This window comes from Planococcus sp. S3-L1 (genome assembly GCF_030063085.1).
Lineage (GTDB): Bacteria > Bacillota > Bacilli > Bacillales_A > Planococcaceae > Planococcus > Planococcus kocurii.
The window spans coordinates 1-43,767 of the sequence record NZ_JASISN010000026.1 but is presented as its reverse complement, the minus strand read 5'-3'; the positions used below and the strand labels follow the sequence as shown (position 1 = coordinate 43,767).

The 43,767-nt window shown below is 35.0% G+C and carries 37 protein-coding genes and 3 pseudogenes; 25 read left to right on the top strand and 15 right to left on the bottom strand.

The annotated features are described in order from the left end of the window. Positions 1 to 144: 144 nt before the first annotated feature. Positions 145 to 333 (bottom strand): hypothetical protein, encoded by a 189-nt coding sequence (locus QMF37_RS16645; protein ID WP_058385815.1) that lies wholly within the window; start codon positions 331 to 333, stop codon positions 145 to 147. A gap of 251 nt (positions 334 to 584) precedes the next feature. Here QMF37_RS16645 and QMF37_RS16640 point away from each other — a divergent pair, with 251 nt between their 5' ends. Continuing rightward, positions 585 to 1,202: a recombinase family protein gene (locus QMF37_RS16640; protein WP_283478931.1), complete on the top strand. Its 618-nt coding sequence runs from the start codon at positions 585 to 587 to the stop codon at positions 1,200 to 1,202. A gap of 205 nt (positions 1,203 to 1,407) precedes the next feature. Here the strand turns inward: QMF37_RS16640 and QMF37_RS16635 are convergent, their stop codons facing one another. Continuing rightward, entirely contained in the window at positions 1,408 to 2,778 is a 1,371-nt protein-coding gene (locus tag QMF37_RS16635; RefSeq protein WP_283478930.1) for a hypothetical protein, read from the bottom strand. A 566-nt stretch (positions 2,779 to 3,344) separates the two neighbouring features. On the opposite strand from QMF37_RS16635, the gene QMF37_RS16630 reads away from it, so the two are divergent. Beyond that, entirely contained in the window at positions 3,345 to 4,055 is a 711-nt protein-coding gene (locus tag QMF37_RS16630) for a zinc ribbon domain-containing protein (protein ID WP_283478929.1), read from the top strand. Between the two features lie 521 nt (positions 4,056 to 4,576). Here the strand turns inward: QMF37_RS16630 and QMF37_RS18325 are convergent. Further along, positions 4,577 to 6,153: pseudogene (locus QMF37_RS18325) on the bottom strand (IS3 family transposase). A 55-nt stretch (positions 6,154 to 6,208) separates the two neighbouring features. Here QMF37_RS18325 and QMF37_RS16610 point away from each other — a divergent pair. Beyond that, positions 6,209 to 6,820 (top strand): annotated as a pseudogene (locus tag QMF37_RS16610) (transposase); the annotation flags it as partial. A 146-nt stretch (positions 6,821 to 6,966) separates the two neighbouring features. On the opposite strand, the gene QMF37_RS16605 reads toward QMF37_RS16610, so the two are convergent. Continuing rightward, positions 6,967 to 8,853 carry a ThiF family adenylyltransferase gene (locus tag QMF37_RS16605; RefSeq protein ID WP_283478925.1) on the bottom strand — a complete coding sequence of 629 codons (1,887 nt, stop codon included), beginning with the start codon at positions 8,851 to 8,853 and terminating at the stop codon, positions 6,967 to 6,969. 765 nt (positions 8,854 to 9,618) lie between these two features. Between QMF37_RS16605 and QMF37_RS16600 the strand changes: the two genes are divergently transcribed. The 4 genes from QMF37_RS16600 to QMF37_RS16585 all read left to right on the top strand — a co-directional run bounded on the left by QMF37_RS16600 (position 9,619) and on the right by QMF37_RS16585 (position 13,781). After that, positions 9,619 to 10,854 carry an MFS transporter gene (locus QMF37_RS16600; protein ID WP_283478924.1) on the top strand — a complete coding sequence of 412 codons (1,236 nt, stop codon included), beginning with the start codon at positions 9,619 to 9,621 and terminating at the stop codon, positions 10,852 to 10,854. Between the two features lie 6 nt (positions 10,855 to 10,860). After that, complete coding sequence (locus QMF37_RS16595) at positions 10,861 to 11,385, top strand: hypothetical protein (protein WP_283478923.1); 525 nt, start codon at positions 10,861 to 10,863, stop codon at positions 11,383 to 11,385. Between the two features lie 639 nt (positions 11,386 to 12,024). Next, entirely contained in the window at positions 12,025 to 12,510 is a 486-nt protein-coding gene (locus QMF37_RS16590) for a transposase family protein (protein ID WP_283478922.1), read from the top strand. After that, a complete protein-coding gene (locus QMF37_RS16585; protein ID WP_349307309.1) occupies positions 12,453 to 13,781 on the top strand; it encodes an ISL3 family transposase in 1,329 nt (442 codons plus the stop codon). The genes QMF37_RS16590 and QMF37_RS16585 overlap by 58 nt, the downstream gene beginning before the upstream one ends. Before the next feature lie 335 nt (positions 13,782 to 14,116). Here the strand turns inward: QMF37_RS16585 and QMF37_RS16580 are convergent, their stop codons facing one another. After that, entirely contained in the window at positions 14,117 to 14,794 is a 678-nt protein-coding gene (locus QMF37_RS16580) for a hypothetical protein (RefSeq protein WP_283478921.1), read from the bottom strand. Between the two features lie 477 nt (positions 14,795 to 15,271). On the opposite strand from QMF37_RS16580, the gene QMF37_RS16575 reads away from it, so the two are divergent. The 3 genes and pseudogenes from QMF37_RS16575 to istB all read left to right on the top strand — a co-directional run bounded on the left by QMF37_RS16575 (position 15,272) and on the right by istB (position 17,335). After that, positions 15,272 to 15,655: a hypothetical protein gene (locus QMF37_RS16575; protein ID WP_283478920.1), complete on the top strand. Its 384-nt coding sequence runs from the start codon at positions 15,272 to 15,274 to the stop codon at positions 15,653 to 15,655. 7 nt (positions 15,656 to 15,662) lie between these two features. Further along, a complete protein-coding gene (locus QMF37_RS16570; RefSeq protein WP_283478919.1) occupies positions 15,663 to 16,589 on the top strand; it encodes a Mu transposase domain-containing protein in 927 nt (308 codons plus the stop codon). A 2-nt stretch (positions 16,590 to 16,591) separates the two neighbouring features. After that, positions 16,592 to 17,335: pseudogene (istB, locus tag QMF37_RS16565) on the top strand (IS21-like element helper ATPase IstB). 373 nt (positions 17,336 to 17,708) lie between these two features. Here the strand turns inward: istB and QMF37_RS16560 are convergent. From QMF37_RS16560 to QMF37_RS16520, 9 genes are all read right to left on the bottom strand, one after another. After that, positions 17,709 to 18,035 (bottom strand): hypothetical protein, encoded by a 327-nt coding sequence (locus tag QMF37_RS16560; protein ID WP_283478918.1) that lies wholly within the window; start codon positions 18,033 to 18,035, stop codon positions 17,709 to 17,711. 686 nt (positions 18,036 to 18,721) lie between these two features. Then, a complete protein-coding gene (locus tag QMF37_RS16555; RefSeq protein WP_283478917.1) occupies positions 18,722 to 18,922 on the bottom strand; it encodes a hypothetical protein in 201 nt (66 codons plus the stop codon). Positions 18,923 to 19,701: 779 nt separating this feature from the next. Then, a complete protein-coding gene (locus tag QMF37_RS16550) occupies positions 19,702 to 19,977 on the bottom strand; it encodes an AbrB/MazE/SpoVT family DNA-binding domain-containing protein (protein WP_283478915.1) in 276 nt (91 codons plus the stop codon). Between the two features lie 51 nt (positions 19,978 to 20,028). Next, on the bottom strand, positions 20,029 to 20,220 hold the full coding sequence (locus tag QMF37_RS16545; RefSeq protein WP_283478914.1) for a hypothetical protein: 192 nt from the start codon (positions 20,218 to 20,220) through the stop codon (positions 20,029 to 20,031). Positions 20,221 to 20,558: 338 nt separating this feature from the next. Continuing rightward, positions 20,559 to 21,383, bottom strand: a complete 825-nt coding sequence (locus QMF37_RS16540) for an ArdC family protein (protein WP_283478913.1) — start codon at positions 21,381 to 21,383, stop codon at positions 20,559 to 20,561. Between the two features lie 94 nt (positions 21,384 to 21,477). Continuing rightward, positions 21,478 to 21,756, bottom strand: a complete 279-nt coding sequence (locus tag QMF37_RS16535; protein ID WP_283478912.1) for a hypothetical protein — start codon at positions 21,754 to 21,756, stop codon at positions 21,478 to 21,480. Between the two features lie 661 nt (positions 21,757 to 22,417). Further along, positions 22,418 to 22,780 carry a YolD-like family protein gene (locus QMF37_RS16530; RefSeq protein WP_283478910.1) on the bottom strand — a complete coding sequence of 121 codons (363 nt, stop codon included), beginning with the start codon at positions 22,778 to 22,780 and terminating at the stop codon, positions 22,418 to 22,420. Between the two features lie 122 nt (positions 22,781 to 22,902). After that, positions 22,903 to 25,032: a type IA DNA topoisomerase gene (locus tag QMF37_RS16525; protein ID WP_283478909.1), complete on the bottom strand. Its 2,130-nt coding sequence runs from the start codon at positions 25,030 to 25,032 to the stop codon at positions 22,903 to 22,905. 79 nt (positions 25,033 to 25,111) lie between these two features. Then, complete coding sequence (locus QMF37_RS16520; protein ID WP_283478908.1) at positions 25,112 to 27,127, bottom strand: MobA/MobL family protein; 2,016 nt, start codon at positions 27,125 to 27,127, stop codon at positions 25,112 to 25,114. Between the two features lie 253 nt (positions 27,128 to 27,380). Here QMF37_RS16520 and QMF37_RS16515 point away from each other — a divergent pair, with 253 nt between their 5' ends. From QMF37_RS16515 to QMF37_RS16490, 6 genes are all read left to right on the top strand, one after another. Next, entirely contained in the window at positions 27,381 to 27,659 is a 279-nt protein-coding gene (locus QMF37_RS16515; RefSeq protein ID WP_283478906.1) for a hypothetical protein, read from the top strand. A gap of 26 nt (positions 27,660 to 27,685) precedes the next feature. Beyond that, entirely contained in the window at positions 27,686 to 27,895 is a 210-nt protein-coding gene (locus tag QMF37_RS16510; protein WP_481861841.1) for a hypothetical protein, read from the top strand. A 2-nt stretch (positions 27,896 to 27,897) separates the two neighbouring features. Continuing rightward, positions 27,898 to 29,214, top strand: a complete 1,317-nt coding sequence (locus QMF37_RS16505; RefSeq protein ID WP_283478903.1) for a hypothetical protein — start codon at positions 27,898 to 27,900, stop codon at positions 29,212 to 29,214. A gap of 237 nt (positions 29,215 to 29,451) precedes the next feature. Beyond that, positions 29,452 to 30,252: a ParA family protein gene (locus QMF37_RS16500; RefSeq protein WP_283478902.1), complete on the top strand. Its 801-nt coding sequence runs from the start codon at positions 29,452 to 29,454 to the stop codon at positions 30,250 to 30,252. Between the two features lie 2 nt (positions 30,253 to 30,254). After that, positions 30,255 to 30,689, top strand: a complete 435-nt coding sequence (locus tag QMF37_RS16495; protein WP_283478901.1) for a hypothetical protein — start codon at positions 30,255 to 30,257, stop codon at positions 30,687 to 30,689. A 271-nt stretch (positions 30,690 to 30,960) separates the two neighbouring features. Continuing rightward, positions 30,961 to 31,998: a replication initiator protein A gene (locus QMF37_RS16490; protein WP_283478900.1), complete on the top strand. Its 1,038-nt coding sequence runs from the start codon at positions 30,961 to 30,963 to the stop codon at positions 31,996 to 31,998. 44 nt (positions 31,999 to 32,042) lie between these two features. On the opposite strand, the gene QMF37_RS16485 is transcribed toward QMF37_RS16490, so the two are convergent. After that, complete coding sequence (locus tag QMF37_RS16485) at positions 32,043 to 32,234, bottom strand: ribbon-helix-helix domain-containing protein (RefSeq protein ID WP_283478899.1); 192 nt, start codon at positions 32,232 to 32,234, stop codon at positions 32,043 to 32,045. Between the two features lie 143 nt (positions 32,235 to 32,377). On the opposite strand from QMF37_RS16485, the gene QMF37_RS16480 reads away from it, so the two are divergent. The 9 genes from QMF37_RS16480 to QMF37_RS16440 all read left to right on the top strand — a co-directional run bounded on the left by QMF37_RS16480 (position 32,378) and on the right by QMF37_RS16440 (position 43,200). After that, positions 32,378 to 32,605, top strand: coding sequence for a hypothetical protein (locus QMF37_RS16480; RefSeq protein WP_283478898.1), 228 nt, complete (start codon positions 32,378 to 32,380; stop codon positions 32,603 to 32,605). Between the two features lie 101 nt (positions 32,606 to 32,706). Beyond that, positions 32,707 to 33,738 (top strand): hypothetical protein, encoded by a 1,032-nt coding sequence (locus QMF37_RS16475; RefSeq protein WP_283478897.1) that lies wholly within the window; start codon positions 32,707 to 32,709, stop codon positions 33,736 to 33,738. A gap of 24 nt (positions 33,739 to 33,762) precedes the next feature. After that, entirely contained in the window at positions 33,763 to 35,670 is a 1,908-nt protein-coding gene (locus tag QMF37_RS16470) for a VirB4 family type IV secretion system protein (RefSeq protein WP_283478895.1), read from the top strand. A 5-nt stretch (positions 35,671 to 35,675) separates the two neighbouring features. Next, positions 35,676 to 36,770, top strand: a complete 1,095-nt coding sequence (locus QMF37_RS16465) for a M23 family metallopeptidase (protein ID WP_283478894.1) — start codon at positions 35,676 to 35,678, stop codon at positions 36,768 to 36,770. Between the two features lie 17 nt (positions 36,771 to 36,787). Further along, the gene (locus tag QMF37_RS16460; protein WP_283478893.1) at positions 36,788 to 37,336 is read left to right on the top strand and encodes a hypothetical protein; all 549 of its coding nucleotides are present in this window, start codon (positions 36,788 to 36,790) and stop codon (positions 37,334 to 37,336) included. An 11-nt stretch (positions 37,337 to 37,347) separates the two neighbouring features. Further along, positions 37,348 to 37,731, top strand: a complete 384-nt coding sequence (locus QMF37_RS16455; RefSeq protein WP_283478892.1) for a hypothetical protein — start codon at positions 37,348 to 37,350, stop codon at positions 37,729 to 37,731. Positions 37,732 to 37,986: 255 nt separating this feature from the next. Then, entirely contained in the window at positions 37,987 to 39,174 is a 1,188-nt protein-coding gene (locus tag QMF37_RS16450; protein WP_283478891.1) for a conjugal transfer protein TrbL family protein, read from the top strand. A gap of 16 nt (positions 39,175 to 39,190) precedes the next feature. Next, positions 39,191 to 41,554, top strand: coding sequence for a VirD4-like conjugal transfer protein, CD1115 family (locus QMF37_RS16445; RefSeq protein ID WP_283478889.1), 2,364 nt, complete (start codon positions 39,191 to 39,193; stop codon positions 41,552 to 41,554). Between the two features lie 32 nt (positions 41,555 to 41,586). After that, positions 41,587 to 43,200 carry a hypothetical protein gene (locus QMF37_RS16440; RefSeq protein ID WP_283478887.1) on the top strand — a complete coding sequence of 538 codons (1,614 nt, stop codon included), beginning with the start codon at positions 41,587 to 41,589 and terminating at the stop codon, positions 43,198 to 43,200. The last annotated feature ends 567 nt before the right edge of the window (positions 43,201 to 43,767 follow it).

The window sequence follows — 43,767 nt, the reverse complement described above, 5'->3', positions numbered from 1 at the left end:
CGACACCAAACAAGAGAACTTGGCTGATATCTAGCTGCTCGCCTAATAATTACGGTTATTTAAAGTTTGTAAAACTACTCTCTTAAATTTTTTGAATGTAACTTAACTGCACATAAGTTACATTCAATTCCTTGATATTCTATGCTATTTTGGTTCTTCTGTTTCTATGAGCTTCTTGCAGATATATCCGACAATGTATTCCCTCTTTGTTATTTCTTCAATATCCTGATTTTCCACTAACTCATCTAGTACCTGATCTAACTTTTTCCATAGCTCTGTATTTTCATATTTTTCATATGGATGTGTCATTCTACTATTTACCTTCACTTTCATTTTGTATCTCTTCTCTATAATACTTATTTTACCATTCTTGATTTTTATAGATAGAGTCAATAAACTATTTCTCGTGAAAAAAGCGTTCGCAAAAGTACACGTTTACGAACGCTTTAAAAAAGGCTGAAAACGACTAAAAAGAGCGTTCGTAAATGTATCAAATGACTTTACGAACGTCCGTGAAATTGCATATACTTTTACGAACGCTTTTCAGGTATAATTAAGAGAAACAATCGTTTAAGAGGTGCATTATGGAACATCGCAAATTTGGCTACATACGTGTCAGCAGCAAAGATCAGAACGAAGGCCGTCAATTGGAAGCTATGAAAAAAATGGGCATCACTGATCGGGATATTTATTTGGATAAGCAAAGTGGTAAGAACTTTGAGCGCGCGAACTATCAGTTACTCAAACGGGTTATTCGAAAAGGAGACATTTTGTATATCCACTCGTTAGATCGGTTCGGGCGGAACAAAGAAGAGATTCTCCAGGAATGGAACGATCTTACGAAAAATATTGAAGCCGATATTGTGGTGTTGGATATGCCGTTACTCGATACGACCCAATATAAAGATAGTATGGGAACATTTATTGCAGATTTGGTATTGCAGATTCTTTCGTGGATGGCTGAAGAGGAACGAGAACGGATCCGGAAACGGCAGCGCGAAGGAATCGATTTAGCCTTACAAAATGGCATTCAGTTTGGCAGACCGACTGTTTTTGTATCTGAGGAATTTAAAGAGGTTTATAGAAAATGGAAAGCTAACGAGCTAACAGCGGTACAAGCTATGCGACAAGCTGGAGTTAAGAAGACTAGTTTTTATAAATTAGTCAACGCACTCGAAGAAACATCCGTTAAGACTATATAATAGAAGAAACTATCATCTCTCCTTATACTTTTTGTACTGTTAACTATAGCTGAAAAGCCGTAGAATGATTTCCTAGTGCAATCATTCTACGGCTTTTATGATTTTGAAGCAACTTGATCAGTAATTATATGCTCTTCTTATACTGACTTTAGATAATTTTTTATAAAAAGCTGTAGAAAGATTTCCCCATTTTAATTTAACAGAATTATTCTATTTTAGTTATATAACCATCATTTACATTTGCATCAAAGTTACCATCTGAATTTAATACGCTGAACGCAGTTTTTCCGTTTTCTTCTTTAAATATAATTAGCTGATTCGAAATAGGTTCGTAAAGATATATGTCGCCATTTTGATTAATGTACTTTTCACCCTTATAAGGTTGTAAAATTTCTGCGTCAAACTGTTCTTCTTCTATATCCATAGTAATCAAATCGACTGTATTATCATATATAATAACAACCTTTTGATCATAATATAAATTTGTAAAATCTGAAGAGTATTCTTCATCAACTTTTTCTTCAATAGGATTACCCCATTTTTCCAACACTTGCTCTTTTTCATGACCAAGTGATATTCCATTAATGTGGAACTTATGGTCTTCAATAGTAAGGATACTTGAAGAAGTGTCAGAGGAGTTTGCTACCTCGACTCTTTCTTGCGCCCCTTTCAATAAAAAAATATTATCAAATGAATTCTTTAAACGATCAACTAGACTTTCTTGTTCTTCTAATGTCGTTACCCTTTCTTCTGCTAATTGCTCTAAACGAGAATAGCTCTTCATAATATCGTTCATTTGAGATAAAGTGCTATCCGGAACCTCATAAAGAACTTTATAGGGTTTGGAAAAACCATTTTGTAGTGTATATTCCTTTGTCTCGCCTGGTAATACATTAATACTAAAATCTCCTGGGGAAGTGAATTCGGTTTCAAAAGTAACTAAAACAAATTCTTCTTTTGTGTAAGAATCTATAACTCGGTATTCCCAATCATTAATCTGTTGAGCAAGATAACCTGAAAATCCCTGCAAATAGGATTCTGTCCAGGCAATTTCATGAGGATAACTTTGTTTTAATTGTTCAATATTTTCCAGCAAATTTTCCTTATCTGTATCAATACTTTGAAGATTCGAATCTATTTTTAGATATTTTTCTATATCTGATTCAATTTCTTGTAGTGTGTAAGCATTGTTATCAGTTTCCCAATGTTTTATCAACTTCAGAATCAGATCCCAGCTTTGCGTATCTACTAAATCTCTAAAAATAGTATTAACCATAGCATAGAAATCTGGATTATCACTTTCAGCTATAGCTTGGATTATAATCTCAATCTGTTCTTCTTTCGCTATGGTCTCTCGGTTCTCGGTAAAAAATTGGTGGAGTCCCTCATAATCGCGAGCTTGAATTAATTTTTTAATCTTTTCCTCGAAGTTTTCCATAGGCACCTTAACTTCTGAAGTTGGCGACTCAGAAGCTGGACTGCATGCTGATAGTAGGCTTAACAGACTAAGGCTTAGCACTATTATAAACCAGACTTTTTTTTGTTCTTTATTAAGCCAATGATGATTTTTCAACATTTGAACTTCCCCCCCTATAAATAAAAATTCAAATAATTTTCTTTATTATTCATATATCTCTTTAAAAACAAGCAATAATACAACCGAATTTCAAATCACTTTTTTATAAGGTTTTTAAATTCCGCAGAATCCTTTTATGAACTTTGTGTCGTGTAACGCATCACCCTAATAATACCTTATGATTAAATAACTAACAATCTATTCCATTTTTAGTTTTTAGATCTTAATTAATGTATTATCCAAAATCATTTAAAATTTTACACAGATAGAAGGGCATGTTAGCTGTGCTTAATAAGAGCCATCCAGCTCACATGGCTTGTCAGCAGAGAATCCATGTAAAATAATAAAAGGAAGCTTCACCAAAAAAGTGCAAGACTCCTATCTTACTGCATTTCTATGCACTACCTTTTTGCAATACATAACAACATTACCAATACATTATTTTATGTAAAAAAATAGATATTTTGTAGTTCTAATTTGTTATAATATGATTGGAAGAATAGGAATTTAAAAATAATTTCAGAAAAAAATTCTATGATTGACAATAAGCTGAAAGGTGGAATTATATGTATTGTGTGTTTTGTGGAGAAAAACTAGAAGAGAATTTCATTCACTGTCCTCATTGCGGTAATAAGGTAATTAAAATTGCTATTAACCAAAACTTTGTTTCAACACCAGTTAATGAACCTGCACCTCGAAAAGTAATTGAAAACAATGGAAGTGAAAATGCCGTTACCTCTTCTGATGAGGTATTTTGGAAGCATATACATAATGTAAAGAAAATTAGTAAACCTGTATTTTTTATTCTTTGTATTATCTTTTTTTATGTTGGTACTTATTTGACTATTATTCCTAATACACCGAATATTTTAGCCTTAATCTTGTTAATAGTTTTATTAGCTTTAAATTTCTATTTGGTCAATGCATATGGACGAAATCTAAAATCTTTATTTCAAATGTTAACAGTAACATTTTTTTCCACTTTCTTTTCAATATACGTTAACTATGACTACACTGTAGAAGAATATATTAATAAAATATTAGGCATAGATGGAATCTTAGATGATACTTTAATGTATGCTACCTTTTTGACGGGACTAAGCGCCCTCTGTTATTATGCTATGTTAGGATTGCATATGGTCGCAGACCAGGATCCGGAGCTAGAAAATAATAAAGTTAGTAAGGAGTCTGAAGGCTCGCAGGAAGATACATTTAAATCCTATAAGCATGTAAAAGGTGAAGGCCTTATAACATGGTTAAAGAAAGAACTTTTTTAAATGTTACCTAAGATATACGTTTCATAAGATTGAAACTTTTATATTGAACATGATATTTAAGAATTGATTGGGCAAAACTGTTCACTTTATTCTAGCGATTACACCTCCCCATCTCTTTTCAAAATCATTGTGAAACAACATTTATGATAGATTGATTTTGAAAAAAGTAATTGAACAAAGCAAAAGAGCCAGAGAAGATAATTTACGCCTCCTTCTCTGACTCTTATAAACCATCCTTTTTGATTCATTTGCCAACTCATATTAATTCCTTTATTTTCCATACGGACATATACTCTGCTGCAACGTGGTATACATCAGTTATACCTGATAAATAGGGAATTTTATAATGGCGTTATTGGTTTTTTTAATCACCGGCAGTGACACACCGCCAACCGTCTTAATATAATTCAGAATAATTTAACTTGAAAATTTTACAATACTATTTATCATTAATTAATTTACTAATGATCGGTATTTGTCAAGATAGTTGTCGCATTTCTCTCTTTTGTAAAAGCTGACGTTTATTCCACCTGATGCTTACGCAGCTCGTTGGTTCGCATTTTTTCTTTCATTGGATTCAACGCAACGGATTCATGTGGATCCCAGTTTCGCGTGGTTCCTGTCCAGCGTTCGGGATGTTGCTGCTTGGCCTGTAAGTAAACTTCGTGGCGACGATTTAGTACATCCACATGTACACCCGTGTGGCGCTGTTCAGGCGTGACGAAGTTGATGCCGCTGTGCTGATGCTCGTATGTATGCCACTGGACAAATCGGGCAGTCCATTCCCGTGCAGCTTTAAGCGTAGCGAATCCGTTATAAGGAAACTCCGGCCGGTATTTGAGGGTCCGGAAAATGGCTTCGGAATACGGGTTATCATTACTGACCCGCGGTCTGGAATAGGAACTTTGGATGCCCAACTTTTCAAGTAACACCTGAAACGTTGCGGCTTTCATCGGACTGCCATTATCGGAGTGCAGCACCAGCGGCGCTCCGTGTATTTTTTCGCTGACGACCGTTTTCCTGATCAAGTCGGCCGCATGATCGGCGTCTTCCATTTCCTACACTTCCCAGCCGACAATCTTCCGGCTGAACAGGTCAATGATTAAATAAAGCCGGTAGTAAAGCCCTCGCACCGGGCCTTTCAGCCAGGTGATGTCCCATGTCCAGACCTGGTTGGGGGCGATGGCCAAATAGCTCTCCGGCAATTTCGTTTTCGGACGCTTGCTTTGACCACGGTGTTGCTGCATCTGTTCCTGGCGTAAAATGCGATACATTGTCGATTCGGAAGCGATATAGATCGACTGATCGGCGAGTTTCGGCACAATCTGGGAAGGTGGCAAGTCCGCAAACTCTTCTTTTTTCACGACTTCCAAAACTTCTTTTCGCTCGGCTTCGCTTAATTTATTTTTGGGGACCGGCCGTTCGGCATAGGGGCGTTGATCTTCTTTCACCTCGCCACCCGCAACCCAGCGTTCATAGGTGCGCACGCTGAGATTCAACACCTGACATGCTTGGGCCAAACGGGCTCCGCCGCGGTTCGCTTCCTGGATCAGTTCTACTGCAAGACGGCGATCTGACGGGCGAATCATTCGTCCTCTGGATCCCCCCAAATCGCTCGGGCCTTTTTTCGCAGAAGCAATAACGCCGCAGCTTCTGCCAGTGCTTTCTCTTTCTTTCGCAAATCTTTTTCCACTTCAGCTGTCCGCTTTTTTTCTTCTTTCAACTCCTGGAAAAGCCGTTTGGTCTGATTGATTTCACCTGAATTAGCCCCCAAACAACTAGCGTGCCAGGCGTCAATCTGTTCTTTATACAATCCTTTTTTTCGGCAATATTCCGCCAGTTCTGTTTGCGTCATCGAGTAGGTTTCCAACACCACCAGAAATTTATCTTCACTGCTCCAGCGTCCGGAAACCTGGTCGTTTCCCAGTGTGGCCTGTCCAGTTTCGCGCGCCTGCTTTCGCCATTTGTATAACGTCGGTCTCGAAATCCCTAGATCTTCATGAATGCTTTTAATGGATTCATTTTGTGGGGGCATCATCCGGTCAAGGACAGCGTCCTTCATTTCTTTCGTATAGCGTGTTCCATCTTCGTTCTTCATATCGTAAGACCTCCATCTAATTAGTTAAAGTATAATAGGAGAGGTCCGTACGACAACTAGCCTAACTCAGGGGGATCTGAATGACGGAAAAGCCGCCATCCCGTTGCTTAAAGGAATACAGGAACGGCTGGCTTCGCTCAAAATCGATTATGCCACGATGGATGCCGGATACGACTACGCTCCGATTTACGAACAAGTTTACCGGATGGGCGCCCAATCAGTCATTGCCTACAATAAAAAGAACGAACCAGAACCGATTGGGTTTGATCGTCATTTTGCGCCGACCTGCGTCCGCGAACATAGCTACCGATATGACAGTTTCGATAAAAAGCACGAAACCCTTAAGTATACGAGGCCAAGCGAATGCGCGGACTGTCCGTTAGCCCACGACAGCTTGTGCCAAAAAGTATACAAAAAGGAAATCACGGACGATCTCTGCAAATACACAGCGCCGGCAAGAGGCTCGATGAAATGGAAACAGCTCTACAAGGCACGAAGTGCCGTTGAAAGGGTCAATGCCTATTTGAAAGGGTATTCGCTCTTAAATCAGATTTATCATCGCACTGGAAAGAAAGCCAAATTGCATGTCGACTTGGTTCAGTTAGCGTATAACGCATCCAAACTCGCCATCGACCGTTTAAAAGTTCTTCAAACAATCGCAGCGTAATTCACTATTTCATTCGTTTTTTTAAGGAATCATCGACTTTCGGCTCTTCTATGATTTTTTAAAAGTGCGCATTATGAAATTGATTCAATTAATAAGAAAATGAGCAATCGAAATAGATAGATTATTAGAATCAAGTTTAAACAAAATTAATTGACTATTAGATCTTTAGATTGACGTGGTTCAAACATTTTTAAAAAAGAAGCTAAGTTTTTTTCTAAGGCAGATACATATTTGAGATTCTTTAATGGTAATTCTTGATTGATATTTTCATTTAAAAAAATTAAGAGCTCTTCATTTTCTATGTCATGCCACCGCTGAAAAAATTTATTAATTCTCTTATCAAGAGTAAACTTTTCATAATCTAAAGTAATTTTATTGGTCAAATACATATGAATATTCAAAAACATAAAACTTTCTTTAAGCTTAGAGATGAATTCATCCTCTGCAGCAAAGGCAAAAAAGTTAATTTGTTCACTAAATACAAACTCTTCGTGGTCATAAACATCATAATTGTCATTCAAGAAAAATAATGCATGAAAGATCTCATGTAAAAGATTATTGAAAGACATTAGAGAATTATCAATTTCGCAATAAATGTATACGTGGTTTCCATCACTAACTGCTTGAGGAATTTTAGAGCCAAACTTATTGCTGTTGGTATAAATATATCCATGATCAATTAAATTCTTTAAAAAACTATAGTAGTTAGAAGGATAAAATTCTTGAACATATTTCATTAAGAGTTTAAATAACTTCTTTTTGTGAAGATCCTTTTCTACAAAATAATCTTGAACATCCTTGCTAAAAAAATTTTTATATTCTATAAAGGTATCTATTGTTTCTTGACTAAAGTTATTAAAAGAAATGTAATTTGCAGCTTTCAAATCTAATTCAGGTAATCGTATTAAGTTATTTTCTCTTACATTTTGAACTGTAAGTTTATTTATCCAATTTTTATTTGCATCAACTTTTGTATCTTCAGCTTCAGAAAAATTGTATAAATTATCTTTAATTATGGACTCTCTAGACTCATTGTACATATACTCAAATTGAGAGCCAATAAAGTACGAGTTTTTGAGTAAATCAGCCATCATGTAATCTGTTCTATTTAATCCAATTAAATCATCTAGAATAATCTTCATAGTAGCAAACGCAATATGATAAGACTCTAATATTGTTCCGCTATTATCCACAATTACTCCTTTTAAAGATCTATATCCTTTTAAATCTGTTATCAATCCTTTTAAAATCGTTTCAACATTTTCACTATCAACTACGATTGATTCAACGCTAAATACTCTGTAACCACTTAGAATTATTTTTATTTCTTTATTGTATTTAAATACGTTACTTAGAATGTCGACTGTTAACTCGTAGTCATCAGCATACATTAAAAAGTATGTATAATCTTCAAGATTTACTATGGATTTTAAATGATTAAAATCTTGTACTTTTTTATTAATTCCTCTGATGTTTCTGTCTGGAAATTCTTTTTTATATCTTTCTACTAAAACCTCTAGTTTATTCTTCCCAATGTCATGAATAGAAAAGTTTTGAGCAATTATATTATGTTCTTCTACAGTGTCATAGTCCAACAAAGTTAAATTATCTAACCCCATTTTAAAATATACTTCTGGAATGTAACTACCAGCAGTACCTGCGCCTATTAAACAAGTCTTTATGTTGCTGCTTTTTTTTTTATATTCCTTATAAGAAGAATTAGGAAATGCTCCAATAAAATTGTCTAATCTTTTTTCTAAAATACTTACCTCAGTTGTTGACGGTGAAACTTCTATGTAGTTATGATCTAGCAAAAATTCAAGCGTATTCTTTAAATCTTCATCACTAAAGAACTTTAGTTTAGATAATTTATCAAAAGTGCTTGGCTCCTTCAGAGCTATGAGTAGTTGAAATAATTCCTCATCATTAGAACTACATATCTGGTTCTTTAAAGAGTCATTTGTATAATAATTAAATATTCCGTCATCGTTAAAAATCCAAAAAAGACCTTGTTTAACTTTATAATATTTCATTATAAGACCTCCAAATAATTTGAGAGATCTTATAAAAGACCTCTCAAAAATTTTTGATTTGAACAAGTTTTTGAAAATGATATTACTCCCTGGAAACTTAGTGTATTTAAGGTAGGAAGTGTAATAGCACTCCTAACCTTTCTTTAACATAAATAAGTTTCGTTTTCCTACATATCTTCATAGGGAATAATTATTCCTAATAAACTATTATTTTGTATTAGAAATAACAATTTTAATGCCGAATTGCACTGTAGTTTTCGGTGCTTTTTTTGTACTCATTTTCATGTGGGTTACCTCCTGTGTAGATAATTGATTTTGAAAGTTAGATTTATGTAGTGCTCCTAACTTTTATTAGAAATAACAATTTTAATTCCATGTTGCACTGTAGTTTTTGGTGCTTTTTTTGTGTTCACTTTCATGTAAAATTACCTCCTTTACATAACGTTAAAGTTTAAAAATTTTATCCTGCCGAGTCGCATCTTTTTTATAAAAATTACTTATTATTAGAAATAATGATTACAATGCCGTGCTGAACACTAGTTTTTGGTGCTTTTTTTATAGTCATTTTCATACGGAATCACCTCCTAAATTTTCTGACAATTACAATATACATTTAATTTCAATAAATGTAAATAATTATTTTTATCGAATAAAAATAATTTATTGATGAACTAAATTTTTTTATCGTATTTTTAAGTATTGTAATAGTAATGTTTTAGTGTTAAATTATTTTTATCGATAAAAATAATTTAATTGGAGGTCATCATGAATTTTATAAAAGAGAATAATGCAAAGTATTTATTGGCCGGACGGACCACCTCATCATTAGGAGATAGTTTGTACCAAATTGCAGTAATCTGGTATATTTACGAATTAACAGGGAATACAATATTCACTGGTATCGCAGTAGCCTGTATAGCAATCCCTCAAGTTTTTAATTTTCTATTTGGACCATTTATAGATTTAGCTGATAAAAGAAAAATTTTAATAAACTCCCAATTGATTCAATTTTTTATTATGGCTATTATTCCATTAGCAATAATACTAAACTTCGAAAACGTGTACTTAGTTTTAGTAGTAATTACACTGTTAGCATTTGTAGAAAATTTTCAAGGGACCGCTGAAATGAGTATAGTTCCTTTAATAATGCAGAAAAAGAACATTGGAGCATTTAATTCTTTTAATAACAGCTTGCAAGAAATAATAAGCTTAATTATTACAGGTACTTTCTCCCTTATAATTTTATATGTAGGAATAAGAGATATTTATCTGTTTAATGCAATAACCTTTTTACTTGCCTGCCTTTTTTTCACAAAAATTAAGTATGGTAGTTCAAAAAACAAAGCTGTAAAGAATAAACTGAAGAAAATAGATCTTTCCGCATATAAAAGTAACTTAAAAGAAGGAATGTCTTATTTCATTTCTAGTAAACTATTGATTATTACAATTCCTTTCATGTTTGCTAATGGATTAATAAGTGGAATAAGCGCTATCCTACCTGACTTCGCAAACTTTTTAGGCAGCTCTAAATACTATGGATTTTTAATGTTTGCTATTTCTGTTGGCTTATTACTTGGAAGTATAATTAGTCCACTAGTTATGAAGTTTAAAATAGGAACTATCTTTATACTTTTACCATTAGCTACTTCCGCTATTTGGCTTACTGCCCTTTTGCAACCATTTGTAGTGTTAACATTTATCTTATTTGGATTATCAATGGTTCCGTTTGGTATAATGAATATTGTATTTCTAACTCTTAATCAAAATGCAGTTGAAGAACATCTTCTCTCTCGAGTACTCTCTATTAGCGATAGCTTTTTGTTCATTGCTATACCTATTGGAGCAATTGCTGTTGGAGTTATTGCTTCTCTTACTTCTCCACTTCTCACTATGTATTTAGGTGCAGGTTCCTTTATATTTATTGGATTATTTTACTTATTACATCCTACCTTGAGAAACTTACCAGCTATCGAAGATCTAAAATTGTATTCTAAGGAGTAAAAGTTCATGTCAAATGTAAACGAAATAACAAAACTGATATTTGATGATATTTCATACAAAATTATTGAGGAAACTGCAGATAGAGTCCTGACTCGGAAGGAATTATCAAAGATACTTAATATCCCTTCTTCGAACCTATACTATAAGATTAATAAACTTTTAAATGTTGATGTACTTCGAATCAAAGATCAAAAAAAAATAGGTAATTTAATTGAGAATGGCTATTCAAGCCACCATTTATTCAATGGAGAAATAGTATTAAACAGAACTTATTTACAAGATAACTTCGAAAGGTTTTTGCATTATTATTTATTAAATCAAAAAAAAATGATTAACATCTTGGAAAAAGATCTACAAGAAGAAAGTTCTGAAGATAATGTAAAAATAATATTAGGAAATGTTTCATTAACCGAAGATAAATGGCAAGATTTTCATAAATTAATAGAAAGTTTTCTAAAAGAACATGAATCTACGGAACAGGATACTTCAACAATAGATTTGACTGTAACCGCGATAAAAGAAAAAATGTAAAATGTTTTCACTGAATCGAACCTCAAATAGTAGCGCTGATTCTTATTGAAACTGTGCTGGCCAAAAAACTAGAGACGATGCTATCCCATGGGATAGCTCACACTAGACTTCGAAATTTTTACAATGTCTATACTCTACTCAAGACACCAAAAGAAAGCTTAAGAAATGTTAGGTGCAATAAGCTCTCCAATCTACTACAACTCTTCGCTGAACTGAAGGGTTTCTAGATGAAGGAGACTCTATTTCACTAGAAATCTCCCATGACAACCACACGGAGCAATAGTTGAAAGTGAGTTATTAAGAACTAATAAGAAAGAAGGCCGCATTTCTTTGCATAGGAGGATGTGCAGCTTTTTTTATACAATAATCCTACTTTTATAACTGAGTTATCCATTATGTACAGACATTCCAATTAAGCATTTGTTCCAATGAGGGAACTTAGAAATCGAAAGATAACGTAATTCAGAAGAAATTAATGTTAAGCAATGCAGTAAATGACTGGTACGTATACTTTGCTATAGAGGTACTTATGAAAACTCACTATTATTTAAGTAAGCGTCCAATAGGTTCTTTCCACTGTTAGTTGAATTATCGGTATATTCTGTTATAGTGGAGAAAAAATCATAGGAGAGATGCCCTGTGGAAGAACTCATGACATTACTGGATGAACATCTAAGTTGTAGCGGTATCGATATCTCGGACGATTTTATTCGTTTTTCTGTGATTTCTACCCGAAAAGAATGTGTATGTCCTTCTTGCCAACAAGCTTCTTCTCGCGTTCACTCTCGTTATAGCCGAAGTTTTCAAGATTTACCCATTCAAGATAAAAAGGTAATCATTACACTTTTGAACCGGAAACTGTTTTGCGATAATATGGCCTGTCACCGGACAACATTTGCCGAAACTTTTCATTTTATAGACCATAATGCGAAGAAAACTCAGAGACTGAAAGAAACGATACTTGAGGTCTCCCTTACTCAAAGTGCTGTTTCGGCCGCGGCCTATCTATCGCAACATGTAGTCGATGTCAAAAAGAGTACCATCTGTAATTATCAAAAAAAAAAAGCATTATCCCGATCAATAAAGAGGCGATTAAAGCCATCTGTATTGATGATTTCGCACTAAAAAAAAGACAGAACTATGGAACACTCATGATAGATCTGAAAAATGGCCGGGTCATTGATTTGATTGAATCAAGAGAAAGAAAAGACGTGGCTATATGGCTTTCGCTATTTCCCAATATCCAATTTGTTTCAAGGGACGGTTCTCCGGCTTATGCTGCTGCAATTCGGCAAGCTCATCCCGACGCCCATCATATCAGTGATCGATTTCATTTGATTAAAAGGTTGATCGATGCTCTCACACTCTGTATGCAGAACACGGTAGCTGGACGGATTATTATCCCCTTAACTAAGGGACAGCATGCGATGAACGAACTACTCGTTCATACCCCTTCAAGACGCACAAAAATTTTATTGGTTAAATCTTTGGCGTCCGAAGGACGCACCCTGCAAGATATCCGATCTCAAACAAAATTCAGCCTTCAGACCATTCGTAAATATATGAACATGCGTGAAGAAGACATCCCGGAAGATGCAGCTGATCAACGTGGCCGCGAACATCAAGAAGCTATCCGCAAAGTCATGGAGAAAGCTGAAGAAGTAAGAAGTATGCATAAAAAGGGTTACAGCACGCGGAAGATAGTCGACAAAACAGGCTATATCCATAAGACCATAACCAACTATTTAGCTTCTGATTTCAATCCAATTAATGGTCAATACGGCGTACGGAGGCCTGGGAAATTATCTCCTTTCAGAAATGAAGTGCTGACCTTGCGGACAAAAGGAACCACCTATAAAGAAATCCATGCTTTCATTCGTCAGAAAGGATACACGGGCTCAGAAGCCGCGATTAGACAATTCATTGCGAAAGAAAAAAGGCTGGGAAGAGATTTTAAAAAAGAGGCCTCTACTGATGCCACAGAGGTTATTGAGAGAAAGTGGCTAATAAAGTTACTCTACAAGCCACTTGACAAAGTGAAAGATATTTCTTTTGAACAAGTTGAAAATAGTATTCAGCAGTATCCATTGATCGGTACATTACTCGATCTAATTTGGGATTTCAAAAAGATTCTTAAATCAGGTAAGAAAGAGATCCTCCATACATGGATTGCAGAGACGGAAAGCCTAGAATTAGCTGAATTGAAAAGTTTCCTAAATGGAATGAAAAAAGATATCAAGGCAGTTGAAAATGCCTGTACACTTCCCTATAGTAACGGATTAGCTGAGGGCAGTGTCAATAAGTTGAAAACCATCAAGCGAATCATGTATGGCCGCAATAGTTTCGCTCTTCTACGAAATAAGCTTCTATTACTAGAAGCCCGCAAATTCAACTAACGTTGGAAAGAACCTGGACGCTTACATTTGAGATACTGTTCGGTTTCTCTGGTAAAGTGACTGTAGAGGGGGAAACTTAAGGTAATCATTTTAGAAAAACGCGAAAGTTAACTCTGTAGCAACCCTCTGTAGCTTAACTACTAATAAGTTTAAGCTTCCAAGAGCCAACTCAGAGAGAACTGAATTGATAACTACTCACATATCATTAATTAGAACGCTTAGAATTGCACTCACAAGCATCAGCTCACAAGAAATGATAAATAATACACCTTGTTTTTAATCTATATCATTCCTATGAGCTGTCACTCAGAGTTTGTTACTAAGCTTCAATACTTCTAAGCTTCATTCTTATTTAGTTCCACCTCTTCAAACAAAAGTTTTCTCATAAATGACTCTTCAGCCATTTTTTCATGATTCTTAATCACCATGAATATGCTTATTGTTAAAACACTTGAGCTCAAATAATCTTTTAGTATTCCTGCTTTGCTATACTGCTCTATAGCTTCACTTGAAAAGTGATTATCTATCCTTAATAAATCGTCTTTCATTGATAGAAACTCATCTGTAAATTCGTGAGGTATATTTTCTAAACCTATTTCTTCAATTTGCAAGAAGAATAGATTATAGTCATTCCTACGTGAGGTTGCTAAATCCTTCAAAGTATCTTGAGAAACTGATTCCATTTTTGCCAGCTCTAAAATCTGATACAGCGAATAATAAGCCTTGTCTAGTAACCTATTCAGGTTTTTTATACCTCTGTCATTTCTTTCACTTTTTTCATCTTCTCTTAGTTTTTCTTGATACTTGATAGTAAGGATTACACCAACAAGAGTTAAAACGCCCCCTAGTATACCTCCCAAGTAACTGCCATAAAAACTCAACCAGCCACTCTCTCCACCCATTACAATTGAGCTGAACCAGTCAACTCTCAAGAGTATATTTATAAAAATGGGAAGGAATAAAACCAATACAACAAGAACACTTACAATTTTCACTAATGTTTTCTTCTCCACAATAAACCTCCTAGTAGTCATTCACTATTAAGTTTATCACCTAAAAGAAGGAAATACTTTCTTATTCTAGCCAATTCCAGAGTTTATTACTTACTCTCCTCTGTCTCTCTACTAGCAAGCATATTAGGACTCCCCAGAAGTAACCCTCCATATTGTTTATAGCCCTAGAATAATACCACCTGTGCCATACGAGTACCACTCCTATATAATTAGTTTGCGGAATATTCCGCAAATAAATTGTAGAGGAGTTTTTCTATGGTCAAATATCGTGAGATCCTTCGGCTCCATTCCCAGGGAATTTCTAAGAGAAGTATCGCATCAAGTTGTAGATGTTCACGCGTCACTATCAATGAAGTTCTTGAACGAACTGAGCAACATGGGCTTAGTTGGCCGTTGCCTGACGACCTGGATGATACACAGATCCAAAAGCTGATGTTTCCAGAGAAGTTCATATCTGAAGAAAGGACTTTACCAGATATGGACTATATCCATAAAGAGATGGCAAAGTCTGGCGTGACACTATCTCTGCTTTGGAGTGAGTATGTATACAAATGCCGCAGCGAAGGAACGATTCCGTACAGTTACCGCCAGTTCTGTCGAGCGTATAGTGGATTTGCGATGACTAACAAAGCGACGATGCGCATTCGCAGAAAGCCTGGGGAAATTTTAGAAGTGGATTGGGCGGGTGATACGATGCGGGTTGTCGATAGGGAAACAGGCGAATACCATAAGGTATCGCTATTTGTAGCATCGCTCTCCTGTAGTTCATACTCTTATGCGGAAGGGTTTTTTTTCGTTGGATTCTTTGAGCTGGGTGACGGCACATATTCATACGTTCGAGTACATGGGAGGAGTCGCTAGGACACTTGTGCCAGATAATTTACGGACCGGAGTTGACAAGTCCTCTAGCTATGACCCGGTCATTAACAAGACCTATCAAGAATTAGCCGAGCACTATCAGACCGTTGTCATCCCTGCACGTGTTAGCCACCCAAAAGACAAACCGAATGTGGAGAGAAACGTAGGAATTATCGCAACCTGGATTATCGCATCTTTAAGAAACGAGCGATTCTTTTCGCTGGATGAGTTGAATCAAGCAGTAAGGGTAAAGCTCGATGAATTCAATGCAAGACCTTTTCAAAAAAGAAAAGGAAGCCGATTAGATGCTTTTCAAGAGGAAGAAAAGTTTTCACTGATTGGTCTGCCGGCTTCCCGATACGAGATGGCTTTGTGGAAGAAAGCCACTGTACAACTAGATTATCACATCTGTATCGATGAGATGTTCTATTCTGTCCCTTATGAATATATCAAACATAAAGTCGAAATACGTCTCACTCGGACGATGGTGGAGGTCCATTACAACAATTTCCGGATCGCCAGTCACAAAAGATTATTCGGTAAAGCTGGCCAAACCTCGACTGTGCATGAACATATGCCACCTAAACATCAGCAGTTCGTGACCTTCACACCGCAGCACTTTAAAGACTGGGGAGGGTCCATCGGACCATTTACAGAGAAGGTCATCCAGACGATATTGAAAGATTCCACAAACGAGAAACAGGCATTGAAACTCTGTCTGGGAATCTCGAAATTGGGCGATGTTTATAGCTTAAAGGAGCTTGAACAAGCTTGTGAAAAATCCTTGTCTGTCTCTCCACGGGTGAGTCTCAACAATCTGAAAACAATTTTAAAGACTGAGAGAGAGCTGCCTAGCAAAGTTGTAAAACCAAAAATTAAAAAACTATCAGAGCAGCACGGTTTTGTCCGTGGCGCTGATTATTTCAGGGGGAAATAAAATTGACAGTTGAATCTACTTTACAGAAACTCAATGAACTCAAGCTCTACTCGATGGAAAAGATGTATATGGATCAGATGAGCGATCCTGCTTTCAAAGACCTGTCTTTTGACGATCGTCTATCGTTGATGATCGACGGAGAGTGGCTAAGACGGCAGAATTCTCGACTCCATCGGCTGATGACAAATGCGCAGTTCAAAATGAGCCAGGCCTGCGTGGAGGATTTACTCTATTACGATGATAGAAAGCTTGATAAAGCATTTATCACAAAACTATCAACTTGTAACTTTGTGGGTGAAAACCAGAACGTCATCATTAAAGGCGCCTCTGGTAATGGGAAATCGTATCTTGCCTGCGCCCTAGGCGTCAGTGCATGTCGAAATAATTATAGCGTCCGATATGTGCGACTTCCTGAACTATTGGATGAGTTGGCTGTAGCTAGGTTAAATGGTACCTTTCAGAAGACGATGAAAATCTACCGGAAAATCAAACTGTTGATCTTGGACGAATGGCTTCTCGTATCTTTAGATGAAATGCAAGCCCGCGACCTCTTAGAGATCGTCGAGAGCCGTCATATGACGAGTTCCACCATATTCTGTTCGCAATTCGATACCGCTGGCTGATATGAAAAGATCGGAGAGTCCACTCTAGCAGATGCGATCATCGATCGAATTATCCATAGTTCGCATAATATTTTAGTCGATGGCAAGATTTCGATGCGTGAACGATTAGGTCTCCATTCCTAACCATTGAAAGGCCGCCAATCTGGCGGCCTTTCACTGGTTAGGAATGAACTGGTACTGCGATGGCAGAGGTGGTACTAAAATCTGTCCAAAGTGGTATTATTTTTTGTCCGAAGTGGTATTCTGTCATGTCTTTATACATATGGAAAAATTTTCTATAGAGTAAACGAAAATAAATGGTCGGATATGAAAATAGTATCGACAATCCACTAATACGATTAGCAAAAAGCAGACAGTCAACCCTGTTAGCAGCAGCTTGATTGCTTAATCTAATAAAATAGCGTCAATAAGCGATTTCAATTGATATCATCCAAAATTCAAAATCTCCTTCGGATAGCATTGAAAATCCCACTGCCAGTCTGGCAGTGGGATTGATTTATAGGCTGATAGATCCGCAAGGGGAATTGCTTTGCTGCCCACTCATACGGATGAGAATATCAATCGCGGACAGATCTGGTAAATCAGAAACAAATTTTTTAGCACTTTCGAAGTCACTAAAAGCAAAGGCCTGCAATTCCGTTTCAATCACCCAACCTTCATCTTCCCACATGATTAAGTAAACACGCACAATGGGCTGGGTAGCCGTTTTTTTATAATTTTCCCCTGCAATAATCACTCCAGTATTTGGTTGCATCGGACTGATCAATGTCTCGATTAACACCAGTCCATCAAGTTCTTTTGGCAATCTCATTTTATTTTTCATAGTGTTCTCCCTTTCTTTGCTGCAGTTGTTTTTAATAGATTACCGAATACAGGGAAAGAGCACAAAAAGTCGTTTTGGATGTTTCAACCGGGCAAACATCACGTTTGAGCGTTTGAATGAGCTTCTTTGCATTGAAAAATAGGTGTTACATATGATTTTTCTATCGAAAATACTTTATTGTTTGAACCAAACACTTTCTTATATACAGTGGTATTTGAAGGAATTTTTTAAACTATCAATAAAACCACTTGTGGTTTTATTGATAGTTTAAATGTAGCCAATTTCTTTATTCAAGTAATAAATAAAGAAACAGTTGTTACATTGTAATTCCGGTCTATATATAGAGACCAATGTTCTTTTTACTAATTTGTTTATTTCCGATTAGTAGAAATTTATGCGACTTCAATATTTTGATATCTATTTATATTGAATCCACACAGGATATAATATAAACCACTTGTGGTTTAATTTCGTTATAAGTAGACTCAAAATGAAAAAAAGTTTGTATAGTTGTTAACTTTTTTGACCGTTTAACTATACCCTTAAATAGAAAACTATTTAAGGTGTTCACAAATAAAAACCATACCGTCAACAAGGTATGGTTAATACTTATAATGTAAGTGTCTCTAAACACTCTTCTTTTCTAACCGATACCACTTCTGTATTTGATGCAATCACCTTTGATTTTAGCTTGCGATTGATGTTAGAACATTTAGGGCAATTAATTCTTCAAGGTCACACAATTTACTATCAAGACCATTTGAGATTATTTCGTCGATTTCAGCTTGTTCTTCATAACCGAGGGATTCTAATTCCTTTTGAATAAGTTGTGCGAGCATTGCTTGTTTTTCGTCTGATAAAACTGATACATACATTGTGATGTTCATTTGGCATTTCTCCTTTTTGGTTTTTTTATTTCTTTCAAACCATTTTTTTTAGGAACTTTTGTTGGTGCTGGAATCTTTAAAAATTCCATATTCCCTCTCGTCAGTCTTACTCGTTCCTTTTGTTGTTTATGGTTCATTTTTTTCAGTGTACTTAGTCGTTTGCTGTGATTATAAAAAAGACCTCCGAATTAAAAAGCGAAAGGGCGAGCGTAGCGAAGTGCCATTTACCCTTTTGCTTTTTAATTTGGTGGTCTATAATCACGTTTCAGCAAATGACTTAGTACACAAAAATGAACCATAACAAAAGGAGTGTACGAGTGGGCGAGAGGGAATAGGTTTGGAATTTGGCACTTGAACTTATTCTTTTGATCTTCGTAGTCGTTGAATCGTGAAGAAAGGTACAGGAACTTACGAATCGTTTGTGCTGCTACTTTCGTTTTTTGAAAGTGGCCACACATTACGAGTCGTTGTTATCGAACCTTTTAGATTCAAGCGAGATGCGATAAATTGTTTAGTTGCGTCTTTTGCAACTTTACAAATTATCCGCAGACCTTTAGGCAACCCGTATTCGCTTTCACTTTTGAAATTGATCTTTATGTAAGACTTTATGATTTTTAAACGTTGGAGACTGAATTTAAAAGAAGATTAACGGGAGAATGTGCGTGAAGTAATTGCAAAATGCTTTAGAATCGCCCGCACAGACACGATTTTCAGGAAAAAAGCCCAAATAAAAAACGACTAGAGAAATTGACACTCCTAGTCGTTTTTTTATCTGAAATCTATTGTTTTTTTATGTCTTCGAGTTCTTGAAGAAGCATTTTAGCACCTTCAGGACTTAGAACGAGTCCTGAACCAATGTGTATATTGCTGTCCAAAACATCACCTGTGATAAAACATGCATTGTGTGCTTCGTATTTTTTTAATATCACTCGGTCGGTCTCCATAAAAATTTCTACAGGGTCACTCTCTTTTAAATCGAAACTTCTACGAAGCTCTTTTGGAATGACAATTCTACCTAGTGGATCTACTTGCCTAACTATACCAGTGCTTTTCATTACATGACTCCTTTTCAAATCGGTTATTAAATGATACATACTCATTTGATTCTAAAGCATTTCATAACCATTTAACAGGCTTTCATCGGCTAAAACGAGACTGTGAAGGACATTCAGTGAACACTCTGTACTGTTTCCATTTTTCTTTAAATTCCTAAATAGAAAATTGACATATTTATCTTTTTTGATGAATTTTTCGAGTCGGTTTTTATCGAACGGAACAGGAATATTTTCGCTATTCATTTTGTTCACTCCTTCTTTTTCTTAGTAAGCAATTTTCCTTTGTATAAATCTGCAAGATTTATACCCGATATAAATAGGAATCATCATTATTACAACTGTAAAAAACATGATTGGAGAGAGCATTAATATTTTTTGATCAATATAGAGGAAAAGAGCAATGACAAATAAGATTTTTAATAAAAATTTCATTTTTATCTTCCTTTCTCGCTTTTATTTGTATCGTTTGGTTTTAAGGGCTTTTTATGGTTTCCTGGGATTGCTATCGTTCGTCTTTGAGATAATTATTTTAGTAAGGCTTCAACCGTTTTTGTGGTTGCAGCCTTACTAAAATTATTCTGTTATTCGAACGTAGTTCCTAAAATGTGGTCACTGGCTTTTTGTGCTAGTTGTGAAGCATTTACGATGAGCGAATGATCATTATTTAAAGCGTGTAACCAAGACTGAATATAACTTGCTGAATTTTCGAGAGTAGAATTATCTATCTGTGCAACACCGGACAACATGGAAGCCCCTAATTCAGCGATTAATTCTTCTTTGCTATATCGTTCTGTACCGAATCCATTCATTTCAACAATGCCTGGGCGATTTAATCGGTCTTTATGTCCTGTGCTGTGGACCATTTCATGAAAGAGTACCGAATAATAATGATTAATATTTTTAAAATCGCCTTTGGGTGGAATATTTACAATGTCTTTAGATGGACTATAAAACGCTCGTCCACTTACAGCAGTAAAATCAGGTGCGTTTTCGTAGTTTTTTAAAATTTCTTCGGCTTGTTCAATACTTGGTTGCGTGTGTTCAATGGGTTTTCTTTTTGGTTCAATTCCTTTGGTCTGTTCCCCGACTTTGAAAACGGTGTACGTTTTCAAAAGGGGTATTTTTTTATCTTCACCTGTTTCTTTGTCTTCTCCATCAAGCATTTTCCAAAAAATGATGGCTTGACCTTTTTCCCCTTTCTTCACCGTTCCTCCGTTGTCTCTGATTTGTTTGAACGTCGCATACTCGCCACCGTCTAACAGAAAAACGTTAATTCCTCTATAGGGTTTTTGATTTACCCAATTTACAGCAAGGCCATTTTCAAAAGGCATACGCCACGGGATTGTCCCCTCTTCAAGTTTTTGAATAATTTTGTTTGTAATTGTTTCATAGATTTTTTTGCTCATTTTCCTCAACCTCTCTTTTTTGTGATAGAATTGAGGGACAAGGTTCTCAAATATCTTGACCCCCAAGCCATTTGCTATTTCAGTAGCGAGTGGCTTATTTTTTTTCTGTAAAAATTCTTACTCTTTCTTTTTCTGTAAAAATTGCTTTTCCTTCAAGTGTAGTTACATTTTCAATTGATGGATTCATTTTCAGTTCACTTCTTAGCCATCTTCTGTAATAACTCAAATCTCCGAATATCGTACTTTCTGCCCCACTATTTTCATGAGCAATAGAAAAGACTGTCGTTTCATTAAAATTTTTATCAATGTATAGTGACCAACTAGATTGTCCTTTTACTAAAAGAATCATTTCTTTTGTAACCGTTTTTTTCATTTTGCATTTCTCCTTTGAGTTTTAGATTTCATTTTTACTTTTGATAACGAAACAAATTGTGTTCCCAAAGGGGAAGATTTTTCCCTTTTGGTAGTTAAGAACGTAATACTCTCTTTAAAAATTGGTCAATAGAATCGTGAAATATCGGAACGTAGTGAGAATATGTCGCGAAAGTCTATTGACCAATTTTTAAGCCACTTAGAAAAAGATCGTCTGGTGCAGGTTTCCAGACGGTTTTTTTCTTAGTGGCTTATGAGACGTATTATGGTTCGTTACCAAAAGGAAAAATCGTACTTCAATAGCAAAGCAAGCTTTGCTTTCCTTCTGTCTTTTCTCTTGTGGGTTTGACCTACGGTCTTGATCTTCATTGTCGTGGGAACGTGAAGAAACAGACAGAAACTTAGAAACTGTTGGCAGTAGGCTATTTACTCGCTTTTTGTAAATGGCCCACTGACTACAGGTTCTTGTTATCGGCTGTTTTAGTTCACAGCGAGATGCCATAAATTGTTCAGGTGCGTCTTTAGCAGCTGTACAAATTATGAGCAGACCTTTAGGCAATCCAGAGTCATGTTTAAAATCACTTGACTATTCTTCATTGATTACTTAAAGCTAAAAAACCACAAGTGGTTTAAAAAAATAGAACCACTTGTGGTTTTTAATTTTACTCGATCATTGTAATAGACACTATTTCACCAACTGGAATCCGTCTATTTTTTACTGAATCATTATAGATAATCACTTTAGTTCTAAAATCCATACCCTCAACAATACCTTCATGATAGTAAAACTTTGCGTCTTTCCACGTTTGAATTTGAACGACACATCTTCGCTTCATTGCAATTTCTAATTCCTCTTGTAGTAACTGCAAATCGACTTCCGTTAAATCAGGTTTTGGAACTTTTGTTTCTTCCTCACGCCATGCTTTAATCATTTCAACGTGTTCGGTCAAAAACATGCCTTGCCATTTGATGATACCTCGATCTTTAATTTCCCCGACTTGCCTCATATGCTTATTAATTTTCATTTTTATCCTCCTTCCAATAAGAACACTTGTTCTTATTATACCACTTTGATTTAGAAAATAATCTTCTCTTTCAAATAAAAAAGACCTGAAGAATACGTTCATTCTTCAAGTCGTCAAGGTATTCAATTGAAACTAAATTTAATTTTCTTTTGTTCGTCCAGTTCTAAAATCGCGTCAAACTTTTTCCCTGACTTGCTTTCAAAGCCTTTGATTTTGGCTGTTTTATTTTTTTCACAAAGACTCTTAATCGCTGTAACGCTTATTTTTTTCTTCAATAATGTTTTTGGCAAACTGAAATTACAAGACTCGTTACAAGAGAAATTATTTTTCTTTTCCACGATATGCCCTTTCTGACATACTGGGCATTTACAAAGATGATTTTCTTCTTTTGATTCCTTAATGGCTGTCGATATGCTTTCAACTGATAGTTTCCCTGGCACATCTTGAATCATCTTTTCCACAAAAGAAGTCGTTTGTTTTACAAATTGTTGCTGTGACGCTTTACCTTCACCAATTTTCTTTAAGTACAATTCCCACTTCGCTGTCATAGAAGGACTTGCTAATAATGTCCCTTCTACGGACTCACATAAAATTTCACCTTTTTTGGTTACGTGAACAATGTTCTTTTTTACGTCTATATATTCTTGGCGTTTAATCGCTTCAATGATGTTAGATCGAGTAGCTTCCGTTCCTAACCCTTCAACTTCTTTCAGTATCTCCATATCTTCTGTATCTTCAACTGATTTCCCGCACGTTTTCATCATGCCGATCAATTGACCTTCGGTATAGGGTTTAGGGGACGTTGTTACACCTTCTTTTAGTTTAACGACTGCTAACACTCTTTCATTATTTTTGAGTACAGGAAGGGCTTGTGTGTCCTCTTTTTTGTCTTCATCTGCACTTTGAGAGGTGTTTTTGAATAATTCTTTCCACCCTAGCGATTTTTCGGTATTTCCTGTTGTTTCAAACTCCAATTCATTTACACCTGTGAGAATTTTTGTTTCCTCATAAACGTAATCTGAATGGAACATGGCTAATGTCGTATGAAGAATTTCAAAATATAAATTCCGTTCTTGTTCAGTTAATCCGTTAATAGTCGATTCAGAAGGAATATTTTTCGTGGGAATGATGGCGTAATGCTCGGCAACATTTTTCCCGTCTACGTATCGCTTATTTGGTTCTGTACTTGCTACTTCAAAAGATGTTTTTGCAAGCTTTTGAAGAGAAGTGACGTTGTTCAATAAGTAGGTAAATTCACTATCGGTAATCACTTGCGTGTCGGTTCTTGGATAAGACACTAATTTCTTCTCATACAAGCCCTGTACAAGCTTCAACACATCTGCCGGACTGTAACGCCAATTCTTATTAGCTGTCGCCTGAAGGGTCGATAAAGCGTGTAGTTTGGGTGATTTTGTCCGTTTTTCTTTTTTAGAGACAGATTTCACTATGCCTTCGTTTTTTTCACCAATACTATTTTTCAGAAGCAATTCTTGAACTTCTTCTTTTTTATCGCTTTTGATTTTTGCTTTTCCTTTGTACGAACCATTAGCAGCGATAAAATTTCCTTCAATCTCATAAAACTTTTTCGGTACAAAGTTTTCAATTTCTTTCTGACGCTGATAGATCAAGTAGACCGTTGGCGTTTGCACTCGTCCGACTGATAGCGAACCCTCAAAACCTTTTTTCTGAAGTAGCAATGTGTAGAGTGGTGAAAAATTCATCCCGATGATCCAATCTGCCATTTGGCGTGATTGGGCTTCAATAAAAAGATTGTACGTATCTTTACCATCTTTTAAATTAGCGAATCCTTTTCTGATTTCATCTTCTTCCAGTGAATTAATCCATAACCGTTTAATGATTTTGTTATCAGCTTTGGCGTGATTGATAATTAATCGGGCAATGGCTTCACCTTCTCTATCGATATCCGTCCCAATAATGATGGTGTTTGTAGCCTTCAACAATTTCGCAACTTCTGCATAATGCGACTTTTTATCAGCAGATACTTTATAGATAAAGTTCGGTGGCACAATAGGAAGGTTTGATAAACTCCATCGTTTGTATTTCTCGTCATAATCCGATGGAGATTGTAATTCAATTAAATGACCAATCGCCCATGTAATGATTGCACCGTCTTTAAATATCTCACATGGATTTATTTCAATGTGGGTTTTCGTTCGGTCCTTGATAGTGAACGCACTTGCATAGGCTTTTGCTTGGCTCGGTTTTTCAGCTAAAATTACTGGCTTACTCATTGTTATCACCCTTAAAGATATATTTTTTTGAAAAGGCCACAACCTTTTTTTAAGGTTGCTGCCGTTTCAAAAATTCATCTTACAATTCTCTACCGTCACTCGTTCTTCTACGGAAAGGTTTTTTCCCTTTTCCTTTTTCAGCAGAATCGCTTAGATCATTCGCATGTTGTAATTGGTTCAAGACGCTAAACAATCCATCGGAAATGTTTTGTGAGTTATTAGCAATGCTTTGATAAATATCTTTTTCATTTCCGTCCGATTGCATTTTTTTCTCGTTAGCTTGTTCGGCTTGTTCTTCAAATTTTTCTTGAACAGTTGAAATAAATTGTTTTATATTCAATTGTTCTTTTTCGGTTTCACTTAACTTACTATGCTCTTCGAGTACAGCAACTTTTGCTTGAATATCTAATGTATCTAGTTGTTTATTCTTTAAGCCAATTTCACTAATTTGTTGATTAATAATCGGCTCAATGTCGTTAATGTATTTTTCGTAATTTGTTTTTAATTCTTTGAACGTATGCAATTTCACGACTTCAGTTTTTAAGTCTTTCAGGTCTTCAGGTCGTGAGCGATTAATTCGTTTGATACTTCTTTCATAAATTCCAATTGATGTTAATGTATCTTTCGCTTGTTTCCATACTGGAATTTGGTTTGCTGTATTGTCATATTCTTTTTCTCTTAATGTAAATTCTTCTTTTATCAATTCTTTCGGCAATATAATATTGTGTTTGCGTAATAAGTCCATTGCAAAATGCTTTTCTTCATAAGAGAAATCATTTAAGTATTTCGCATTATGAACAATACTAAACTCGGTATTCAATAAATCTTGTTGGTGTTTGAGACTAATACTTGAAGCCATTTTCAATTCATCGAATTTCTCGAACTCGGCTTTGAATTTCGTCTCACGTTCTTTCATGTTTAAAATATCTTTTTTCACTTCTTCTTTAAATCCTTCTTGGCTATATCCAAATTGCTCAACGTAAGATGGTTTTTCATTAAATTTATCAATCAAGTCACCATAAACTTTTCGTTCGGAAGCTAAATAACTTTTCTCTTTTTCAAGTTTCAAATTCCACTTATTGCGTGGATCTGAAAACTCATTATAAAGTTTCTGTGCAACGCCAAAATCAACGTACCCTTTTACGCGATTTACAAGAAGCTTAGTAGCTTTCATGCTTTCGATATTGGTTACGTTTTGTTTCGTGAATTTATCTATTTTTTGTACTAGGTTTTTATCTGTCCGATATTCTTCAAGATGAACAACGTTCGCAAATTTTTCATTGTACTTTTTAATTTCAACATTCTTTTTTGCATAAAAAGTAGTAGGTTCATAAGCTGTTCCCTCTTTTTGATGTTGTTCTTTTACTTTCTCTTCATACTGATATTCCTCACGAGTCATACGGATAGTCGGCTTAATATCCTTACCTTGTTTCTCATAAGATTCATGGCTGTATGTTTTTTCTTTTCCAAAGTCCTTAGACTTTTCATTAAGTTTTTCAGACCAATTTGCTCTCCACTCAATAAGCTTTTCTTTCTTATCCCAATTATTTAATTTAACTGATTTAGTAACCTTCCAGCCTTTTTCACTCAAGACAAAATTACCTTCTTGATCTAAAGAAGGTACACGTTTAGATTTCCGTTTTTCCCACTCACCATTTTCATTAAATCCTCGAACTGTTAAAAGGATATGTGCATGAGGATTGTTTTCTTCATCACGATGAATAGAAACATCTGCAACCATTCCCTCATCAACAAAATTCTCTTGGACGTATTCTTTTGTTAATTCTAACTGCTGTTCATGAGAGAAATCATTTGGTAATCCTAAAAGTACACTTCTTGCAATTCTTGCGTTTTCTCTATTTTCATATTTCTCAACTTCATTCCATAATTTTTCTCTATTTAATGTCCAGTCGGGTGCATGACTAGGCTTTAAAATAAACGATTCAGGTTTAACAGCGTGAGATTTATATTTCTTAGTTAATCCGTCTCTTTCTGAATAAAGAGTTTCATCAGAACGATAAGCAGACATTGCTACTGCCGATTGATTTGAACGATTTACATTTGTTGAATTGAATAAATAATAACCGTTAGCCATGCAAACACCTCCTTTTGATTTAAATAGATTTTTAGAATGATTTTGATCTTATGAATTAGCCCCTGCGGGAAACCATTTCAGACGAAGTTGGCTACAAAGTAGACCACTGCGTGTAAATGGGCACTCCTCTTTAACTCGTGAATTTAGTATACCATGATATCACTGCATTTTACAGCGATTCATTGATTAATTGGGGGCACTAGTTTAAAATAATAATTAACAAAATAAAGAAGTACAGAAAGGAAGAAATTACATGACAGCAAAAACATCAAAAGCACTTCAAAAGAAAAAGGAAATACAAGAAAAAATCGAAAAGATGAATAAAGAGATTAAATCACTGGAAATCAAGTCACAACAAGAAATAGGGAAATTCATTTTAAAAGAGTGGGAAATTGACGATGATGTAGATAGTGATATTCTATTTGAAATTATTCGTAGTTATAGCGAAGATGTGAAAAGAAGATTAAGCGGAAATGAATTTGTCGAAGAAAAGGGAAAGCAAGAAGAGTCCGACACACATCAGACTCTTTAATCTTAATTAAACGTAATAAACAATTGATCGAACGTGAAAAAAATAAGTGGGGTAATTACATGGCTGACTTTAGAAAAGAAAGAGCCAATCGCTTAATTAATAAAGGTGCATTGTTAGAAAAGTATTTTGAATGTGAAAACTTGTCGATTGAAGAAACAGAAGAATTATTAAAAACTTTTTCTGTCTATGTAAACGAAAAGAAACCTTCAAAATTTAAAAGAGAGTTAGGTGAATAAATATGTCTTCAGGAGATATCAGTCAAGATGATTTGATTGAAACACTAGAAAATTTATTCAAGATGTTGGCGAAAAAAAGAGCATTAGCTAAGAAACAAAAGAATGATAAAGATAAACCAAAAGAGCAATCTAAGGAAGAAACAAATATGAATGAAGCTGATTTAAAAACACAAAAAATCGGCAGCGGTAATGAAAATTCAAACGAAGAAAAAAAAGAAGTGTTGCTTCCAGAAGATAGATTAACGAAAGAAGAAGTATTGAAATACTTTAATCCCTATCTCAAAAATTTTGACTTAAAGAAATTTGATTTAAAGAATACTATAATTAACGATAAATTTGTTTCATTACATTATTCTGAACGTGGCGAAAAAAATTCACCTTCAAAACATACATTAACATTCGACATGGAATCAGGAAAAGGTGAATTTTCTTATGCTTATCTTGGAGAAAAAAAAGGGAGTTTTTTCGAATTTACAGATGTTCTAAAAAGATTTAATAAAGAAGATTTAGTGAACTTCTATAACGGAATCGAAAAAAAGTCTATTGATAGTTCAGCAGAAAAATCGGCTAGTACTAAAGTAAATTTAATTGATTCTATGACAGCTTATGCCAAAATACTAAAATTAAATGAGTATCACATTTCAAGTCAAAGTGTGACCGATAAACAAGCTATAATGTTTTTAAAACATGAAAATAAACTTGGAAGTGTCATGCAACTTTCATACAACATTGAAAAGGAAAGTGGAAAACTTACTCATTTACTTTCAAACAAAGAAAATAATTATGCCAATGAAATAACGATTAGAAATGAATTTACGAAAGCTGATTTAGAAAATTATGGTTATGGAAAAACGATTGAACAAATTGAAATGGAAAGACAAAAACAGCGTGAAATTACTGAAGATACTTCACCAGAAAAAGCTATAGAATATGATCAATCGGTATTAGAAAGTCAACTTGGTAAAAGCGTCACCAAACAGGTTTTAAACAATCCTGAACTACTCAAAGGTGCTGTAGCTTTATATCAATTAACGACTATGAGAAAGCTTTTATCGAACTCTAAAGACCAAATTGAAAACCTGAACAATCTGTTAAACAAAAAAGATGTTAATATCGAAGAAATTACAAACGTCAAAGATAATTTATCGAAACAAATGGATGGTCTGCAAGTAAAAGTTGCAGACTTAGAAAAGAATCAAGAAACAACGAAAACTTTTGATACATTAAATGAAGGTTACAAGAAGGATCAAGACGAATCCTTCGAAAAAAATATGGAATATCAACCCACTAGAACTGTCGAAGTTGAACATAGCATGTGATTCTTTTCTATAAAGATTGAATTAACATTTACAAATATCAAACCACAAGCGAGTTAAAAAAACCACTTGTGGTTTTAATTCATTATTAGACCTTTAACTGCCCCCCTAATTTTAAGAATTTTAATCAAAACACATAAACCACAAGTGGTTTTTTATAAAACCACTTGTGGTTTATGTGTTTGAGTGTTAAAATAGAGGTATATAAAGCTTTCAGTTTCAGAAAAGGGGAGTCGAGAAATGGCGAAAAAAATTACAATTGCGAATTCTAAAGGTGGAGTCGGAAAGACGACAATCAGTTCAATGCTTAGTTTTCAATTTGCTAAACAAGGTTCAAAAGTTTTAATTGTCGACTTAGATCCACAATCAAATACAACTCGACTTTTTCAAAATACTTTTTATAAAGGACATAACCAAGATTTCACTACACTTTATGAGGGACTTGAAGCAAAAGACCTTTCAAAATCAATTCATAAAATAAATGAAAATTTACACTTAATACCTTCTTCTCAAAATACGGTAGACTTTAGTAGACTATTAACAGAAAAAAGTAAGTATACTTTTTTAAGAAAATACATTGAAAAAATTGAAGGTGACTATGATTACATTTTCTTTGATGTTCCACCTACAATATTTAGTGATTTCTTAAATAACGCACTAGCAGCGAGTGACTATTTTATAATCCTTACTGAAACATCGAATTTTTCTTTCGAAGGGATTCAAGATTTCTATGATGCTGCCTTACGCATTCACTCAACTGTAAATGACTCTTTAGATTTTTTAGGGGTTCTAATCAATATGAGAGAAGACGATAATGAAATATTTTCAGAACTTGATGAAAGATATAACCTTGGCGATAAGGAAACGTATTTTGCAACTGTTATTCCAAAACGAAAACGACTCGCTAAATATATGTCCAATGGAATGTATAAAAAGAAAATAGAGTCGGCTATAGAGTATGATCGGTGGGATAAGGAAATAATGGCTATCTTTGAAGAGTTAGCTGAAGAAGTCAAAGCGAAGGTAGGAGGTCAAAGTTAATCATGAAAAAGCTTTCAGGTGAGCTTTCGACAACACAAACACCCAAAAAAAAATCAACCACTTTAATGCAAGAGATTGATACAGAGAAAACAACATCTAGAAAAATATTTTTGAGTGACTATAAATTGCTGGATCTTTACGCTTGGTCAACAGAACAATCAGTAACAAGTGCATTGAATGAAATTCATAATCGTTTAAAAGCAGTAATTAAAGAAAAAGGGGTTTCTGTTCTAAATCCGATTACAAAAGAGGATATTGAAGATGATTCACCAAAAAACATTCGTATTTCTTCTGATTTTAATCAGTATTTGAAAGACTTATCAAAAGAAACAAAAATTCCGGCAAAGTATCTTCTCACTGTTTGTTTGGAATATTTTAAAGAAGAGCTAATTGGAGAAATCAAGAAGAGTCAAGATAAAAAGTATGATATACTATGAATTAATTTCCAAACTTACTGCTTTAAATTGAATATACTAAATTTAAATTTAAACATAAAAAAACCCTCTACAGCACTTAATTATTGGAAATTGTTTGGCGACAAACAATAACTAAGTGTACAACAGAGAGGATTTTTCAAAGATTATACATATGATAATATCACGTCATTCCCTTGAGTTCAAGAGAATGAGACTATTCATATCAATAACCTTCTTTGAATTTTCTTCGCTGTCTAAGACAGAGGGACAAATTCAAATGGAGGTTTTTTTAATGCAAAACACTAATTACGTTACGATTTATGAAGAATATCAGCATAAGTTTTTTCAGTTACCACAAGTTTTCTTTGTTAGTGAAAAGTATAAAGATATGTCAAATAATGCAAAAGTTGCGTGGGCTATCTTACGCGATCGTTCTTCCCTTTCAAGAAAAAACAAATGGTTTGATAGCGATACTGGTCGAATTTATTTTATCTTCAAAAACGATGAACTTATGAAAATGTTAAATATAAATAGTGAAGCAACATTAGTTAAAGTAAAAAAAGAATTAGTAAGCGCTGGGTTAATAGAACAACATAGGCAAGGGTTCAATCGTCCAAACAAAATGTACTTACTTTATCCTGAAGTTGTAATGGACGATATTTACAAGATTGATGAGTTTGAAAATTATACAACCCGACCTGACGGAACAGTCATTCCGAATAATAATGAAAATGACTCAAGCCTAGAGCCACAAGGACCTTTAAAAAATGAAGCTCCAAAAAATGAAGTTCCGGAACTTCAAAAAATGAAGCCTAGTAATACTGAGTCTAGTAATACTGAGATCTTAAAAGATTTAGATACTAAAGATACTAAAGATACCAGAAGTGATTCTTCAGAAAAATTGAATAATCATGATGCTGAAAGAAAAAGAAAAAGAGAAGAATACATGAACAAGGCTTATCGTAATAATACTTACAAAATACCGGCTGAGATAAGCGATGTTTTAAATATTTTTTGTGACACGGATGAACAAAGAGATGAATATTACAAAGTTATGATTGTTGCTTTGAAAAATGCAGAAAAAGCTATTGGTCGAAGTCTTTCCTTTGAAACAGAATTACCTTTAGCTACTGACGTAGCACAAGCATTTGTAAGAGCAATTAGAAAAATTGATAAAAATAAAAATGTTGGGAATCCAAGTGGTTACATTTACAAAAGTGTTCATGATGTAATAGTAGAAAATTATAAAGTAGATCAAACGCTAAGCATAGACGAAGCGAATCGTTCAGAATCTCCTATATTTTATAATTGGCTTGAAAACAGTAATTAAAGTAAAAGAGTGTGCAGCCTGTTTTCTAAAGGCTGCACACTCTTTTACTTTTCTTTTATTTCGTTCATGATTTCATCTACTCGCGTTTGCCACTTCATACCACTAACCATCAAAAAACGCATTGCGTCTGTTCTATTAGTGAAATGATATTCCTGTGTAAAATTATCAATTTCACTTAAAAGTTCTTCACTAACTTTTAAATGGATGCTTTTCATTTCCTTTTTGGGCGTGCTCAAGAAATCTCACCCTCTCTACTTTTATTTGTAATCTGTTTGTTATCAATTGTATCATAAAAATATATGTAAATAATATACATAAAACATTCATTGTGGTATAATATATGTATATATAAAGTTGATTTGAAAGGAGTTGAAAAAATATGTTTGATTCGTTAAATGGTCTATTAAACAATATCTTTATTGAGTTTAGACAACTGGGAATAACAATCTTTGCAATTGGTATGCTTGCGATGGCAACTTTAACTGCCTTCGGTGGAGAAGAGAATAAACGCAAATTCCAAACGGGATTTGTCATTGCTCTTGCAGGACTGGTTGTTTTCTTCCTTGCTAAACCAATCATTGAATTCATCAGAACATCATTAGGTTAATTAAATACTTGTACTTATTTTTTGGAAATTCTAAGCACTTTGTTGTTGAATACTACATTTAACAACAAAGTGTCATTTTTGAAATGGAAGTAGGTGACATTTTGGAACCTAGCGAAAATTATATTTATCAAAAGAAAAAGTTACGACAAGAAGGGTTACTGGAAATTCCCATGGCTGTCGATTCAGCTCGGTATTTCATTGGTACATTTCGATTGATGGACATGGTTTACACCATTCCTTTTTTGATTGTTTCCATCATCACTATTTACTACTTGAACACATCAGGAAATTTAAACAGCAGTACGCTTGTCTTTTCATTTGTACCACCTGTTTTTGCTTTAACGATTTTATGGATTAAACACCCTGATCGAAAGAATATTTCGTTGGTCAATACGATGTATCAACGAGTTAAATTTATCCGAAGCAAAAAACTATATGAATTGACGAAAGAAAGGACTGAAGATGTGCAAAATGATATTCGGTCACAACTAGGAATATTCAATATAGCGAATGACTGTTTTGAGACGTTAGAAAATACACTTGTGAAGGTCGTAGAGGTCTCTAGTGTGAATCTAACAGGAATGTCCGATAACGATAGAAACAAAACGTTAGGAGCGTATCAGGCGTTTTTAAATGACTATCCGTTAGACGCTTTCCCTTTGCAATTGCATCAGTTCTCAAAACCCATCAATTTGAATAGCTATTTACAATTTGTTCATGAAAAAGCAGACAAAGAAAAAAACTATGTAAAACGTATGTTGAACGAAAGCTACATCAACAAAACGAATGAGATTCAAAAATCAAAAAAAATGGTCAGTAAAGCAAGGTACATCATGATTTCCGAAAAAGTCGGGGGCAATAAAGAAAAAGCCTTGCAAAAGATAAGCACCAAAGCCGAAACGATGGTTTCAGGGATTGAAAACATGTTGAGCGAAAAGCATAAATTACATGCTCATACTTTGAACAATGAGGAATTATTTGACTTAATCTACTCTTCAATTGACTACGAAAATGCACAAATTAAGCAAGGAATGAGAAAATCCTCCTTCCGTTCACCAATAACGGTGGGTCAAAAAACATTTGAAGAAATGGAACGAGCGTGGCAAGAAGAGAACGAATTTAAAATCAATTAAATTCAGTCTAAAAGGGTGATAACAATGTTGAAGGAATTAGTACAGAAATTTAAAATCAGCAATAAAAAAGCAAAAGAAGATGAGTTTGATTTTGAAGGGACGTTGAAAGAAGATAACGTAATTACAAATCAGATTGCACCTGACAGCATTGAGGTAGGCGAAACGTATATTCGTTCAGGTAATAACTTTACGCGAACGCTTGTCTGTGTAGACTTTGAGCCATTGATTAATCAGGAAGATATTCGAAGTATTTCGGAGTTATCGGAAACGATAACGGTTGTTCAATACTTAAATGTCTACGATACGTCAAAAGTCCATTCGGAATTGTCACGATCCATCAAACAAAATAACGCCAAATTAGATGCTGAAAAATTATCTCCTTCTGTAAAAGAAGATGCACTTGCACAAATTGAATCGGCAAGAAGTTTATTGAGACAGTTGGTTCGACAAAAAGAAAGAATGTTTATGTTCCAGTACTTAATTCATGTCGTGGCTTCAAGTTCAGAAGAACTTGAAACCGTCTCTACGCTTGTCAAAACAAGAGTTGCACCCATCGGAAAATTAATTTTTCCGGTCACAAGAAGTAAAGACGCATTTGATAGTTTCTTACCGTTAGTGAAAAACAAAGTTTACGACTTGTCTTATCGAGCAATGAACAGTGAAGCTGTCAGTTTCTTTTTTCCGTTTCACGAAAATGAAATTTTCGATGATAACGGAATTATTCAAGGCAAGAACATTGATACAAACAACATTGTCATGGTGAATGACGAAAATTACTTAAATAAACACGCCATCTATATTGGAACAACAGGTTCAGGTAAATCGACAGCGATGTTCTCGAATATGATGCGAAAATATGCGTTTGGTAGTCGTGTGATTGCTATTGACCCAAAAGGCGAATTCGGACGAATTTTCAAAGAATTAAATGGGGAATGGGTAAAATTCTCACTGGAAGGTGGGGGCTCTATTATCAATCCATTTGATTTACCGAATTATGCTTATGAAGAATCGGACGGAGAAATTAAAGCGATAAACCCCCTCTATGATAAGGTTTCAACTTTAATTACCATGTTCCAATTAATGTATTCAGAAATGAACGATTTAGAAGCTGACGTTTTGTCGGAATTGTTATTAGAACTTTACAAAGACAAACGTTATGGCGTTTCAATCGACATTAAAACAGATATTACTCAATTTGAAAAAACCGATTTTCCAGTCATGGGAGACTTATATGAGTTACTAGAAGAAAAGAAAACAACGAGTCCAGAACTTTACGAGGTTCTAGCTAACTTTCATCAAACACTACGCTCATACGCTTTAGGGACGTACTCAAACATCTTTAATGGCTATACAAACGTTGATGTAAAAAGTGATTTGATCGCCTATGATTTGTTTTCTGTTTATAACTACAAACGATTGCAGAAACCACTTTATTTCTTATTACTCTCTTCCTTGCGGAATGAAATTATGAATGGCGATAAAAAATCTACTCAACTTTATATTGATGAAGCCCATATCATTGCTGACCCAAAAGTTACGGTAGCAATGGAATACCTATATGAAATGATGAAGGTCGTTCGCTCATTTAATTGTGGTGTCACTTCAGCTACTCAACAAATTCAAGATTTTCTAAGTGCAAAAGACCAAAATCGAAATTATGGTGACGCTGTGATTGCGTTATCAGTTCAACAATTGATTCTGCCCATGCAGAAAAAAGAAGTTATGTTCATCAACAACGAAATGCACTACGATTTTTCACAAGATGATATTGATTACTTGGAGTTTCAGGAAGTTGAACGCTCGGCAAAAGCTGGTAAAGGATTTTTATTTGTCGGAAGTCGAAAAGTAAAAATGAAAGTTGAGTTGACCGAATTAGAAACCGAATTATGGATAAATAAAAACTACAGTGCCATAGAAAACAAAGGAATGTAAGCCATATGGAGAATGTTAAAGGCATTTTATCAGCAGTCGCAAAGTCCTTAGTATCAAAAGTATTGTTCTCAACGTTCGGTCTTGTCGGGTTGGTGGTGGTCTTAATCATCGTCATCATAGCAGCCGTATTTTCTTCTAGCGATGATATTGGGAGTGGGGTAATCGGTGGCAAAGGGGAACAGTTGCCCGAAAGTGTTTTGGTTTGGGAAGCTGATATTGCTGAAGCGATGGAACGACACGAACTAGATTCCAAATATTTATACGTCATGCTTGCGATTTTGAAACAGGAATCCAATGGTGATGTAGCCAAAACCAATGGTGATATTTTTCAAGCGTCTGAAAGTAAATGTGGCTCCATTGGTTGCATTAAAGAGCCACTGGAAAGTATAGATCAAGCTGTTAGCTACTTTAAAGAAACCGTTACTGTATCGAAAGATAATATGGAAGTGGCGATTCAGTCTTATAATTTCGGAAATGGTTTTGCGACATGGACGCAAGAAAATCATGATAATAAGTGGTCACCTGAAATAGCGATTGAGTTTTCTAAAAAGATGTTGGCTGAGGCTAAAAATCCTCTCATTTATAAATGTAATCGACAAGAAGCGAAAGACAGTGGCGCTTGTTACGGAGATATTTTATATGTACCGTCCATCTTAGCTTTTCTCCCCAATGCAGAAGGTGGGCCGATAGAATTTAACGGTCAATTGGGTATGCCCCTTGCCCCTGCATTAGTGACTTCAGAATACGGGGAACGCTATCACCCGATTCACAAAGAATGGCGCTTACATGCAGGAATTGATTTTGGCTGTATTGGTGGCGTTACGCCAATTCAAGCAAGTCAAGATGGAACGATTGAGCGAGCTGATTGGGCTGGCGGTTGGGGGCAAATGGTCTTCATTAAACACGCTGATAACCTTTATACCCGTTACGCTCATTTAAGTTCAATGGCTGTTAGTACAGGGGACAGCGTAAGTGCAGGTGATGTGATTGGCGTTTGTGGCACTACAGGAACTTCAACCAATCCGCATTTGCACATGGAAGTGCAAACAACAGAATCTCAACAATCGACAGTCAATCCTCGTTCGTTACTAGGAATCTAAAATGGTGGTGCAAAAAAATGAAAAGTAAATTAGCTGTAATTTTAAGTATCGTGTCCATTTTATTGATAGCTGCACTCTTTGTTGTTTACAACAAAAGTGCTACCTATCAAGAGCAAGTGGTCAAACTGGAATCAGAAGTAAGTTCATTGGAATCAGATAATGAAATGCTTGCGATTGAAAATGAAGCGTCAGAAGAAAATACATTCGATGAAGATATTCAGTGGTTTGTCGAAAGTGTTTATGAAATTGGCGATTCAAGAGCGTTGTACGATGAAATCAATGAAGCCATAACAGATCCCGTTGCTCAAAATCTTTTTGGTGATACAATCCCACCTGATAAATCTAGTTTTTCAGGAGAATCAAGTGTTGATCGACAAGTAAGTGAGATGGAAATTTACGGTGATTATGTAATGAATGACGAATACAAGGCGTTGGTAAAATCAAAAGTCAGCTATCTTTACAAAGAAGAAGAAGAATTGAGTGAAGTTATTACCGAAATTACTCTTCTAAAAGATAGCAAAGATGTATGGCGTATCAGTAAATTTGAAGAAAAATCAAACCAATAGGAGTGAATGAAATGAATAAAAAGAAATTAACGGTAGGAATCGTTGTAGGTGCTGTACTACTTTTTGTTATTTTGTTCTTTGCCAATAACGTTGTAGGAGAAAGTTTTGAGAAAAAAATAGTGGGGCAATGGACAGTCAAACCGATTAATGGCGGTTGTGAATCTGATTTAGAAGATGGAATTCGTATTAATGACAATGGAACAATTGAAGGTATTGATGGCTTTAAAAAGTATGAAATTGAAGAGACAGAGCAAGAATTCAGCTATCTAATCGCAAGTGGTGGGTATGAAGACATTACACGTTATGAAATAAGTTTTACTGAAGATGATTTACTGGTTATGCATGAAGAAGATGTTTCAGAAGGATTAACTTGTTACTTTGAAAAGGTAGAATAATCGACATGAAACTGCAAAAGCTATTCAACACAATGAGTCGAATAGAAAAAAGCTTCATGACAGTTCTTTTCTCAAACAAAATAGACAAAAGGAAATTGTTATTTGAACGGAAATACAATCGAGAAATGGGCATTGATGAAATCGAGAAATATAAATTTTCTCTATTTACGGTTTACGTTCTGATTGCCATGTCGATAATTTTAATTCCCTTCATTTTCATCTTCACTTGATTGGAATAAACAGGGGTGATAACAAATGATGTTTTCTAGAAAAAGAATGAAGATAATGTCACTGGTCATGGTGTTGGTTTTTCTATTATTCCCGTTGAGTGCAATGGCTGAAGATAGTTTGAATCGGGGCGACAGTGACTTTCAAAAAACAGGCGATCAACTTAGAGACGAAATATCAGGCGATACAGAAGAGTTAGAAACCCACGGTTTGAAAGAAATAGGCGATGGAAAAGGCGACTTTTATACAGCATATAAAACGGAATTTGAAGCGTGGGCTGAAGAAGTTCCAGGCGGTGAAGTTTATACAGATTTGATGAAAAATTATAACTATCAAGCAGGCAACTTTGAGTGTGGAAAATTTGATGTGATGTGCCATATCGTCAATTTTGGTTATGTAACGGGTGCATCTGTTTTAAATTCATTTCTTGCTCCGATTTCAAAACTAGCGATTGAGCCTGAAAAAATACTAGATGATAATACACTCAATAAATTCAAAGATTCGTTTAGTACCTTTACAGTATCGCTTTTAGCGGTCTTTCTTGCCTTTCAAATTATCAAAACCTACTCATTTAGAATGACGAATCATTCAGATACAGGAAATGTATTGAGCGAAAAAGTCATAAAAGTCATTATCGCAAGTGTCTTGTTATTCACTTATGATTTGTTTTTTCAAATGATTTTGAGTATCCAATATCGGGTGAATTATGGAATCTACAATTACTTAACGAATTCGCAAGAAGTAACAAGTGATGTGATGTTAAACATGTTACTCACGCCCAGTGGCACAATGTTTGTGATTTTGATTTTGTTGTTAGCTGTTTTAATCGCTGTGCTGTTCTTCCAAATGATTTATTCGTTTGCGATGGTGTCACTGTTTTATGTCGTCGGTCCAGTGGCGATTACAACGATGGTCAATGATGATTACAACATGTTTAACCTGTGGTTAAAGACCATCATTTCACGCTTCTTAACACTCGCTCTGCAAGGTCTAACAGTGGTTCTTTGTTTAAGCTTTGCGTCAAGAATTGAGTTTTTAACAGAAGGTGCAAGCGTGTCTGATCAATTTTTTGAAAAAATAGCTGCGTTGGCATTTTTGGTTGTCGGAATCAGTATTCCTTCATTACTCAAAGAATTTGGTAACAGTTCAGGTAGTGGTAAAGGGGTCATTAGTGGAACGAAATCAGTTACACGTTATATGTCCATGCGGAAATAAGTTGAGGTGAAAAGGAATGTCCAAACTTAAAAAAGGGTGGCTAAAAGTAGCCATTATCGCTGTCTTGATGGGGTTAATTTTGTCTTATGTATTGATTGCTTTCTTGTATCAATTTATTGCGATTGAGGAATTAGATTTAATCGGGGCAATGTTACAACCAATGGAAATGTTCAATGCCATCAGTGGTGACGAGAATTTAAAAACGATTGTTCCTTTTATTCCGTTGCTTACGATAGTTGGTAGTTTGTATCTTTTGCGAGCGAGTATAGTTGATTCTAAATATGACGACGCTTCAAAATTTGGGATTAAAGGCTCGGCTAAATGGGGAACACCTTTAGCGATTATGGACGGAAAAGTATTAGCAGAAAAAAAGAAGTATGGCGACTTAGAAAAGTCACTAGAATTACCTGAAGGTATTATTTTAGGAGTTGCTGAAAATACAAAATATCCGTTGATTCTTCATGAAAAATCAAACCTAGCAACTAAAAATGTTTTTGTGAATGGTTCTTCGGGTGCTGGTAAAGGTCAATCTTATGTCCTTCCTAACATCATAAACAACAAAAGTGAAAGTATGATTGTGGTTGACCCAAAAGGAGAAAACTACGCATTAACAGCTCAATTAAAACGAGATCAAGGCTATAAAGTCTATTTGGTCGATTTTAGGAATTTTGAGTTTGCAAGATATAATCCGTTGGATTATGTGAAAAATGATGAAGACGCTCAAAAGGTCAGTAAAATTATTTCGATGAACAGTGTAGGCGATGGAAAAGAAGATTTCTTTACCGAACGAGCGCAAAAATTACTAGCAGGATTAATCAGTTTCGTGAAAACGGAATATCCCGATGAACAAGCAAATATGGCAACATTAATTGATGTCTATACAAAGCATGTAGCTGACGCTAACAAGTGTGAACGATGGCTTTCCCAAATGGACGATGAACAACCGGCAAAACAGTTGCTTGTTAGTGTTTTGGGTGACTTAACTTCAGAGAACACTCGGTCTTCTGTGACTTCTAGTTTTCAAAGTGCCATCAGTATTTTTCAATTAAATCGAGTAAAGAAAATGACATTGACAAGCGATTTTACATTTGATGATTTTCCAAATGAAAAAAGTGTCGTCTATGTAAAAATATCCGCACCGTCCAATCCGTATAAACCATTAACAAGTATTTTCTTCTCGCAAATGATTGAACGATTTTTTGAAATCGGTGACCAAGATCCACTAGGAAGATTGAAAACACCTGTTCATTTCTTATTAGATGAATTTCCGAATATCGGAAAGATAGACAGTTACCAAGAAACATTGGCTTTGTGTCGTGGTTATCGTATTTATATGCACACGATTGTGCAAGATGTTTCCCAATTAGAGCAAAAATCTTTATACGGAAAAGAAGTAACAAAAGCGATTTTAGCCAATCATTCAGCTAAGTTAATTTTGAAAGTTGGCGAAAATGACGGGGCAAAATATTGGTCGCAATGGTTTGGGAAAACGACAATTAGCTATAAAAGTGTTAGTTCTTCTCATTCAAAATCAGGAAAGTCTACTAACACCAGTAAGCAATATGAACAAATAGATTTACTTCCTTCAACTGATTTGATGGGAATGGACGATGAAAGAGCCTATTTGCTTTTAAGTGGTCATGACCCAATTAAACTGGATAAAGCTTGGCAATACAAAATTTATCCTGAATTATTAACAGATAAAAAGAGAGAATTAAATTACTTGAACATACGTAAAACGCTTGGATTTAAAGAAAAACCAGTCAATGACGTAATTGGTTTTTCTGACAGTGATGATGATGTGAATTTATTTGAAAAATATCGGAATCGTAAGAATGGGACAGTCGAAAGTATCGTAAATAATAGCGAACCTGAAGACATGAATACAGAAGAAGAAGTAGCAAAAGCACAAAAAATAGCAGATGAAATAAACCAACAGGCAATAGATGCAAAAAAACTGGAAGAGTTAGCCGAAAAATTTACACAATCAACTATGTCTGATGATGCTCCCACTGAAAGTGGCAGCACCATCAGACACGGTGAACCAATCTCAATTCAGGAGCATGATAAGTTAGCGAAACAATTTCAAGAAGATGGAAACGAAGAAGAAGAAGCTACGGAAACTGAAGATGAAATAAAACATGCTGATCAATCGGAAGTTTCCGAAGAAAACGACGCTGATTCTTCTGTTGATGTGACAGCTGAAATGCAAGATGAAATAAATGCTGAACTGCAAGAAGAAAGTAATGACTGGGCTAGTCTTTTAGCTTATGACCTCGTTGAAGAAAAACCAACAGAAGAACCGCAAGAGAATGATAAAGAAATTGATACAGAAGATACGGAAGAAGAGGAAGACGATTTATTAAACAAACTTGGCTAAGTAACAAAATATTTCTCAAAGGGTGATAACAAATGTTAAGAAAACTAAACAGATTTGGTGAAATTGAATTTAGTAAAAACGAAGCGTTGTTCACAATGCCATTGATAAAACTAGGTACAGAAGAAATTGAAGTATTAGAGGAAAATTATCGGTTACAAGTGAAAGCTTTAACTCATACAAATTCCTTTATCTATGCGAATCACATTAGTTCGATACGGGATCGAGTCCAATTGGCTTATGATTTAGAGGGCTGTATGGACTTCCCCCATCTTCACAGATTTGAGTTTAATGAAGTTCTTTATTACATGGAAACGATGGTTGATATTGCGAACGAACATGTAAATGTATTGTGGGAACGCAATAACTTTGTGGTGGATTTAACGGAGAAAAAAGTGAAAGCGTTGCTCTTTGAATTTGATGGGTTTGTGGTTTATAAAAAAGATTCATCTTTTGAAGGACTAAAAGAATTAATTTTATTGGCACTGACTAAACAGCATGCGATTTTGGGAAAACCGAAACGAAATGATTTCATTATCAAAGAAGAAGAAGTTTTTCAGTTTGCTGAAGATATTTTAAAAACAACTACGATTGAAGAGATTCAACGTGTTATTATCTCAACAATTAGAGAAAATGAATACAGAGAATCGCAATTAGAGGACGCTAAAAAGAAAAAGCAAGAGGACAGTAAGATAAATCAGTTTACAGGACGATTTAAACGAACGCCTGTATTCAAAACGCCTGAACAGAAATTAAAAGAGGGTCTAAATAATGATTTTGACCGAACTGCAGAAAGTAAAGCACCGAAAAAATCATTGATTGATAAAATGACAACGCCTAAAGGCATGTTGGCAACGATGGGGATTTTAGCGATTGCAGGTCTTCTGTATTTCTTAGTAGATATTGAAGGTGGTTCGGCAAAAGCGAATCAACTTGAAGAAGCTGAAGAAGAAATGAAAGTAAAAGAAAAAATAACAGAAGCTTATCGACTGTATCTTTCAGAAGATGAAGACAATCAAGAAGTGGCTTATGCAACTCTTGATAGTGTCGGGTACGAAAATTTACCGAAAAAAGATAAAGCAATTTTGATTGATTGGTATCTTGAACAATCGAAATTCACAAAAGCCATTGCGACGGATCGAAACAGTTCATATGCTGTAGGTGATTATCTTGTATCACAAGAAAACGGATTAGAAGCATTAGAAGAGTTAGCAGGGTCAATTGAAGAGAATGAAGTTCTTGCCTTCGATATCGCCTCTTTACAAGACCAGTACCAGTTGATGATTGAGAACAGTGATATCCGTTTTAACGAAAGACGAGCGCGAAAAGTGGTAGAAGCGTTTGTTTTAACGAATCAAGCTGAATCACTCGAAACTTTAATTGATGCTAAAAAAGAGGACGAAACGAGTTACAACAACCTCATGAATTTCTCTGACAAATACCTTGCAAGCTATACACAAATGCGCGAATTGGCTGACGAGAAAAAAGCAAAAGATGAAGAATTAGCAGAAGCGAAAAGTAAATATGACGCTGAAAAAGATAAAAAGAAAAAAGAAGCTTTGAAAAAAACAGTGGATAATTTAGTGAAAGAATCGGCTCAATTAAAAGAACGAGAAGAAGAAATTGTGCAATCCATTAAAGGAAATTAACTCTTTTCTAGTGAGGATTGCTATGATACAATGAACAAGTTATCACCCTTAGGGGAGAAAAAAAAGAGTCACCTTCGGGTGGCTCTTTTTTTGTGCTGAAATAAACCACTTGTGGTTTATTTCGCGCCTAACGGTCAATGTGTTTATCCTGAATATAAAACCACTTGTGGTTTTTGTGTTTATTATAAATGAACTTTCAGATTAACTGGATTGTCGGGGGTCTACTGATATATTTTTGGTAGCTTCCGATAACTGATGATATGTAAACTAATTGTGCTGTCTTTAATGAAATTACAGTCAGCTAACTAAGCAATTAGTGAAACCAACTTTCTAGTCATACGTATTTGTATCATGTTATCAATTTACATATGCGTACGAAAGGTCAAACTAGCAATCATTAGATTGGTTCAATGCTTATCTAGAGAAAAAGGAGATAAAATATGAATTTTTTAGTTAACTTCATGATCATTGGTTTGTTTATTTTTCCTTTTGTTGCATTTATTCATGAGACCGGACATGCCTTTTTTCTTAAGCTATTTGGTGGAAAGATCAATGAGTTCAGTATTG

What these genes read in the sequence shown, in the direction of transcription:
- QMF37_RS16455 (WP_283478892.1), top strand. Translation starts at nt 37,348, where the DNA reads ATGAATAAAAAGAAATTAACGGTAGGAATCGTTGTAGGTGCTGTACTA.
- QMF37_RS16575 (WP_283478920.1), top strand. Translation starts at nt 15,272, where the DNA reads ATGGACTATATCCATAAAGAGATGGCAAAGTCTGGCGTGACACTATCT.
- QMF37_RS16495 (WP_283478901.1), top strand. Translation starts at nt 30,255, where the DNA reads ATGAAAAAGCTTTCAGGTGAGCTTTCGACAACACAAACACCCAAAAAA.
- QMF37_RS16525 (WP_283478909.1), bottom strand. Translation starts at nt 25,032, where the DNA reads ATGAGTAAGCCAGTAATTTTAGCTGAAAAACCGAGCCAAGCAAAAGCC.
- QMF37_RS16445 (WP_283478889.1), top strand. Translation starts at nt 39,191, where the DNA reads ATGTCCAAACTTAAAAAAGGGTGGCTAAAAGTAGCCATTATCGCTGTC.
- QMF37_RS16505 (WP_283478903.1), top strand. Translation starts at nt 27,898, where the DNA reads ATGTCTTCAGGAGATATCAGTCAAGATGATTTGATTGAAACACTAGAA.
- QMF37_RS16450 (WP_283478891.1), top strand. Translation starts at nt 37,987, where the DNA reads ATGATGTTTTCTAGAAAAAGAATGAAGATAATGTCACTGGTCATGGTG.
- QMF37_RS16470 (WP_283478895.1), top strand. Translation starts at nt 33,763, where the DNA reads ATGTTGAAGGAATTAGTACAGAAATTTAAAATCAGCAATAAAAAAGCA.
- QMF37_RS16550 (WP_283478915.1), bottom strand. Translation starts at nt 19,977, where the DNA reads ATGAAAAGCACTGGTATAGTTAGGCAAGTAGATCCACTAGGTAGAATT.
- QMF37_RS16645 (WP_058385815.1), bottom strand. Translation starts at nt 333, where the DNA reads ATGAAAGTGAAGGTAAATAGTAGAATGACACATCCATATGAAAAATAT.
- QMF37_RS16600 (WP_283478924.1), top strand. Translation starts at nt 9,619, where the DNA reads ATGAATTTTATAAAAGAGAATAATGCAAAGTATTTATTGGCCGGACGG.
- QMF37_RS16480 (WP_283478898.1), top strand. Translation starts at nt 32,378, where the DNA reads ATGTTTGATTCGTTAAATGGTCTATTAAACAATATCTTTATTGAGTTT.
- QMF37_RS16540 (WP_283478913.1), bottom strand. Translation starts at nt 21,383, where the DNA reads ATGAGCAAAAAAATCTATGAAACAATTACAAACAAAATTATTCAAAAA.
- QMF37_RS16555 (WP_283478917.1), bottom strand. Translation starts at nt 18,922, where the DNA reads ATGAACATCACAATGTATGTATCAGTTTTATCAGACGAAAAACAAGCA.
- QMF37_RS16605 (WP_283478925.1), bottom strand. Translation starts at nt 8,853, where the DNA reads ATGAAATATTATAAAGTTAAACAAGGTCTTTTTTGGATTTTTAACGAT.
- QMF37_RS16515 (WP_283478906.1), top strand. Translation starts at nt 27,381, where the DNA reads ATGACAGCAAAAACATCAAAAGCACTTCAAAAGAAAAAGGAAATACAA.
- QMF37_RS16560 (WP_283478918.1), bottom strand. Translation starts at nt 18,035, where the DNA reads ATGAAAAATAAAATGAGATTGCCAAAAGAACTTGATGGACTGGTGTTA.
- QMF37_RS16465 (WP_283478894.1), top strand. Translation starts at nt 35,676, where the DNA reads ATGGAGAATGTTAAAGGCATTTTATCAGCAGTCGCAAAGTCCTTAGTA.
- QMF37_RS16440 (WP_283478887.1), top strand. Translation starts at nt 41,587, where the DNA reads ATGTTAAGAAAACTAAACAGATTTGGTGAAATTGAATTTAGTAAAAAC.
- QMF37_RS16460 (WP_283478893.1), top strand. Translation starts at nt 36,788, where the DNA reads ATGAAAAGTAAATTAGCTGTAATTTTAAGTATCGTGTCCATTTTATTG.
- QMF37_RS16530 (WP_283478910.1), bottom strand. Translation starts at nt 22,780, where the DNA reads ATGAAAATTAATAAGCATATGAGGCAAGTCGGGGAAATTAAAGATCGA.
- QMF37_RS16490 (WP_283478900.1), top strand. Translation starts at nt 30,961, where the DNA reads ATGCAAAACACTAATTACGTTACGATTTATGAAGAATATCAGCATAAG.
- QMF37_RS16640 (WP_283478931.1), top strand. Translation starts at nt 585, where the DNA reads ATGGAACATCGCAAATTTGGCTACATACGTGTCAGCAGCAAAGATCAG.
- QMF37_RS16500 (WP_283478902.1), top strand. Translation starts at nt 29,452, where the DNA reads ATGGCGAAAAAAATTACAATTGCGAATTCTAAAGGTGGAGTCGGAAAG.
- QMF37_RS16520 (WP_283478908.1), bottom strand. Translation starts at nt 27,127, where the DNA reads ATGGCTAACGGTTATTATTTATTCAATTCAACAAATGTAAATCGTTCA.
- QMF37_RS16595 (WP_283478923.1), top strand. Translation starts at nt 10,861, where the DNA reads ATGTCAAATGTAAACGAAATAACAAAACTGATATTTGATGATATTTCA.
- QMF37_RS16630 (WP_283478929.1), top strand. Translation starts at nt 3,345, where the DNA reads ATGTATTGTGTGTTTTGTGGAGAAAAACTAGAAGAGAATTTCATTCAC.
- QMF37_RS16635 (WP_283478930.1), bottom strand. Translation starts at nt 2,778, where the DNA reads ATGTTGAAAAATCATCATTGGCTTAATAAAGAACAAAAAAAAGTCTGG.
- QMF37_RS16535 (WP_283478912.1), bottom strand. Translation starts at nt 21,756, where the DNA reads ATGAAAAAAACGGTTACAAAAGAAATGATTCTTTTAGTAAAAGGACAA.
- QMF37_RS16545 (WP_283478914.1), bottom strand. Translation starts at nt 20,220, where the DNA reads ATGAATAGCGAAAATATTCCTGTTCCGTTCGATAAAAACCGACTCGAA.